Consider the following 56712-nt stretch of genomic DNA (forward strand, 5'->3'; position numbering starts at 1 on the left):
CCTTCGCGCCGACGGTTGAGTTCTGGTCGCTGATGATCCCTAAGAACGCCAAGCAGAAGCCGCTCGCCTGGGAATTGATCCGCGCGCTCTCGTCGAAGGCCGGCACCACGGCGATGGCGCTCAACGGAAACGGGCCGACCCGGATCTCGACCTATGCCGACGAGAAGCTCAAGGCGGCGATGCCCTATGCCGCCGACGAGGCCGCGGCGCTGAAGGCCTCGCGCATCCATCTGCCAGCCTTCGACGAGCAGGCCCGCGCCCACGACATCTTCATCGAGGAGACGCAGGCCGCCGTGCTCGGCCGTAAGCCGCCGCAGCAGGCCATGGACGATGCAGTCGCCCGCGTGAAGCCGCTGCTCGGCTGATGGCGGGGCCGCTTTCGGGGCGCACCGCGCTCGTCACCGGCGCGGCGCGCGGCATCGGCCTGGCGATCGCGACGCGGCTTGCCGAGGCGGGCGCGCATGCGATCATCCATGACCGGGATGTCGTTGCAGCCGACGCGGCAACGACTGATCTGCGGGCAAAAGGTCTCGCGGCATCGACCTTGATCGCCGATCTCGCGGAGGCCGCCGCCCCATCCGCCATGGCGGCAGAGCTGAAGGCGAACGGAAACGAACCCGACATCTTAGTGCTCTGCGCCTCCGTCGAAACCCTAGAGACATGGGATGCGGTCTCGGAAGCCGCGATGGCTGCGCAAACCGAGATCAACCTTCATGCCACAGTGAGGCTGCTGCAGGCCTTCCTGCCTGGCATGCTGATGCGCGGCTTCGGCCGGATCATCGCGATCGGCAGCGTGCAGGAGGCACGCCCCAATCCGACGCATTTCTATTACGCGGCCACCAAGGCGGCGCAGACCAACATGATCCTCAATCTGGCGCGGACCCTGCGTGCGCCCGATGTCACTTGCAACGTCATCCGGCCCGGCGCGATCCTGACCGATCGCAACCGCGCAGTGCTTGGCCAGCCTGGACGGGAGGAGCAGGTGCTCGCACGCATTCCGCTCGGCAGGATCGGGCGTGCCGATGACTGTGCGGGTGTCGCCCTGCTGCTCTGCTCGCCCGAAGGCGCCTACATCAACGGTGCCGAGATTGCCGTCGATGGCGGCATGAGGCTCTGAAAAAATTCACTTTGGCCGTCGGCATGGCGAAAGGGCCACCGTGAATTTCTGACGCGGCACGTGATGAACCCTCCTCACTGCCTCTCGCCAATGTCTGCTTCCGGGCATTGTGCCAACGGCAGCTATTGGCCCATCGCCAACTCTTGGAAGCCCGCTTTCGGGCAGTTGAATAGCCGACAGGACTCCGCGATAGGCCGATAGGACCGCGGAAGGCGACCAAATGGGGTCCGGTCAGCGTGTCGCTGGCGCGGTGGAGGACGCACGCCCGGCCTATGCGGGCACCGCTTCGCCTGCCGCCTTCTCGCTGTCCATTTCTTTCATGTCCTCGAAACGGTCGGCGATGCGCGGATGGATGCGGCCGCCATCGGACGCGCCGATCGCGACCAGGATCTCGTCTGGCCCCGGCGCGTCTGCGATCTGGAAGGTCGCGGTGATGAAGTGCGAACGCTTGCCGGTCTCGCCCTTGTGGATCATCGGCAGCGAAATCAGCGCGCCCGGCGCGGTGCGGGTGTTGGTGAAGCTCAGGAAGGCAGTGCCCGAGACCGCCTCGCGGAAGACATTGCCGAAGCGCAATGTATGGATCAGGGCAGAGGCGTGCTCGATCTCGCCGTTAACCCCGACGATCGCCGCCTTGCCATAGGCCTCGACACGCTCTCCCGGCATCGCGGCCACGAGCCGACGCGTCATCTCAAGGCCGAGCGGGCGGGCGATCCGCAGGATTTCCGGCCGCAGATTCTCGACGAAGCCCTGGCCGGCCCAGGGATTCTTCACGACGGCGGCGACGACGACCATGGTGACCGGCCGGGGCGCGGTCTTGCCGCCTTCGAGCATGGTCTCTTCAGTGAAGGTCGCGATCTTGCGCAGCCCGATATCCATGCCTGCCTCCGGCGTTTGAAATGTCGTCGCTGGCCAAGCTAGTTGCCGGCGCGCATCTGTCTTCCTCCGGTTGCTAGGAAGAACCGGCAGGACGATGCTGCGAGCCTGTGCAGATGGCCAGTCAGGATCAGGCGCGATGCTCGACCCGGTTTCCCAGATCGCCTCGCTGCGCGATGTCGCCAGCCGGATCAATTCCGGTTCCGATCTCGACGGTCTGCTGCTCGACCTGGTCAAGGTGGCCTGCGAGCATGGCGGCTGGACCATGGGTTCGATCATGGCGGTCGATCTGACCCATGGCCACGCCAATGTGGTCGCGAGGCACGATCCCACCTTGCTCCGCCGGCGGCTCGAGGATCGCTGGGAGCTGGCGACGAGCCCGGCGCTGCTCGCCCTGCGAACGGGCGAGCCGGTCTATATCGAGGATGCCCGCACCTCCGAGGACTTCCCTGGCTATCGGCGTGAGGCGTTCGAGCGCGACTACCGCTCGGTGATCGTCCTGCCGCTCGGCAGCGCCGATGCCGAAGGGCGCCCGATGGTGCTCAGCCTGGTCTCGCGGGCCTTGAAGCCAGTGCCGTCCGAAGATCTCGCCTTCATGGCGATGATCGCGCATCTCGGGACCATCGCGGTCGAGCGCGAGCATCGCCTGCGGGCCGCACGGGGCGTTGCCGAGGATTTGCGCCACGCACTGGTCGCGCAAAGCGACCTGCTGCAGGAGGTGCTGGCCGGAGGCTCGATCGAGGCCTTGGCGGAACGGCTTGGCGAATTCCTGCAATGTGCCGTGCTGGTGATCGATTTCTCCGCCAACACGCTCGTCGCCAACGGCTCGCCCATGCCGGATCTGCTCGACGCTGCCGCCTGGCGCTGGCTACTCGCCGAAGGTGAAGCCGACCGGGTGATCGCGCAGCTCAGGCAGAGCGTGACGCGCGAGCGGGCGGGCCGAGCCGAGCTGACGGTCTCGCATGACGGGCGCGTGCTGCGACTGCCGGCGGCGGTCGAACCGCTCGCCGTCGAGGCGGAGCAGGTTGGCGCGCTCGTGCTGTTTGGCGAGGAGCAGGGTGGCGATCTCAGGCGGCTGACGATCGACAGCGCGAAATTCGCCCTGAGCGTGCAGATGATGCGCAGCGTGATCCGCTTCCGCTTCGAGACCCGGACGCTGACGGAGCTGTTCTTCGAGATCGTCGAGCGGCGCTGGCGCGATCCCGACGACATCCTGCGCCGGGCACGCCATCTCGGCGTCTCGCTCTCGCGGCCGCTGCGGATGATGGTGGTAGATCTGCCTGCCGCCGGCCAGAGCGAACGCGACCGCACCCAGCAGGCGCATCAGAGCGTCGCACGCCTCGCCGGCCAGCTTGGCCTGGGCTGCCATATCGTCGCTGTCGGCGCCGGGCTCGTCTGCCTCGAGCCCGAGCCGGAGGGGCCGAAGCGCGAAGCCTCAGAACGTTTTGCAAAACGCATCACCGAGGTCCTGCGCCATGACCTGCAGGGCGAGCCGATCGTGGTGATCGGCGGGCTGTGCCAGGAGCTCGACGACTATGCCGGCGAGTGGGAGCGGATCTGGCGCATGGTACGGATCGCGCGCGGCTTCAAGCGGACCGGCGTGCTCTCGGCGCTCGATTTCGGGCCGTTGCCGATGCTGATCGGCGCGGCCGATGCGGCCGAGGTGCGCCGTTTCGTCGACGGCAGCATCGGCCGCGTCGCCACCCATGACCGGGAGCACGGCACGCCCTATCTCGAGACGCTCGCCACCTATCTGCGCCATGGCTGCCGCAGCCAGGCCTGCGCCGACGCCATGGGCCTGCACGTCACCACGCTGCGCTATCGGCTGACGCGGATCCAGGAGTTGTTCGGCATCGATCCCGAGCCGCCCGATACGCGCTTTGCTCTGGAACTGGGGCTCAAGATGCACGGCCTGATCGAGGGAGCCGCGCCTGGGCTCGAATGAAAGCGCGGAAAGATTCCAGGTCACTTCCATCTTTTCATAGGAAGCGCGCTGGCGGCCACCTTCATAGCCTGACTCCGACGTGGCGCATGCCATCGGAGAGGACCAGCCATGCTGGCGACAGCACCCCAGGAGCCGGTTTCGATCGATCCCGTCGCCTTGCGCCGGGCCTTCGGCACCTTCCCGACCGGCGTCACCGTGATTACCACCCGCGATGCCGAGGGCCGGCCGCGCGGGATGACGGCGAATTCCTTCACCTCGGTTTCGCTCGACCCGCCGCTGCTCTTGGTCTGCGTCGGCAAGGGCGCCTCCAGTTACCCGGCTTTCGCGGAAGGGCAGGCTTTCGCCGTCAACCTGCTTCATGAAGGCCAGAAGCCGGTCTCTGCCCTGTTCGCCTCGAAAGCGTCAAACAAGTTCACCGACACCCTGCATGACAGCGTCCATACCGGCGCTCCGGTGCTGGCCGATTGCATGAGCTGGTTCGATTGCACGGTGCACAACCGTGTCGAGGCTGGCGACCATCTCATCCTGATCGGCCGGGTCAGGGCCTTCGGCACGAGCCCATCCGCCCCGCTGGCCTTCTGCCGCGGGCGCTATGCGGCGGTGAAGGACCCGCTGCCGCCCGGCTGGCTCGCCTCCAGCAGCATGATCGTCAACTACCTCGTCGAGAGCGACGGAAAGCTGCTGCTCTGCCGCAACGAGGATGGTGGCTGGGCGCTGCCCCATGCCGCGCGTCGGATCGTCGATGGCCGGCTGCCGGTTCCCGGCGGCGAGGGGCTGCCGCTGCTGCCGGAGACGACCTTCCTCTACTCGGTCTTCGACATCGCCGACGGCGATCCCGGTCATCTCGTCTATCGGGCGCGGCTGGCGGGCGACGCCGCCGGCCTGGCGCTGCCGGACGGGGTGCGCTTCTTCGGCTTCGACGAACTGCCATACGAGCAGATCCTCACCCGCGAAACCCGCACGATGCTGCGCCGCTATGTCAGCGAAAGCAGCCGGCGGCGCTTCGGCATCTACGTCGATTCCCATGATGGCGGGCGCTTCGCGATGGTCGAGGACACCCAGCCCTGGGACGGGGTCCCGCAACAATGGGAGCGCGGTGGCGCGGCATGAAGACGACGGTCCAGACACTTCAGGGCTCGCGCATCGGGCATTTCATCGACGGCGCCTTCGTCGCGCCGCAAGGCGGCGTCTATGCGCCGAGCTACGACCCGACCACGGCCGAGCCCTGGTACGAGTTCGCGCAGGGCGACGCCGGCGATGTCGATGCGGCGGTGCGCTCGGCGAAGGCGGCATTGCTGAACCCGGCCTGGCGCCGGCTGACGCAGACCGATCGCGGCAAGCTGGTGCGCCGGCTCGGCGAACTGGTGCTCGCCCATGCCGAGGAGCTGGCGGAGCTCGAATGCCGCGACAACGGCAAGCTGATCAAGGAAATGCGCGCCCAAATGCGGGCGATCCCGGATTCCTACGGCTACTTCGCCGGCATGGCCGACAAGCTCCAGGGCGACACGATCCCGGTCAACAAGCTCGATACGCTCAACTTCAACCTGCGCGAGCCGATCGGCGTGGTCGGCATGATCATCCCGTGGAACTCGCCGCTGATGATGCTGACCGGCACGCTGGCGCCGTGCCTGGCCATCGGCAACACGATCGTGGTCAAGCCCTCCGAGCACGCGACGGCGTCGGCGCTGGCATTGGCGGAACTCGTCATAGCGGCCGGCATCCCCGCCGGCGTCGTCAACGTCGTCACCGGCGACGGCGCGACCACGGGCGATGCGCTGACGCGCCATCCCGGCATCGCCAAATACGTCTTCACCGGCTCGACCGACACCGGCCGCAAGATCGCCGGCAATGCCGCGGGCAACCTCGTGCCCTGCCAGATGGAGCTCGGCGGCAAGTCGCCCCATGTCGTCTTCTCCGATGTCGACATCGAGCGCGCGGTCAACGGCGTCGTCTCCGGCATCTTCGCCGCGGCGGGCCAGACCTGCGTCGCCGGCTCGCGCTGCTTCGTCGAGGCACCGGTCTACGAACGCTTCGTCGAGGCGCTGGTCGAGCGCACCCGGCGGGTCAAGGTCGGTCATCCGATGGCCGAGGACACCGATATCGGGCCGCTGGCGCTGGCGGCACAGCTCGAGAAGGTCGAGCACTTCGTCGGCTCCGGCGTGCGTGAGGGCGCCAAGGTCGCGGTCGGCGGGCGCAAGCCGCAGGACGAGGCCCTGGCGCGCGGCTGGTACTACGAGCCGACGGTGCTGGCCGATGCGCGCAATGAGATGAGCTTCATGCGCCATGAGATCTTCGGGCCGGTGGTCGGGGTCGTGCCCTTCTCGAGCGAAGACGAGATGATCGCGCTCGCCAACGACACCGAATACGGCCTCGCTTCCGGCATCTGGACCCGCGACATCGACCGCGCCATGCGCTTCGCCCGCAATGTCGAGGCCGGCACGGTCTGGATCAACACCTACCGCTCGGCCGCCTTCATGTCCGCCAATGGCGGCACGAAGAAGAGCGGCTACGGCCGCCGCGGCGGCTTCGAGGTCATGCGCGAATTCTCGCGGCTGAAGAACGTCGTCATCGACTACTCGGGCGCCATGCAGGACCCGTTCGTCATCCGGCTGCGCTGACGCGCTGTCCCGCTGCTCCACGGAGGCATCCATGAAATTCGCTCTCTCGATCAATATGGAGCGCTTTTCGCCAGAGGCGTCGATGCAGGACGCCATGTCGCAGATGCTGGCGCTCGCCCGCGTGGCGGATGAGGGCGGCTTCGAGACGCTGTGGACGGCCGAGCATCACACGATCGAATGCACGATCTCGCCCAATCCCTTCCAGACGCTGACCTGGCTCGCCCAGCACACAGATCGCATCCGGCTCGGCACGGCGACGCTGGTGGCGCCCTATTGGTCGCCGATCCGGCTGGCCGGCGAGGCGGCGCTCTGCGATCACCTGACCGGCGGGCGCCTCGAATTCGGCATCGCGCGCGGCGCCTATCAGTACGAATTCGACCGCATGGCGGGCGGCATGCCTCAGCAGGAAGGCGTCGCCTATATGAAGGAACTCGTGCCGGCGGTGCAGAAGCTCTGGGCCGGCGACTATGCGCATGACGGTCAGTACTGGCAGTTCCCGCTCGCAACCTCCGTACCGAAGCCGCTGCAGAACCCCCATCCACGCATCTGGGTGGCGGCGCGCGATCCCGGCACTTTCGACTGGGCGGTCGGCATCGGCGCCAGCATCCTCTCGACGCCGCTCTCCGCCCCGGTCGCCGAGATCGGCGTGCTGGCGGAGAAATTCCGCAAGGCCTGCGCCGACCATCCCGAGCGTCCGCGGCCGAAATTCATGATGCAGCGCCGCTCCTGCGTCTACGAGCGTTCGCAGGATTGGGAGCAGATCGTCCGCTACAGCGTCGATTACGGCCGCTATTTCGAGAACCTGATGCAGAACATCGGCACGGTGACCAACGGCTTCCCGGAGGCGGTGCCGTTCGAGACCGTCGCCAATCGCGGCAATTACGACCCGCGCGCCATCCGCGACAACCTGGTCTTCGGCACGCCCGACGAGGTCATCCCGAAGCTCGAGGTCTATGAGGCCGCCGGCGTCGACCAGTTCTGCCTCGGCCTGTCGTATAATCTGCCCTTCGAGCTGCAGATGAAGACGCTCAGGCTGTTCATCGACGAGGTGATGCCGCATTTCGCGGCTCGCGGGCGCGACGCGGCGAAGCCTCGCTTCGCCGCCGCCGGAGCGTGACGGGCATGGCTGGTCTTGCCGCAGTGACCGAGCCGGATATCGCGGGGACCTTCATGCGCGATGGTGTCGCGCTGAACTACCGGCTGAGCGGGCAGGGGCCGCGGCCCCTGGTGCTGATCCACGGCGTCGGCTCCTACCAGGAGGCCTGGGACGGGGTGATCGCGCGGCTCTCCGATCGCTTCCGGATGCTGAGCTTCGATCTGCGCGGCCATGGCCATTCGGAGCGTGTCAGGGGGCGCTACGAGATCGACGATTTCACTGGGGACGTGCTCGGCCTCGCCGATCATGTCGGCTTCGCCAGCTTCGATCTTGCGGGCTTCTCGCTCGGCGGGCTGATCGCACAGCGCCTCGCCCTGACCCATCCCGAGCGGCTGCGGCGGCTCGTCCTTCTATCGACCGTATCCGGCCGGACGCCGGAGGAGCGCGAGCGTGTGCTCGCCAGGCTCGCGGCGCTCAAGGCCGGCGATCGCGGCTCGCATTACGATGCCTCGCTGTCGCGCTGGCTGACCGAGGAATTCCAGGAACGCAATCCCGAGCTGATCGCGGAACTGCGGCGGCGCAACGCCGAGAACGATCCGGATTGCTATGCCGCCGCCTATCGCGTCCTGGCCGAGACCGATTTCGGCGGGCTGATCGACCAGATCCGCCTTCCGACGCTGATCGCCACCGGCGAACACGACCTGGGCTCGAACCCGCGCATGTCACGCTTCATGCATGAGCGCATCGCCGGCTCGCGCCTGCATATCCTGCCGGGGCTGCGCCATTCCCTACTCAACGAGGCGCCCGACCGCGTCGCGGCGCTGATGGATGAGTTTCTCACGGAGGATACGGCGTGATCGTCGAGGAGCGCATTTACCGCATCCGCAACGGACGGATGAACCGCTATCTCCAACTCGTGCGCGAGGAGGGCCTTGCCATCCAGCAGCCCATTCTCGGGCAGCTCGTCGGCTACTTCACCACCGAGATCGGGGCGCTGAGCCAGGTCACTCACATGTGGGCCTATGCCGATCTCGAAGACCGTCGCGTGCGGCGCCAGCAGCTCGCCGACGATCCGCGCTGGCAGGCCTTCCTGCCCAGGCTGGTCGAGAACATCGAGCAGGCCGAGAACCGCATTCTGCTGCCGACGGATTTTTCGCCGCTGCGCTGAGCGCAGCATGCGCGGGTGACAGGCGCAATCGCCGCCCCGCACGATCACAGGAGGGGAGTGCAGTGAGCGAGAGGCTGCGTATCGAGAACCTGTACAAGGTTTTCGCCAAGGATCCCGGACCTGCCCTGCAGATCCTGCGCAAGGGTGGCACGAAGGACAGCGTCTTCGAGACGCTCGGCCATGTCGTCGGCCTGGACGACGTCTCGCTCGCGGTGCCATCCGGCGCGATGTACATGGTGATGGGGCTGTCGGGCTCCGGCAAATCCACCCTGGCGCGCTGCATCAACCGCCTGAACGAGCCCAGCGCCGGCCGCATCCTGCTCGATGGGCAGGATATTGTGCCGCTCGACGAGAAGGCATTGCGCGAGGTCAGGCGCACGCGCATCTCGATGGTGTTCCAGCATTTCGCCCTGCTGCCGAACAAGCGCGTGATCGACAATGTCGAGTTCGGGCTGAAGCTGCGCGGCGTCGCACCGGCCGAGCGCCGCCGCCGCGCCGAGGAGGTGCTGTCGGTCGTCGGGCTCGGGCGCTGGGGCTACCATCTGCCGCATGAGCTGTCGGGCGGCATGCGCCAGCGCGTCGGCCTGGCGCGGGCGCTCGCGACCGATGCCGACATCCTGATCATGGACGAAGCCTTCAGCGCGCTCGACCCCTTGATCCGCACCGAGATGCAGGACGAGCTGTTGCGCCTGCAGCGCACGCTCAACAAGACCATCCTGTTCATCACCCATGATTTCCAGGAGGCGCTGAAGCTCGGCACCCGCATCGCGATCATGTCGGAGGGGCGGCTGGTACGCGAGGGCACGCCGCAATCGATCGTGCTCGAGCCGGGCAGCGACTATGTCGCGGCCTTCACCCGCGAGGTCGATCGCGCGCGCCTGTTCGATGCGCGTTCGGTGATGAAGGCGCCGGCGGTGCTCTGGCGCGGGTCGGCCGGCATCGTCGTCGGCGGACCGGAAGGCGGCTTCCTGCTCGACCAAGAGGAGCAGGTCGTCGCCGGGCTTGACGGCGCCGAGATCGCCCGCCTGCAGGAAACCGGGACGCTGCCAGCCGAACAGGCCGCTCCGATCTGTGTCCCGGAGGCAACCAAGCTCATCGATGTCGCGCGCTGCTACCGCGCCGACCGGAGTGTCGGCGTGATCGACGAGGCCGGCCGCCTCGTCGGCCTGCTGGGCGCCGAGCAGATTCTCGCCCGTATCGCCAACCTGCCGGTTCAGGAGCGCGAACCATGATCAAGGCCGACGATCTCGCGATCTTTCCGGTCGACCAGTGGATCCAGGACGGGGTGCGCTGGCTCGCTCTCAACCTGCGTCCGCTCTTCCAGGCGATCAAATGGCCGGTCGAGAGCCTGCTCGGCTTCAACGACTGGGTGCTGCACGCCATCCCGTTCCCGGCGATGCTGCTGCTGATCGGCCTCATCGCCTGGCGTAGCGCCGGCGTGGGCGTCGCGATCTTCAGCGTCGTGTCACTGGTCGTGATCGCCATGCTCGGCGTCTGGGCCGAGGCGATGACGACGCTGTCGCTGATCGCGACGGCGATCGTCTTCTGCGCCGTGATCGGGATTCCGATCGGCATTCTCTGCGCGCGCAGCGACCGGGTCTGGAACGTCGTCCGCCCGATACTCGACATCATGCAGACGACGCCAACCTTCGTTTATCTCGTGCCGGTGGTGATGCTGTTCGGCGTCGGCACGGTGCCGGGCGAGGTCGCGGTCGTTACGGCGGCCGCGCCGCCCCTGATCCGCTTCACCAATCTCGGCATCCGCATGGTCGAGCACGAGATCGTCGAGGCCGGCCTCGCCTTCGGTGCCGACCGGCGGCAGCTGCTTTGGGAAATCCAGCTGCCGCTCGCGATCCCGACCATCCTCGGTGGCCTCAACCAGACGGTGCTGACCGCGATGGTGATGTCGGTCGTGGTCGCGATGATCGGCGCCGAGGGACTCGGCCTCGTCGTGCTCCAGGGGCTGGGGAGGCTCGATGTCGGGCGCGCCGCAGTCGGCGGCATCGCCATCGTCCTGCTTGCGATGATGCTGGACCGGATCACCCAGAAGCTCGCCGAGGCCAGGAGTGGCCAGCGCCCGTCGCTGTTCCAGCTCGCCATGCGCTTCCTGCGCGGCGGGCGGCGCGAGGAGATCGCCGCCCTGCCGCCGGGCGAGGCCACCCGGCAAGGCGCATAGACGCCGCAGCCAGCGGCGCAAGACATCCCGCCGGACAAAGCGGGTGGGGACGACAAAAAGCGATAATCAAAGAGGAGAACGCGATGATCAGCCTGTCAGCCAAGACCCTCGTCAAGACATTTGCCGCGGCCGCGCTCGCCGCCGCCACCCTGCAAGGCGCGGCCTTGGCCCAGGCCCTGCCGGGCAAGGGCAAGACCGTGCGCTACGCCCAGAGCGACAGCCTCGGTGCCAACTACGTCACTGCTCAGATCGTCAGCCGGGCGCTGAAGGAACTCGGCTACGACGTGAAGATCTCGACGCTGAACACCACCCTGTTCTTCCAGGCCGCGGCGCAGGGCGATCTCGATCTTGCGACCGACGTCAACATGCCCCAGCGCGAGCCGGCCTTCCGCGCCGTCGAGAAGCAGGCCGAGCTGATCGGCGGCGGCATGATCGTCGGCGGCGGCGTCAACGGCTACCTGATCGACAAGAAGACGGCGACGGCACACAACATCACCAGCCTCGCCCAGATGAAGGACCCCAAGCTCGCCGCGCTGTTCGGCAAGGACGGGCGCGCCGATCTGATCAATTGCGATCCCGGCTGGAGCTGCGGCGACGTCGTCGATTTCCAGCTCGACAAGTTCGGCCTGAAGGACACGGTGCGCTCGGTGCGCGGCAAGTACGAGACGCTAATGGTCGAGGCGGTGGCGCGGGTGAAGCGCGGCGAGCCGGCCTTCTTCTACGCCTGGAGCCCGTCCTGGGTGAACAATGCGCTGATCCCGGGCGAGGAGGTCGTCTGGCTGCCGACGCCCGAGGATGCGCTGCCGCCGAACGTGCCCAATCGCGGCTCGGCCCTCGTGCCCGGCGTCAAGGGCTGCGCCGGCGGCGCCGACCCCTGCCGCATGGCGATGGCGTCGTGGAACTGGGCGTCTGTCGCCAACAAGCAGTTCATCGCCGCCAACCCCGCCGTCAAGGTGCTGATCGAGCAGATGAAATTCCCGCTGCCGACCTGGTCGGGCTGGGAATTCAGCATCAACAAGAACGGCGCGAGCAGCGCCAACGTCAACCGCATGGCCGATGAGTGGATCAGCCAGAACAAGGCAACCTTCGACAGCTGGGTGAAGAGCGGCCGGGACGCTGTCTGAGGCCATTCGTGAAAGAAAGCCGGCCAGTGGCAGGCCGGCTTTCCCTAGAGCATGAGCGAGAGCCGGCCGCTTGGCCGGCTCTTTTCGTCAAAGCGCTGCCTCCACGGCGCGCCGCGTCGCGTCGACCACCAGATCGGCTTCCCGTTTCGTCAGGCACAGCGGCGGTGCGAAGCCGAGGATGTCGCCCTGCGGCATGGCGCGAGCGATGACGCCCTGTTCGAGCAATGCCGCGGCGATGCGCGGGCCGACCTTCTGCGAGGCGTCGAAGAACACGCGGTCATCCCTGTCGCGGACGAATTCGACCGCTGCCAGCAGGCCCTCGCCGCGGACCTCGCCGACATGGCGATGGCTGCCGACGGCCTCCCTCAGCGCCGCATTGAAATAGGCGCCGACCTCGCCGGCATTGCGCACGAGATCGAGCTCGTCGACGAGTTCGAGATTGGCGACGCCGGCGGCCGCGCAGAGCGGATGCGAGGAATAGGTCCAGCCATGGCCGATCGGGCCGTATTCGTCCGAGCCCTGCTCCAGCACGCGCCAGAGCTTTTCCGAGACGATGACGCCGGAGAGCGGCGCATAGGCCGAGGTCAGGCCCTTGGCGATGGTGATGAGGTCGGGCTCGATGCCGTAATGGTCAGATCCGAACATGCTGCCGAGGCGGCCGAAACCGGTGACGACCTCGTCGGCAATCAGCAGGATGTCGTGCTTCCTGAGCACTGCCTGGATCTTCGCCCAGTAGCCGGCCGGCGGCGGCACGATGCCGCCGGTGCCGAGCACCGGCTCGCCGATGAAGGCGGCGATCGTTTCCGGGCCCTCGGCCTGGATCAGCTCCTCGAGCTTGTCGGCGCAGTGCTGCGAGAACTGCTCCTCGCTGAGGCTGCGATCCTCGCGGCGGTAGTAATAGGGCGCCTCGGTATGCAGGACCGGCGCCTTGGGCAGGTCGAACAGATTGTGGAAGGCGGCGAGGCCTGTGAGGCTGCCGGTCATCACGCCCGAGCCGTGATAGCCGCGCCAGCGCGAGATGACCTTCTTCTTCTCCGGCCGCTTCAGGACGTTGTTGTAGTACCAGACCAGCTTGAGATTGGTCTCGTTGGCGTCGGAGCCGGAGAGCCCGAAGAAGACCCGGCTCATGCCCTTCGGCGCCCGCTCCACCACCATCTTGGCGAGCCTGATCGACGGCTCCGAGCCATGGCCGACATAGGCGTGGTAATAGGGCAGCCTGGCCGCCTGCTCGGCGATCGCGTCGGTGATCGCTTTGCGGCCATAGCCGACATTGACGCAATAGAGCCCGGCGAAGGCGTCGAGGCTGCGCTTACCGTCGCGATCGACGATGTAGACACCCTCGCCACCGGCGATGATGCGATTGGACGTCTCGCCGCGGGCATGCTGGCCCATATGCGTCGAAGGGTGGAAGAAGTGGTCGCGGTCCCAGGCGTCCAGTTCGTTGTCGGTGCGGGCGGGGTGGTCGAGCATCGCAATCATCCTGATGAAGGGGGAGGGAGCCTCAGTTCAGGTCGAGGCAGACATATTTGAGGTCGGTGAAGGCTTCGAGGCCGTGGCGCGAGCCCTCGCGGCCGACGCCGGATTGCTTCATGCCGCCGAAGGGGATCGGCGCGCCGGTGATCTTGACGCGATTGACCGCGACCATGCCGTAGTCGAGCGCCTTGGCGAGGCGCGCGGCTCGGGGGCCGTCGCGGGTCACGACATAGGCGACGAGGCCGTATTCGCTGTCGTTGGCACGGGCGACGACCTCGTCCTCGCTGTCGAAGGGGGCGATGGCGGCGACCGGGGCGAAGGTCTCCTCGCGCATGATCAGCGCCTGGTCCGGCACATCGGCGAGCACGGTCGGCGCCAGGAAAAGCGGCCCGGGCATGGCGCGCTCCGGCGTCAGCCGTCTTGCGCCGTGCGCCAGCGCATCGGCGATCTGGGCCTCGGCCTTGCGTTTGGCAGCGGCATGCATCAGCGGGCCGATCTCGACGCCGTCCTCAAGCCCGGCGCCGACGCGCAGCGCCGCTGTCCTCTCGGCGAAGGCGGTGCAGAAGCGCTCGTAGAGGCCGCGCTGGACATAGATGCGGTTGGCGGCGAGGCAGTCCTGGCCGGAGGTCGCGAATTTGGCGTCGATCGCGATCGCCACGGCGCGGTCGAGATCGGCATCGTCGAAGAGGATCAGCGGGGCATGGCCGCCGAGTTCCATCACCATGCGCTTGACGGTCGCGGCCGCATTACGGGCGACGAGGCGGCCGATCTCGGTCGAGCCGGTGAAGCTGACGGCGCGCACCCTCGTATCGGCGCAATAGGTCTCGGCGATCGGCGCGGCGTCGCCGGTGACCACGTTGAAGACGCCAGCCGGCAGGCCGGCGCGGTCGGCGAGCTCGGCCAGCGCCAGCGCCGAGAGCGGCGTATGCGAGGACGGGTGGGCGACGACGGTGCAGCCGGCAGCGAGCGCGGCGGCAGCCTTGCGCGTCAGCATGGCGGAGGGGAAGTTCCAGGGTGTCAGCAGGGCGGCGACGCCGACCGGCTCGCGCGACAGCGACATCTGCGCACCCGGGAGGTGGCTGGTAACGCCTTCGGCGTTCACCCGCATCGCCTCTTCGGCGTAGTAGGCGATGAAGTCGGCGGCATAGGCGATCTCGCCGCGCGATTCCGCCAGCGGCTTGCCCTGTTCGAGCGTCATCAGCAAAGCGAGGTCCTCGGCCGCTGCCAGCATCGCGGCATGCCAGCGCCGCAGCAGCGCGGCGCGCTCCTGCGGCAGCAGCCCTTTCCAGGCCGGGAAGGCGGCATGAGCCGCGTCGATCGCCTGCGTCGCTTCGCTGGCACCCAGCGCTGCGACCTGCGCGACGAGGGCGCCGGTCGCGGGATCGGTCACCGGGAAGGTCTCGCCGTCTGGCGCGGCGGTCCAGCGCCCACCGATATAGGACAGCTGCCTTAGCAGACGGCGATCGGTCAGGCGCGACAGGCCAGGATGCTCGGCCGGCTTGGCGATCGTCGCTTCCCGTCTTGCCGCGCTCGTCATCGTGCTCATGACCATCCTCCCTCGGTTGAACGAGGCTAGGCGGAAGGCTGGCGAGACTGTCTTCGAAGTGCCGGCTCTGTGCCGAGGCAGTCTCGGAAATTCGGGGTGGCGCCGATAGAATTTCGGTGCGCACTCAGCCCAGCACGGAGGCCAGGAATTCGCGGGTGCGCGGCTGCTCCGGTGCGCTGAAGATGCGCTCCGGCTCGCCCTGTTCGCAGATGCGGCCCTTGTCGAAGAAGCAGACCCGGTCGGAGACCTCGCGGGCGAAACGCATCTCGTGGGTGACGAGCAGCATGGTGAGATCATGCTCGCTGGCGAGGCCGCGAATGACCGAGAGCACTTCGCCGACGAGCTGCGGATCGAGCGCCGAGGTCGGCTCGTCGAAGAGCAGCACGCGGGGACGCATGGCAAGCGCGCGGGCGATGGCGACGCGCTGCTGCTGGCCGCCGGAGAGCTGGGCGGGAAAATGGTCCTTCTTGTCAGCGAGCCCGACCATGGCGAGCAGGTCGACGGCCCGGCATTCGGCCTCGCCGCGGGGCAGGCCGAGCACCCGCACCGGCGCCTCGACGACATTGCGCAGAACGGTCATGTGCGGGAACAGGTTGAAGCTCTGGAAGACCATGCCGACATGGCTACGGATCTGGCGCAGATGCCCGTCCGAGGCCTTGAACGGGCCGCCGGCATTCGGCTCGTGATAGGGAATGCCGGCGAGAGTCAGGCGGCCTTCCTGGAAGGGCTCCAGCGTCATCAGGATGCGCAGCACCGTCGACTTGCCCGAGCCAGACGGGCCGATCAGCGTGACCTTCTCGCCGCGCGCGACGCTGAAGTTGAAATCGTCGAGCACGGTCAGCGCGCCGAAGCGCTTGGTCACGCCGGCGAACTCGATGATGGGGGCCTGAGTGGTCTCGGTCATCGCAGCGGGATCCCTGCTTTCGGCAGCGCCTTCTGCAGCCGGTGCAGGCCGGCCGAGCAGATCAGCGTGAGGAGAAGGAAGATCAGGCCGACCAGCGTCAGCGGCACGAGATATTCGAAGGTACGCTCGCCGATCATGTTGGCGAGGCCCATCATCTCGAGGACGGTGACGACGGAGAGCACCGGCGTCTCCTTGATCATGGCGACGAGATAATTGCCCATCGCCGGCAGGATGCGCGGCACGATCTGCGGCACGACGATGTCGCGATAGGTCTGCAGGCGTGAGAGGTTCAGTGCGGTCGCCGCCTCCCATTGCCCGCGCGGCACGGCCTCGATGCCGCCGCGATAGACTTCGGAGGTGTAGGCCGAATATTGCAGCCCGAGCGCAAGCGCCCCGGTGAGGAAGGCCGGCAGCGTAATGCCGTAGTCGGGCAGCACATAATAGAGGAAGAAGAGCTGCACCAGCAGCGGCGTGTCGCGCAGGAACTCGACGACGATGGCCGTCGTCCAGGAAACGGCCGTGATGCGGCTGCGCCGCAGCAGCGCGAAGACCAGGCCGAGCACCAGCGCGATCGCAAAGCCCGCGGCAGCCGCCTGCAAGGTCACGGAGAGGCCGATCAGAATGATCGGCAGGATCGAGGATGCGTAGGTCAGCGGCGTCGTCGTATCCCATTCGAAGCCGTACATCATGCGCGGCTCCTCACGAATGCGCCGCGCGCGGGAAGGCTGCGCCGCGCCGGACCAGCCGCTCGATCAGTCGCATGACCAGCATCAGCACCAGCGACATCGCGAAATAACCGAGCAGCGTCAGGCTGTAGACGCCGGCGCTGTCGAGGGTGAGGTTGCGGATCGACTGGGCCCGAAAGGTCAGGTCGGCGATCGAGATCAGCGAGACCAGCGAGGACAGTTTCAGGGTCTCGATGGCGAGATTGCCAAAGGCCGGCATCATCTCGACCAGCGCCTGCGGCAGGGTGATGTGGATCAGCGTCTGGGCCCGGCCGAAGTTCAGCGCGCGCGCCGCCTCGTGCTGCTGGACCGAGACCGATTGCAGGGCGCCGCGGACGATCTCGGAGCCATAGGCGCCGACATGCAGCGAGAGCACGAGAATGCCGGTGGCGACCGGCTCGAAGCTGATCCCGACGAGCGGCAGCGCGTAGTAGAACCAGAACAGCTGGACGAGCAGCGATGTCCCGCGGAACAGCTCGGTGTAGCAGAGCGCGACCAGCGACAGCACGCGCCCGCCCTCGACGCGGGCGATGCCGGCGGCGAAGGCCGCGACCGCACCGATCGCGATCGCCGCCAAGGTGATCCCGGCGGTGATCAGGGCGCCGCGCGACAAGGCGGGCAGATAGGACAGCCACTCCATCCGGCAGGCTCCGCGACGAGGTTGAACAGGCGTGGAGCTCCGCCCGCCACCAAAGCGGGCAGAGCGGTGTCGGTCAGAGACTATTTGCCGGCGCAGAGATCCTCGACCTTGCGCTCGGCCGCCGCCTTGATGCTGGCGTCCGAGAGGCCATAGGTGCCAAGGATCTTCTTGTAGTCGTCGGTCTTGCGGAACTCGACGAGCGCGGCATTGAAGGCGTCGCGCAGCTCCTTGTCCTCCGGCCGGAAGGCAAAGCCTCCGAAATTGCGGACCGGCTTGCCGTTGACCACCGGGTCGGTGAACGGCGCGACCTGCTCGACATTGGCCTGGCCCTTGGCCAGCGAGGCGACGGTGAGCTCGGTCGCGGCATAGGCGTCGGCGCGGCTCTGCACGGTGGCGAGCGCGTCGGCATTGGCGGTGATGAAGATCACCTGGCTGTCCTTCACGCCGACGGCGCGCAGGAAGTCGATATTGTTGGCGCCGGAGACGACCGCGACCTTGAGCGACGGGTCCTTGGCGATATCGGCATAGGTCGTCAGCTTCTTCGGATTGCCCTTCTTCACCAGTAGCCCCTCGCCATAGGAGGAGTTCGGTTCGGTGAAGGAGACCTGCTTGCAGCGCTCGGGCGAGATGTTCTGCTCGGCGGCGACGAAGTCGAAGCGCTTGGCCTTGAGGCCGGGGATCAGCGTGCCGAAGGGCGTCACCGACCAGTTGGCCTCGGCGATGCCGAGCTTCTTCAGCACGGCGTTGGCGACGTCGGGGCCGATGCCGGCGGAAGTCCCATCATCCTTCATATAGGAATAGGGCACCTCATTGGCGGTGGCGATGCGGATATAGCCCTGGTCCTTGACGTCCTTGAGGCTGGTGGCGCCGGCAGCGGCGAGGCCGGCGGCGAGAGCAATGGCGGAGAAACCCGCGATCTTCAGGAACAGCATCTACAATTCTCCTCTGGTTGATGTTTCTCCGCTTGCCGATTGCTTCGGCTTCTCTGGCGTCTTCGCGCCGGCGGTTGGCTTGGACCGGTCCCCCGGCCGAACGGGTTCAGGGCGCCTCCGTCAGCACGGCAAGCACCGAGAGGCAGTCGCCGGCCTTGATCAGCCCGGGGACGTGGCGGGCGGCGAGCACGCCATCCATCGCGGCCTGGTATTCGGCCGGGGCGAGCCCGGTCTTTCCGACGGGATAGACCCGGGCGATGACCTCGCCGGCGCGCACGGGCTCGCCGAGGTCGTGCTCGAAGACGATCAGTCCGTCGTCCTGCGCGAAGCTGAAGCAATCGGCCGAGGGCATGTCGAGCCAGCTTGTCGGCGTCGTCTCGGGCGTTCCGGCAAGGATGCCGGCATGCCTGAGCAGGTTGCTGGCGCCGCGCCGGGCGATACCGATACTGCGCGCGCTCGCCGTTCCCGCGCCGCCAAGCTCGGTCGTGACGAAGACCTTGCCCATCGCCTCGACGGTGGTGTCGAGCATGCCGACGGCGTCGATCTCCAGCATCTTCATCGAGTAGGGCGCGGAGAAGGCGGCGACCGCCGCAAAGCAGCGCGCCTCCTGCGCCTTGTCCGGCAGTTCGTGCGCCGCGGCGTAGGGCAGGAAGTCGAGCGTCTTTCCGCCTGAATGGAAGTCGAGGACGATGTCGGCCAGCGGGACGAGATGGCGCGTGACGTAGTCGGCGATCTTTTCGGTTACACTGCCATCCGGACGGCCCGGAAAGCTGCGATTCATGTTGCCCTTGTCGATCGGCGAGGTCCGCGTCCCAGCCCGGAAGGCCGGATAGTTCAGCGCCGGCAGGATGATCACCCGGCCGGTGACGTGGGCCGGGTCGAGGGTCCGGGCCAGCTCGAACAGCGCCGCCGGCCCTTCATATTCATCGCCATGGTTCGCGCCGATCAGTAGCGCGGTCGGCCCGTCGCCATTGGCGATCATGCAGACCGGGATCATGACCGAGCCCCAGGCGCTGTCGTCGCGGCTGTAGGGCAGGCGCAGGTGCCCATGCTGGACACCCTGCGCCGAGAGGTCGATTGTCGGCGTCACCGGCGAAGGGCGGGGCGAAGCGGTCAGCATCGGCTCAACCCTTGACGAAGAGCTGGCGCGGCACGTTCGACAGGCATTCGACGCCGGTGTCGGTGATCGCGATGCTCTCGGTGATCTCGAGGCCCATATCCTCGAGCCAGAGGCCGGTCATGAAGTGGAAGGTCATGCCGGGCTTGAGCTCGGTCCGGTCGCCGGGGCGCAGGCTCATCGTACGCTCGCCCCAATCGGGCGGATAGGACAGGCCGATCGGGTAGCCGGTGCGGTTGTCCTTGATGATCCCGTACTTTTTCAGCACGCCGAAGAAGGCGTTGGCGATATCCTCGCAGGTGTTGCCCGGTTTGGCCGCGGTGAGCCCGGCCTCCATGCCTTCGAGCGTCGCCTTCTCGGCATCGAGGAAGGCCTGCGTCGGCTTGCCGAGGAAGACGGTGCGCGAGAGCGGGCAATGATAGCGCCGGTAGGCACCGGCTATCTCGAAGAAGGTGCCTTCACCGATACGCATCGGCTTGTCGTCCCAGGTCAGATGCGGGGCGGAAGCATCGGCGCCCGAAGGCAGCAGCGGCACGATCGCCGGATAGTCGCCGCCGAACTCGGCCGTGCCGCGGATGCCGGCATCGTAGATCTCGGCGACGAGATCGCATTTGCGCATGCCGGGCTCGACGACATCGACGATGCGCTGGTGCATCAATTCGACGATGCGGCCGGCCTTGCGCATGTAGTCGAGCTCGGTAGCGCTCTTGACCGCGCGCTGCCAGTTTACCAGCCCGCCGGAATCCTTGAAGCGGGCGTTCGGCAGATGCTTTTGCAGCGAGGCGAAGGCGGCCGCCGAGAAGTAGTAATTGTCCATCTCGACCGCGATCGAGAGCCTGTCCCAGCCGCGCTCCCCGATGATCTGCGCGAGCAGGTCCATCGGATGGCGCTCGGTCGACTGCACATAGTGGTCGGGATAGCCGATGATATTGTCGTGGCCGATGTAAGCGGTGCGCTTGGCGCCGTTCGCATCCTGCTTGCGGCCATACCAGATCGGCTCGCCGGTCGGCGGCACCAGCACGCATTGATGGACGTAGAACGACCAGCCGTCATAGCCGGTGAGCCAATGCATGTTCGAGGGGTCGGTGACGACCACCAGCTCGATGCCTGCGCGATCCATGGCGGCGCGGGTCTTGGCGAGGCGCTCGGCATATTCCTCGCGGGTGAAGTTCAGGGTCACGGTCACGCGGCGTCTCCCGCTTCGGCCTTGGTGTCGATGGTCTGCCCGGCGCCGGCAGTGCGGGCGCGGGCGGCGGCAAGATTGGCGATCGCGGTGTCCTGCACGCCGGTGCCGGTCAGGTCGGCGAGGGTGATCTCGTCGGAACTCGTGCGGCCCGGACGCTTGCCGGCTATGACCTCGCCGAGCTCGGCGAAAACCTGGTCTGCCGCGGCGAGGCCGGCGCGGATCGCCGAGGCGAGCTCGCCGAGCCGCCTTGTCTGGCTGAGGCGATCGGCGACATAGGTCACGCGGGCGAAGGCAGCCGGATCGACCTCGTTCTTGTGCTCGCTGTCGGAACCCATGGCCGTGACGTGCTGGCCGCGCTCGAGCCAGTCCGCCATCAGGATCGGCCGCTCTGCCGGTGTCGTGGTGACAACGACATCGGCGCCGTGCATGGCAGCTTGCGGATCGGCGACGGCGGAGACGGCAAAGCCGAGGCGCCGAGTGAGCTCGCTCGCGGCCTCGCTCGCCTTGCGCGGATCACGCGCCCAGATCCGGGCCTCGCGGAGCGGCCGCACCAGCGCCAGCGCTTCGAGCTGGAGCCTCGCCTGCATGCCGGCGCCGAAGATCGCAGCGACCGCAGCATCCGGCCGGGCGAGATGCCGCGCTGCGACGGCTCCGGCGGCGGCCGTCCTGACATCGGTGAGATAGCCGTTGTCGAGAAGCAGCGCCTCGACGAGGCCGGTCCTGGCGCTGAACAGGATCATCAGCCCGTTGAGGCTGGGCAGACCAAGCCTGGGATTGTCGAAGAAGCCGGGGCTGACCTTGATCGCAAAGCCGTCGAGGCCGGGCACATAAGCCGTCTTCACATCGACCTCGCCGCGGTGCTCGGGAATGTCGAGCCGCAGGATCGGCGGCATCGCGACCGGCCTGGTGGCGAGCGCGGCGAAAGCCTCCTCGACACAGGCGATCGCACTCAGGTCGAGCCTGACGATGCGGCGCAGGTCCGCTTCGGTGAGGACGAGCATGCGGCTCATGTGGCGGCTCCGGAGACAATGCGCCGGTGCATGGCCTCGTCGATATTGCGGCCGGAGACGATCAGCGCCGCCGGCCCATGCAGACTGAGCTTGCCGGCGAGCAAGGCGGCGATGCCGACCGCGCCGGCGCCCTCGACGACTTCATTCTCGACAAGAGCGGCATGGCGGATACCGGCCGCAATCTCGGCTTCGCTGAGGAGCACGACCTCGTCGATGAGGTCGCGGCACAGCGCGAAGGTGACGCGGTTGTAAAGGCCGATGCCGCCGCCGAGCGAATCCGCCAGCGTTTCCTCTTCGACCACCTCGACGGGCCGGCCGGCGGCGATCGCCGCGGCCATGGCGGCGCCGCGCTCCATCGAGATGCCGACGATTCTCGTGGACGGCCGCAGCGCCTTGACCGCGACGGCAATGCCGGCGGCCAAGCCGCCGCCGGAGAGCGGGATCAGAACGCAGGAGAGATCGGGCAGGTCCTCGACCAGTTCTAGGCCGATCGTGCCCTGGCCGGCGACGACGTCAGGCTGATCGAAGGGGGGAATCTGAATGAGCCCGTGCTCGGCGACCAGCCACTCGACCTCGGCCTGCGCATCATCCTGGGAGCGGCCGACGATGCGGACCTGCGCGCCGAGCGCGCGGATCGCCTCGACCTTGTTTGAAGGCACCAGCGCCGACATGCAGATGGTGGCGGCAAAGCCGAGCTCGCGAGCGGTGTAGGCGACGGCACGGCCATGATTGCCGGTCGACGCGGTCACGAGTCCGCGCCGGTGCTGCTCGTCGCTCAATGCCAGCACCGCATTCATCGCGCCGCGCAGCTTGAAGGCGCCGATCGGCTGGCGGGTTTCGAGCTTGAGATGGACAGGTTGGCCGCAGAGGCGGCTCAGGGCAGGGGAGGTTACGAGCGGCGTACGCACCACCCGGCCGGCTATACGCGCCGCGGCGGCTTCGATCTCAGGCAGTGCGACGACGGCCAGCGGCGCGGCCGCTCGTTCTGCTTCTGCGGTGGCAAGATGCGGTTTGGTCACCGGCAGTACCCTCTCGCTTGTCATGCTGCGAGGGGTAAAATTTCATGTCAATTATTATATTGTCATGATTCAATTATGCCGGACATGGGCCAAAGGCGGCAACGACACGGCAAAGTGGGCTCTTTCGCCGCCGCCCTCAGCCGATCGCGCCGATGTCGAAAACCGGCGGAAGCTGCTCGAAGGTCTGGCCTATCGTCGTCAGTGTCCGGGCCAGCAGTTCATGGCTCATCCGCCCGCCCAGGCAGATGCGGATGCCGCCACCATGATTGGGGCCGGCGACGAAGGGGTCGGACGGCGTCACGGCCACGCGCCGGTCGGCGAGCGAGCGCACCAGGCCGTCCTCGGTCCAGTGCGCGGGGACCTTGAGCCAGGCGCAAAGCGAGAGCGGGTGGCTCGAGGCGACATGGCCCCCAAGCGTCTCCGCGACGATGCGCTGGCGCGCCGTCGCCTCCGCGCGCTGAACAGCAAGAAGCCTTTGCGCCGTGCCGTCCTCGACCCAGCGTGTCGCGATCTCGGCGGGCAGATAGGTGCCGCTCCAGCTCGTCACGCGCAGGATCGAGGCAGCGCGGATCGAATATTGCGGCGGCACCACCAGATAGCCGACCCGCAGGCCGGTCAGCACCGTCTTGGTGAAGCTGGTGAGAAAAAAGCCGAGCTCGGGCAGCATCGCGGTGATCGACGGCAGGGGCTCGGGGATCAGCGGCTTGTAGACCTCGTCCTCGACCACGAAGACGCCATGGCGCTGCGCGACCTCGGCGATGGCGCGGCGGCGCTCTGGGCCGGCGACATGGCTGGTCGGATTGTTGAGCGTCGGGATGAGGACGAGCGCCCGCACGCCGCCGGCGCGGCAGGCGGCCTCGAAGGCCTCGGGCAGGATCCCTTCCTCGTCGGTCGGCAGCCCCCTGAGGCTGAAGCCGAGGACGTTGGCGAGGCCGATGACGCCGTGATCGGTCAGGTTCTCGGTAAGCACGACATCGCCGGCGCGCGCCACGCAGGCGAGCGCCAGGAAGAGCGCATGGGCGGCGCCGTTGGTGATTAGCACGCGTTCGACGGAGGTCTCGACGCCGAGCGGCCCAAGCCAGAGGCGCGCCGCTTCACGATGGCGATCAAGGCCGGCGATCGGCCGGCACGGGCGCATGAAGGGACTGGTGTCGCCCTCGGCCAACGCCGCCAGCGCCTGGCGCGAAGCCGCCTCATGCGCATCGAGATAGACCCCGCGCACGATCGAGAGGTCGACGACCTCGGTCGGGCTGCGATCGAGCATCAGCCGGCCGGCCTGCTCGGTGACGCGACTTTTCACGAAGGTTCCGCGCCCGACCTCGCCGCTGAGATAGCCGAGGCGCTCGGCCTCCTTGTAGCTGAGGCTGACGGTCTGGACGGAGATGCCGAGCTCGCGGGCGAGGTCGCGATGAGTCGGCATCCGGTCCAGCGGCTTCAGGACGCCGGCGTCGATGTCGGCGATGATGCGCTCGGTCAGCGCGGCGTGCTTGGTCGCGCCCTTCTGCTTCGTCAGGGCCGGATGCCATTCGACGGCTTTCTCGACAATGGGAGAAAGCCTGGCGCCTGAAGGCTTCTCGGCTTGACGGAACATGGGATTGTCTCGTTCTTAGGAAGCAGAATTCATGACATTATGCACGCGTGGTCGCCGAAGATGAAGCTCGATCCCATCGATCTGAAGATCGTCGCGGCCCTGCAACGCGATGGCCGCATGACCAAGCTCAAGCTGGCCGAAACGGTGGCGCTGTCGCCGGCTGCCTGCTGGGAGCGGCTGCGCCGGATGGAAGAGGCCGGTGTGATTAGGGGTTACACGGCCATCGTCGATCTGGCGCCCGACGCGCCGCGGACTACGGTGATCGTCGAGATCAGCCTGAAGAGCCACCAGCAGGCGGATTTCCGGCGCTTCGAAGAGGCGGTGGCCAGGGAGCCTGCCATCGTCGCCTGCGATGCCACCGGCGGTGGTATCGACTACATCATGCGGGTGGTCGTGCCGGACATCGACAGCTATCAGCGCCTGATCGACCGGCTGCTCGACCCTGCGATCGGGATCGAGCGATACTACACCTATGTCGTGACCAAGAGCATCCCAATCACTAAGGCGCATTTGTAACTATAGCGGCGATCACGAATCCAACCAACACCGCTTCATTCACTGCTATCCGCTGCTTCTTCGCTTGTCTGTTGGTATCGGAGCACAACCATGATCAGGCTTGGACATCGGCTTTCGCGCGATCCGGATTTGGCGCGCCTCACCCAGTTGAGACGTGCCTGACCGCAGAGACAACTGTGATCTCCCGGGGAGCATGACATTGACTGCTTCATAGAACAGCGTCCGCATGCGCTGGGCACCCACCTTGGCATAGTCGATCTCGCCGGACTGATAGCGACGCGGCCGCGGGAGCGCCGGAAGCGTGCAGGATCATCGACGGCAGCCGTGAAGGCCAGTGCGGTGAGCTGCCCAACGCCAGGAATGGTCACTGACCGACGGAAACATGGTTTCTCGTCTTGACGAAACCGCACCATGGGGCCGCCTTCGGTCCGGAGGCGATCGTCAGCGCTCGGCCTTGCCCACCTGATCGTCCAGCGCCCGGACATCGTTACGAGGACAGCCAGGCATCCCTGCTGGCCCTTTTCGAAGACGAGCTTGGCTCAACCACGCTCATCAGCGTCGGCCGCCGCCCGAGCCTCGATGCGTTCCACGGCCGTCGGCGTGCGATGAGCACGTCCGCCAAAGGCGCGGTCATCGTATCCAGCGACCTGTCAAGCGAGGCGGGTAGCCCGTCCGATCAAGAGAGGGACGCGATCGTTCCCGTGATAGAATTCGGGCGCGCACTGAGGCCGCGAGCTTCGGCAATAATAAAAGACAATCTTGCCGAAAAATAAAACTGCGCGATTTAGTGGATTTATGCGCGGTGGCGAAGTTCTGGCCGGAACTAAAGACGCTCGAAACTAGTTCTCGCAACGTTCCGCTCTGGCGGAGGATCATCAGAAACTGGACTGGCTCGAACCGACGCCGGAGGTCTTCGGCGGAGCGTTGGCGCTCGACCGAAGGGACCGGAGTGGACGTTGCGTATCGGGATCATCGCTCACCTCAAGCACGCCATCCGCGAGCCATTCGCCGGCGGGTTGGAAATGCACACCTCCATGCTGCAAGGAGCGCTCCGCCGCCGCGGTCATGACGTGACAGTCTTCGCATCGTCGGGATCAGAGCCGGACGCCTGTGTTGAAGCCATCTGTGACGAAACATCGCTCACGCAGGTCGGATGCGACGAGGCCCCCGACAAGGTCTTTTTCCAGGAGCACCACGCCTACCTGTCCCTGATGAATGCACTGAGGCACCGGAACTTCGATCTGATCCATAACAACTCGCTGCACTACCTCCCCGTCGCCATGGCCGACGCGCTCCCCATGCCGGTCGTCACGACGCTTCACACGCCACCATTCGCCTGGCTCGAAAGTGGCGTTCGGTTGTGCAATGCCCCGAATGCGACGTTCGTCGCCGTCTCCGAGTCGATCCGCCGCAAGTGGAACAAGGTCGCGCCGATCGAGCGTGTCGTCTTGAACGGTATTGATCTCGAGCGCTTCGCCTTCCGCTCCGACCCGGCGGTGCAGCCTTATTGGATCTGGTACGGTCGGATCGTTCCTGAAAAAGGGCTCCATCATGCCATCGCGGCCGCCGCGGTGAGTGGAGCGACGTTGCTGATCGCCGGCCCGATCTCCGATCAGGACTATTTCGATCGCGAGGTCGCACCACGCCTCGACGAGCGCGTCAGATATCTGGGCCATCTTGCCCATTCCGAACTCGCCGGCATCATCGGCGGCGCTCGGGCTTTTCTGTGTACGCCCTGCTGGGAAGAGCCGTACGGCCTCGTGGTCGCCGAAGCGTTGGCTTGCGGTGTTCCCGTAGCAGCCTTCGCCCGGGGAGCAATCCCGGAATTGCTGAATGCCGCGACCGGCGTGCTGGCTAGCCCAGATGACCCGTTTTCCTTGTCGCAGGCGGCGCTGGCTGCCGAACAGCTCGACCGACACGCCTGCCGGGCACACGCGATCAGGCGCTGTGATGCCGCCCGGATGATCGACGAGTACGAGGCGCTGTATGCCGATCGCATCGCAGCCGCACCGCAAACGAGGTTCGCCGCCTGAACCATTCCCAGCTCACGCAAGGATCCCTCTCATGGCCCCTTCTCCAAAGAACGACACCAAGAAGATCGACGCCAAACCTGGTAACGGCGGCGAGTTGCACCAAACGGCCTCGACGCCGGACACCCGGATCACGACCAATCATGGCACCCCGGTGAGCGACAATCAGAATTCGCTCAAGGCGGGCACTCGCGGGCCGACGCTGCTTGAAGACTTCGTGCTGCGGGAAAAGATCCAGCACTTCGACCACGAACGGATCCCCGAGCGGATCGTCCACGCCCGCGGTTCGGCGGCTCACGGCTTCTTCGAGCTCACCGAGTCCCTGGCAGAGTTCTCGCGAGCCAAGATCCTCACCGAGGTCGGCGTCAAGACCGAGGTGTTCACCCGCTTCTCGACGGTTGCCGGTGGCGCCGGTTCGGTCGACACCCCGCGTGACGTGCGCGGATTTGCGGTCAAGTTTTATACGAAGGAGGGCAACTGGGATCTCGTCGGCAACAACATCCCGGTGTTCTTTATCCAGGACGCGATCAAGTTTCCCGACCTGATCCATGCGGTGAAGATGGAAGCGGACCGCGGCTACCCCCAGGCCGCCAGCGCCCACGACACTTTCTGGGATTTCGTCGGCCTGATGCCGGAATCGACCCACATGATCATGTGGGCGATGTCGGACCGGACGATCCCGCGCTCGCTGCGGATGATCGAGGGCTTCGGCGTCAATACGTTCCGCCTGCTCAACGACGACGACGAGCCGACCTTCGTCAAATTCCATTGGCGCCCGAAGCTCGGGACCCAGTCGACGTGCTGGGACGAGGCCGTGAAGATCGCCGGCGCCGACCCGGACTATCACCGCCGCGATCTGTTCGAGGCGATCGAAAAAGGCGACTTCCCGGAATGGGAGTTCGGCGTGCAGTTGCTTAGCCAGAATGAGGCCGACGCACTCCCCTTTGACATCCTCGACGCGACGAAGGTGATCCCGGAAGAGCTCGTGCCGATCCGCGTAATCGGCCGGATGGTGCTGAACCGAAATCCCGACAACTTCTTCGCCGAGACCGAGCAATCGGCGTTTTTGCCAACCAATATGCCGCCGGGCATCGACGTCTCGGAGGATCCGCTGCTGCAAGGCCGCCTGTTTTCCTATCAGGACACCCAGCTCTCGCGGCTCGGCACCGTGAATTTCCACCAATTGCCGATCAACAGGGCGAAAGGTTGCCCGTTCCAGAACTTCCAGCGCGACGGACAGATGCAAACTCAGGTATTCAAGGGCCGCGCGAATTACGAGCCCAATAGCCTTGCACAAGCGGGCGAAGACGGGGGCCCTCGCGAGGATCCCACCGGCGGATTCCGGACGGCAGCTGTCCCCGTCGAGGCGCACAAGGTCCGGCTGCGATCGGAAAGCTTCGCCGACCACTATAGCCATGCGCGACTGTTCTTCCGCTCCCAAAGCGAGATCGAGCAGGCCCATCTGGCCAGCGCGCTCGTGTTCGAGCTCTCCAAGGTTTCGCTCGAACATGTCCGCAACCGGGTGATGGCCAATCTCCTCAACGTTGACGAGACGTTGGCTCAGCGCGTGGCCGAAGGTCTGGCCATCAAGCTCCCGAAGGCGGCGGATGCCGCAGTGGAAGCCATCGACATGGAGCCGTCCCCGGCCCTCCGGATCGTCGGCAAGTATCCAGAGACCCTGAAGGGGCGCTCGGTCGGGATCCTGGTTTCGGACGGCGCCGACGGAGCTTTGGTCACGGCGGTCAAGTCGTCGGTCGAAGGCGAAGGCGGCACCGTGAAGATCGTCGCGCCCAAGATCGGCGGCGTGAAACTCAAGGACGGAAAGCTGCTTAAGGCCGACGGGCAGCTCGCCGGTACGCCGTCCGTGATCTTCGACGCGGTCGCCATCATCCTGTCCGAGGAAGGTTGCGCAATGCTGATGAAGGAAGGCGCCGCGATCGACTTCACGAAGGACGCCTTCGGTCACCTGAAGGCGATCGGTTACAGCCCGGAAGCCAAGCCGCTGCTCGACAAGGCCGGCGTCGAGCCCGACGACGGCATCGTCGCACTCGGCAAGGCGAAGGACGCCTTCCTCGCTCCGGCCCGAACGCGACAGTGGGCCCGGGAGCCCAGTGTTCGCATCCTGGCCTGACGATGAGGTCGCGCGCAAAGGAGCGAGCGCCGGCGGCCGCGGACCCAACGGCCGGCGCTCCGTTTTGCATCTGCGTTCCGGCTCGCAACGAGGAAGAGCGCTTGCCTCGCCTGCTCCGGGCGCTGGCCGAACAGGATGTCGAAGGGTCGGTCCCCGTCGCGATCTGCATCAACAACACCACGGACGCCTCGACCGAAGTCGTTGCGGCCGTCGGGGAACGCTATCGCGGCCGACTCCTTCTCAGCGTCGATGTGATGGAATTTCCGCCAGACCTGGCGCATGCAGGGTCGGCGCGCGCGTCCGCCCTGGCGGCCGGCGGGAAGCGCGTCGTGCCAGCCGACGGCGTACTGATCACGACCGATGCCGACGCTCGACCGCCGGCGAACTGGGTATCGGCCAATCTGGCCGCCATCGCGGCCGGGGCTGACATCGTCGGTGGGAGGCTGGTTCTCGACGAGGGCGAGCGGATCCCCCCCGGCATCGCGGCAAGTCGGGAGCTATGGGATCGCTACTGGATTGCCGTGAGGGCGATCGAGGATGAGATCGACCCGTGTCCCTGGGATCCTCCTCCTCGGCATGGCGACCACACCGGCGGCAGTCTCGCGATCACGTGCGAGATATACCGCCGCTCAGGTGGCGTTCCCCTGATGGCATCGGGCGAGGATCGGGCTCTCGTCGAGGCCGCCATTGTCGCCGGTGGTCGCCTCGTTCACCCCCTTGACGTCTGGACGCGGGTCTCGGCGCGTTTGGATGGCCGTGCGACTCATGGCATGGCCGAGACGATGAGGCGCATGAGCGATGCAGCCTCCGGCGGCGCTGCCGAGATGGTGCCGGCGCTCCGCCACTGGCGCGAGCGTGCAAAGTGGCGTCGCGAGACGCGGCAGGCAATTTGCTCGGCAAGCCGCTTGATTGCGGCTGAGCATGCGCTTCCTCCGATGCCCCATGACGCCGTGCTCGCCGAGATCGACTGGGTCGGGGCGAGCGGCTCCGACGCGGGCACCATACGGTGAGTGGTGGCATCGGCTACTACGTCCATCATCACGGAGATGGGCATCGACAACGGGCCCTGGCGATAGCCCGTTCGGCTCCGCTGGCACAGATTACCTTGATCGGCACCGGGCTCGCAGGTCGCACCGAGGGTCTTCCTTGCCTCGACCTGCCCGATGACCGCCTTGCCGAGGGCTTGGGGTTCGACGGACGCGATCATATGGGCGATCGGCCGCGCGCCTTGCATTACGCGCCCGTGCATCACGATGGCATTCGCAAACGCGCTGCTCGGCTGACGGATTGGATTGAGCGCGAACGACCTGCATTGCTCGTCGTGGACGTTTCGGTCGAGATCGCGATGCTAGCGCGACTGGCTGCCACGCCCACCATCTACTTCAGGCTCGGCGGCTTGCGCGACGATCCCGCCCACCTCGACGCCTTCCGCGGAGCCCGCGCTGTCCTTGCGCCCTTTCACCGCGAACTTGACGAACCCGGCATGCCTGACTGGGTACGATCCAAGACCCGCTACTGCTCCGGGCTTTCGGTTTCAGCTCGATCGGTCGAGCCAAGGCGAAGGGACACTATCCTTGCCGTCTTCGGCAACGGAGGCGCAGGCGGCGATGGCGATGCGCTCGCGGCGGCGGCCCGTGCCACGCCCTCGCAGCAATGGCGCGTCATCGGACCGGCCTCGCGGCCGAAGGCGTGTCCTGACAATCTCTCGCTTCTCGGCTGGGTCCAAGATGCCGGGAGCGAGATCGCGCGCGCCGGGCTCGTCGTCGGCGCGGCGGGGGATGGTCTCGTCAGCGCGGTGATAGCGACGGGCAGCCGCTTCATCTGCCTCCCCGAGCCACGGCCTTTCGATGAGCAGATTTCCAAGGCCCGGCGTCTTGCCGCGCTCGGCGTCGCGATCGTGCTCGAAAGCTGGCCGGACGCCTCGGATTGGCCGGGACTGATCGCCGCCGCAAATGACATCGACCCTGATGGCGCGGCAAGGCTGCACGACCCGGACGGCGCGCGCCACGCAGCCGATTTCCTCATCGCAATCGCCAGGGAGGGCAAGCCTCGTGCATCAACGTAATCGAGTGCGAAGGGAGGATGGCGCGGCGTCCAGTGCTCCGCAGCCGGATTTCAGGCCGGTCGTCCAATCTGTGTTCTCGCGGCTCGTCGAATGTGGCGCGCGTTACGATGCCGCCCCGCTCTTTCCGCTGGAAAGTGTCGAGATCCTGCGCCGCTCCGGTTTGCAGCGCGTGTTCGCCCCTCCGGCGAGCGGCGGTGTAAGCTTCGCGGACGCACGGGCCGAGAACGCGGCGTTGCTCGATGTGCTCCGGATCATCGGTCGCGCCGATCTGAGCTTGGGACGAATCTTCGAGGGCCATGTAAATGCGCTCAAGCTTTTCACATGGCTTGGCTCCGATGAGCAGAGGGCGAGGCTGGCATCGGCGCTCGACGAAGGAGCGTTCTACGGCGTCTGGGCAACCGAGCCGCCCCCGGGTGTTACCGTCCGTCGCGAGGTTACGGACTGGCTCCTGACCGGATCCAAAGCCTTTGCGACAGGGGCGGGTGGCTTGGCCTTCGCCATCATCACCGCGCGACGGGAGGACGGCGATACGCAACTCGTCGTGGTCCCTGCGGACGATGCGGGCCGCGCCGATCTCTCAGGATGGCGCGTGCGGGGCATGCGTGCGACCGGCAGCGGAAGTTACGATCTCACGGGCATGCAACCGAGCGAAGACCAGTTCCTTGGCGATCCTGGAGACTATACGGCCGAGCCGCGCTTCACTGCGGGTGCATGGCGCTTTCTAGCGGTCCAATTGGGTGGCATCGAGGGCCTGCTCGCAGAAACACGTCTCGCCATGTCGCAGACCGCGCGCAACGATCCGCTGCAGCGGCTCAAATTCGCCGAAGCGGTGGCCGCGACCCGCACGGCCTATCTCTGGGTGCGGGAGGCAACGCAGCGTGCTGCGGACGATGCCTCGGATGCCCCGAACTTCGTGCGCATGACCCGCGGCGTCGTCGAGCGCGCGGCGCTCGACGTTATGGAGCTCTCGGCCCGGATCGTCGGCACGCGCAGCGCCTTCGATGGCCAGCGGATCGACAAGATCACCCGGGACCTCAGCCTGTATCTGCGTCAGGCTGGCCCGGATTACGCGCGCGACCAGGCCGCCATCGCCTGGCTCGACCACGACGTCTGGGGCGAGGGCGACCTCCTGTGGTGACGCGAAGCCTATCGGCGCGAGCCTTCGCGACGAGCCAGATGGCATCGGCTCGCTGGCTCGTGATTGCGCCTCATGCCGATGACGAAACGCTCAGCTGTGCTGCACTGATTGCGCATGCGGCCTCCCGCGGAGCGCTCGCGCGTGTGGTCATCCTCACGGATGGCGTCGGCTCGCATCCCCATGACGGCTCCGCGTCACGTGCCCGCCTCATTGCGGCCCGTCGCCACGAGGCGGCACGGGCTATGCGGATACTGACTGGCCGGGGCCATCCGCCTCCAATGTTCCTGGAATGGCCGGATGCCCAACCATACGCGCCCGCCGAGCCCCGCTTCGAACGTTCAAGGCGAAGGCTGGCAGCCTTGTGCCGCGAAAGCCGCGTGGATGCGATCGCGGTGACGGCGATGCACGAGCCCCATTGCGACCACGAGGCGGCCTATCGGCTCGCATGCTCCGTCGCCGTAAGCGCTATCCGCCCGATCACGGTCTTCGAATACGTGGTCTGGGCCTCCGAGCCGCCAGGCCAAGGCTATCGCACGTGGCGGACCCAAGCGATGCCGCTCGGTCTGCGCAACGCGGCGCTCGCCGCCCATCGCAGTCAGATCACGCCGCAGTTCGGCGAGGGTTTCCGGCTTTCGCCAGCGAAGCAGCGGATGCCCGCGGCCGATCTGCTCTATGAAAGGATCGGTCCCGATGCGCGCGGCTAAAAGCCTGCCACCGGAGTATTTCGAACGGATGTTCGCCGGCACGCCCGATCCGTGGGAGTTTGAGACGAGCCCATACGAGAAGGCGAAGTACGAGCGCACCTTGGATGCGTTGGGTGAACGCAGGTTTCGCCGAGCGCTGGAGATCGGTTGCGCAAACGGTGTCCTGACGGAGCGCCTAGCGGGTCATTGCGAGGAGTTGCTGGCGATAGACGTCAGCGAAACGGCGCTCGGCGCCGCACGGGCCCGGTGCGCGGGATACAATAACGTCCAGCTTACGCGCCTAAGCTTTCCCGGAGAAGCGCCAATTGGCGCCTCCTTCGACCTGATCGTCCTTTCGGAGGTCGCCTATTATTGGGACGAGACCGACCTTTCGCTCGCCGGCCGCAAACTGCTCGATCTGCTTGCACCGGCCGGCGATCTGCTGCTTGTCCACTGGACCGGCGAGACGGACTATCCCCAGAGCGGCGATGACGCTGTCGAGTCCCTGCAGGGCGCTCTGGGGTCATGGGTCGAGACAGTCCTGCACGAGCGGCGGACGATGTACCGGCTCGACCTTTGGCGCAGGCGGCCATCGTGATCAGCGTCCTCACCATCGTAAAGAACCGTGAGGCGCACCTGCGCAACCTCGTGGAGGGCCTGCGACGCAGCACCGTCCCACCACTCGAACTGGTCATCGTGGACATGAGCGACGAGCCCGTGGAACGTCCGGTCGCGGATTTCCCTGTCCGGGTCATCCGACATGCCACCCACGGCTTACCCCTGGCGCAGGCCCGCAACCTCGCCGCTGCTCAGGCTACTTCGCCGTCCCTGCTCTTCCTCGATGTCGACTGCATTCCAGGCAGCGACCTGATCTCGGCGATGGCGGACGCGGTCAATTTTCAGGATGGCTTGATCTGCGCCGAGATCCAGTACCTTCCCGAAGGCGCCGCGAATGACGGACGATGGTGCGAAGCCACGCTGCGGGCAGTAGGGATGCCCCATCCCGCACGGCGATTTCCCGCTGCCGGCTTGGTGGCCGAACCCAACAGCGGCTTGTTCTGGTCCCTCGCTTTCGGAATATCGGCCGAGGCTTTCGACAGAATTTCTGGCTTCGACGAAGATTTCACCGGCTATGGCGCCGAGGATACCGATTTTGTCTTTCGAGCCCGCGAGGTTGGCTTGGATCTATATTTTCTCGGCGGTACGTGCGCCTACCATCAACACCATGACGTCTTCGATCCGCCGCTTCAGCATTTCGACGACATCGTCCGCAACGCTCGCATTTTCCACGCGAGATGGGGTTTCTGGCCAATGGTCGGATGGCTGGATGCGTTTGCGGAGAGCGGCTTTGTCAGTCGCGAGGGAAGCACCCTCACTGTGAACCGTTTTCCGACCGCGAGCGAGATTCGCGCAGCCAAGCAGCCTCCAAGCCATCCATTCTAATACAGCCGTCAAAGACGCCTCCGCGCGGCACTGAGATCGTCGCGAGCCGCACAGGAGCCATCAGGCCGGCAATTTCAGAATGCGCGATGCAATTTTCTCTGCAAGTGCGGCCTCATGCGTCACCATCAGCAGGCCCAGGCCACGCTCGCGGACCGCTTCGATCAGGATTGCGAACACCTCCTTCTGGGTGACCGGATCCAGCCGCGAGGTGGCTTCGTCGGCGAAGAGGAAGACCGGGTCGAGCAGGAGCGCCCGCAGGATCGCGAAGCGCTGGAGTTCGCCGCCGGATACCTCGCCCGGGCGCCGATCGAGGAGCTCCTGACCCAGGCCGAAGCGCCGCATGCTGGCCTCGGCCTGCGCCCAAGCGAGGCAGTGCAGCCTCAGCAGGTCGCCGCAGCTTTGCCGCAGTGTCTGATGCGGGGTGAAGGCTGCTGGCGGGTCCTGGTAAAGCTTCTGGAAGCGGGTCGCCGCAATGCCAGGTGAGCGCTGAACTTCGCCGCTGTCGGGTTTGACGAGGCCGAGGAGAATGTTGCCGATCGTCGTCTTGCCGCAGCCGCTGGGCCCCACGATCGCGACGATCTCGCCGCGCCGGACCGCGATGTCGAAGCCGTCGAACAGCACCCTCTCTCCGAAGCGCTTCGACAGCCCGGTCGCGGAGACGATCGGCTCGCCGGCTGTCGGCAGGGTGAGCGCTGGCCAGCGCGTCGGGTTCGCCGCAATTAGCGCGCGGGCGTATTCATGCTGGGGGTTATCCAGGACCTCGTCAGCCGGGCCGAACTCGATGAGTGATCCGTCGAGCATGACGCCGATCATGCCGCCGAGGGCGGCCGCGACCTCGATGTCATGTGTGATGGTCAGCAGCAGGCGGCCTTGATCCACCTCTTCGCGCAACCTGTCGACGACACCGTCGCGCAGCGCGGCGTCGAGGCCCTTGGTCGGCTCGTCGGCGATCAGGAGGGAGGCGCCGGCCGCATGCGTCACGGCGATCGCTACGCGCTGGCACATGCCGCCCGAGAGCTCATGTGGATAGGCCTTTGTCCTGTCGCCGAGCCCGACCTCGGCCAGGTCGTCACGCGTGCTCTTGCCGGCTTCCGCTGGACCGAGGCCGTGCAAGTAGCGATGGATCTCGCCGACCTGACCTTCGATCCGCATGGTCGGATCAAGCGCGAGCCAGGGCTCCTGCGGCAGGATCGCGATCGTCCGCCCCCAGCGCGCTCGCGTTTGTGTCGGGCTTCCGGCGAGAAGATCCTCGTCGTCCAGCTTGACGATGCCTCGCGCCGAAAGACCGCTCGGCAGACTGCCCATGATGGCATGCGCGACCAGCGATTTTCCGGAGCCGCTGGCGCCGAGCAAGGTGACGGGCCGGCCGTGCGAGAGCGTGAAGGCGACGTCGCGAACGATGGTCGTGTTGCCCGCGCGGATCTCGAGGCCGGAGACCGTCAGCGACTGGAAGCGGACCGGAGCGTTCATCCCAGATCGCTCCGCGTCGCGAGTTGGAGCCCGAGCACGAGCAGGAAGATGAGGATGCCGGGCATCAGCACATGCAGCGGCGCCTCGGCATAATAGGGCAGCAACTCCACGATCATCGCGCCGAGCTCCGGCGTCGGCGGGCGCAGGCCCACGCTGATCGCGCTGAGCGTCGAGATTGCGATGATCGCCGTCGACATGGCGAAGGCGGCGAGCGTGATCAGGATCGGCCGGATCTCGGGTAGGACAAGGCTGCGCAGGATATAGCCGGTGCCGAAGCCGAGCAGCCGCGCCGCTTCGACATGCGTCTGCTTCAGCACGCCGGCAGCCGTGACCCGGGTCACGCGGTAGAACTCGATCCAGAGCGTAAGCGCGAGACCGAGATAGAGCGGCCCGAAGGTGCCGGGCGCGAAGGCGAGCAGGATCAGCACCAGGAGCAGCCCCGGCAGCGCGAGCAGCACGGTCGAGACCAGTTCGAGCAGCCGTTCGAGCCAGCCGCCGCGCCAGGCGGCGAGCAGCCCGAGCAGGATGCCGGGTACGGCCGCCGTCGCGACGGTGAGCAGCGCCATGCCGAAGGAGAGGCGTGCCCCATGGCTGAGCCGCGCGAGCATGCTGCGACCATAATGATCGGCGCCGAGCCAATGGTCGGAGCCGGGCGATGCGAGACTCGCCGCGAAATCCTGTTCGGTCGGATCGACGGAGACGAGCAGCGGCCCAAGCAGCGCGAACAGCGCCAGCAGGCCGAGCAGAACGAGCCCGGTCGTCCGGGCCGGCGTCAACCAGGCGCGCTTCGTCGTTGGAATGAGGGTGGCGTCGGCGATGCTCATGTGCGTTTCGGCCTGGGATCGAGCCAGTGGCAGGCGAGATCGACTGCCATTGTGATAACGACGAAGAGCAGGCCCATGGCGAGCGCGGTGCCCTGTATCATCGGCACGTCACGCGCGATCACGGCGTGAACCAGGGCGTGGCCGATTCCGGGGATGCCGAACAGCGTCTCGACGACGACGACGCCTTCGATCAGGTAGATCGCCTGCAACGCGAGATAGGAGACAACGGGAATGGCGGCGTTGCGCAGCACATGCCGGCGCACGACCACCGGCTCCGGCAGTCCCTTCAGCCGCGCGAAGGCGAAATAGGGCGTGCGCACCACCGCCGCGACGGCGTCGCGGGCGACACGGCTGGAGACCGCCGCGAGGCCGAGCGCCAGCGTGAACGCCGGCAGCGCCAGATCGCGCCACGTGCCGTAGCCCGCCGGCGGGAACAGGCCGAGCAGCATGGCGAACACCAGGATCAGCACCAGGCCGAGCACGAAGGGTGGCAGCGATCGCAGGACGATCGCTCCGCCGAGCGAAGCGTTGTCGACCCAGCCGCCGCGCCTCAGCCCGGCGAGCAGCCCGATCGGCGGACCGAGCAGCAGCGACAGCATGAGCGCCGATCCCGAGAGCCAGAGGGTGGCGCCGAGCTGGATACGCAACTCCTTCGTGATCGACAGACCGGTGACGACGGAGTGGCCGAGATCGAGCCGCGCCAACTGCCCGAGCGATGCGCCGAGCTGGACGAGGAGCGGCTGGTCGAGGCCGAGTTCGCGCCGGACCGCCTCGGCCGCTGCCGTGATGTTGGCGTCGGGCCCATAGCGCCCGGCTGCGATGCGCATGGCAGGATCGCCCGGCAGGGCCCGCACCAGCACGAAGCAGAGGATGCCGACGACGAGCAACACCAGCCCGGCTTGGAGCAGCCGGGCAAGAACGAGGCGCTTCATGCCTATTGGACCCAGCGGACCGAGGCGAGCCCGTAGTTCACTTCGAGCGGGTCGATGCGCAGGCCGGTGACGCGCTTGTTGGCGACGATGGCAAGCTCCGACCAGGTGACCGGGATGCTCGGCAGCTCGCTCTGGAGGATCGCGATCGCCCGCTTCTGCATCGGCGCGCGTGCGGCGGGGTCGCTGGTCTGCGCCATTGTCTCGACCAGCGCGTTGAGTTCGTCATTGGACCAGCCGGTCGCCCCCCAGTCGCTGCCCCCGGACTTGTAGTCGTCGCGGAGCGTGCCAATGGCGTCGGGCACGATCGAATACAGGCGCGAGACGAGCCCCATTTCCAGCGTGCCATCCTTATGGCGCGCCGGGATCTCGGAGCTGTTGCCGACCGAGACCTTGGCGTCAATGCCGACTTGCTTGAGCTGCGCCTGGATCGCGGTGGCGATGGGCGGAAGCTCGGGCCAGCTGGCATAGGTCAGCAGCGTGAAGGAGAACGGCCTGCCGTCCTTCTGCAGGATGCCGTCGGCGCCGGGCGTCCATCCGGCTTCGGCGAGGAGTGCCTTGGCGGCGGCCAGATCGCGCTTCAGCGGAGGAAGCTCCGGGTCGTTCCAACCGGCCAACGCATTGGGGAAGAGCTGGGTCGCCGCGAGATCGGCGTTGCGCAGGATGACGCGCGTCGTCCCCTCGCGGTCGAGTGCGGCGCTGATCGCACGCCTGACCCTGACATCGCTGAACAGCGGCGAGGCGACGTTGACCTTGAGCGAGCGCGTGCGCGGGATCGTGGCGATGCGGACATCAAGATTCTGGTTGCGCTTGAGGCGCTCGACCGAAACCGGCAGCATCGAGAAGACGAGATCGGCCTCGCCGCTTTCTGCCATCAGGGCGCGGATCTCGCCCTGGCCAACCGCCTGATAGTCGATCTCGGCGATGCCCGGCTTCATGCCAGTCCATTCCGCAGCCGCTTCCAGCTGCATGTTGAGCGGCGGCGTCAGGCTCTTCACGCGATACGGACCCGAGCCGACGATGCGCTCGACCTTGCCCGACGCCCCCACGGAGGACGGCGCGAGGATGATGGTGGTGAAGTTGACGAGATAGGCCGGCAGCGCGGCGAAGGGTTTCGAGAGGCGGAGGACCACGTCCTGGCCGTCGGCCTCGACGCCTGCAACCGGAACCTGGCTGAACACGCCGGCGCCGCCATGAACCTTGCGCAAGGTCTCGGCTGCGATTGCGGCAGTCACCGCGCTTCCGTCATGGAAGCGGGCGCCGTCGCGCAGCCGGAAACGCCAGGTCAATCCATCCTCGCTCGTTGACCAGAAGGTCGCGAGGCCGGCGATCAGGTTACCAGCGGAATCGACCGAGACGAGCGTTTCTGCCACCTGCATGCGACTGAAAACAAAGCCGGACTGCGCCGGGTCGATGCCGGCGATCTCCCAGGGGCCCACGACCTTCAGTGGCTTCGCCGTAGCGACGCCCATCATGGCTAGCACCGCGACGGCGATCGAAACCAGCTTCACCGGCACAACTCCGCTACATGAAATGTTATAGTGTTACGCAGTTAGCTGCGCGGAGACCGCCGTGCAAGATCAAATCGGCAGGCGCTCGGAAAATTCATCCGCCGCCGGCAATCACGGTAATCCCCTTCCATCTTCATGAGGCGCGATGTCGGCGTGAAATGCGCGGCTGCATTCACAAAGGCGAAGCGTTACCTATGACCGCCTTCGCTCGATCAGTCGGTGTGGCAGGACGCGCTGGCGGTCGGCCCCCTCTCGATCGTCCGTGATGAGTTCGGCGACCGCCCGGCCGAAGGTGCCATAGGGGATGAGAACTGAGGACAACCAGGGAGCGACCCAGTCGTTGAGCGGATTGTCGTCGAAACCGTAGATGGGCAGGGAAGCCGAATGGGGGCTCTCCTCGATGAAGCGGTGCGCGCCAAAGGCGATCAGGTCGCCGGTGCAGATCAGCGCGTCGTGCTCGGCGCCACCGCGCTCCAACAGGTTGGCAGCAGCATAACCAAGCGCCAGATGCTCCTTCTCCGCCGGTCCGAGAACCAGTGAGGGCGGAATCGGATAACCCGCCGCGGCGAAACTCGCGATAACCGCTTCCACCCGCGCCCGCGTCGCCGATGAGGCAAGCGGTGCGTGGATCAGTGCCGGTCGTCTGATACCCTGCGCCAACGCATGCGCGGCGACGTCACGACCCGCCTGCGCATTGTCGATGCCGACGAAGTCGCAATTTGGCTCGCCGGGGTCACGGCGATTGACGAAGATGAGGGGCGTTGGGCCACCCCGCACCAGGTCAAGCATCGGACTCGCAACTGCTCCTAGGAAAACGATGGCGCGAGCCTGCTGCGCCCGCATCTCGCGCAGGTATTCGTCCTGCAGCATGGGATCGTCATGCGTGTCGCAGAGAACCATGACCAGCCCCTGCTCGCGCAGCGCCACTTCGGTCGAGGCGGCGATCGCCGCCATGGTCGGGTTGGCGAGGTTGGCCGCCAGCACGGCAACCAGCCGGCTTTGCCTCTGCCGCAGTGATTTGCCGGCACTCGAAGGGCGATAGTCGAGTTCGGCCACGGCCTGCCTGACCCTGGCGACCGTCTCGGCAGAGGCCTTGTTCGCGATGCCGTTCAGGACCCGGGAGACGGTCGCGATCGAGACACCGGCCCGCTCGGCCACATTTGCGATCGATGCCTGCTGGGCATCGGCCGGCTTGAGCGCCGTGCGCCGCATCGTCATCGCCGTCATTCGGTCCAGGGCCACAAAAACACTTGCGCTTTTATAGCGAGAGGTCATAGGGTACAGCAAGGGTAAACGTTTACCCTCAACAAGACAGCACAGCAGAAGAGCGCAGCCAAATAGCGTTCACGGGAGGAAGCGATGAGGTTCTTGAAACGGATTGCCGCCGCCGCGGGTATCGTGATGGCGGGTGCGCTGCCCTCGGCCGCGCAGACGCTGACCGTCTGGCACGATCTCGGCGACAACGGCCTGAAATGGTTCGAGGCGATGTCCGCCGAATTCGCCAAGCAGCGGCCGGGCGTGACGGTGAAGTCGCTCAGCTACCCGACCGACCAGTGGTTCGGCCGCGTCATCAGCGCGCTGAACACCGATTCGGCGCCGGACCTGATCTACAACAATTACGAGCGCGTCATTCGCATCCAGGATCAGACCGGCAAGGTCTCGGACCTCAAGCCGGTGCTTGGCAAGGTCACCGACAAGGCCTTCCTCACCGAGGACGATCTCAAGGTCGCGACCTACAAGGACCGGCAGATCATCATCCCGATCCAGCGCGTGCAGATGGGCTTCGGCGTGCGCAAGAGCTGGCTCGACAAGGTCGGCGAGACCTTCCCCGAGACCTGGGAGGATGCCAAGCGCGTCGCGGTCAAGTTCCGCGACAACGACCCCGACGGTAACGGCAAGGCCGACACCTTCGGCTTTGCGCTCGAGGCGGCCAAGCCGCGCGACCTCATCCACATCCTCGATCTCTTCAGCTTCGGCACCGGCCTGCGCCACACGCTGATCGACCCCGCAGGCAACATCACCATCGACGAGCCGCGCCATGCGGCGGTGCTCGAGGAGTTCCTCAAGACCTATACGAGCTACAAGTTCGTCGCGCCGGACACGATCAACCACTCCTTCACCGAGATGTACCAGGTGATCGAGGGCGGCCGCGGCGGCATGTTCCGCGTCGGCGACTGGAATGTGAAGAAGTGGGACGGCGAGAAGGTCCTCAACGGCGACTTCATCGTCGGCAAATGGCCGAAATTCGCAGCCGGCGAGACCAACTACGTCGTCATCGGCGGCATGCGCGGCATCGCCATCCCCGAGAACGCGCCCAACAAGGCGCTGGCGCAGGAGTTCGCGCAGTTCATGCTGACCAAGGCGGCCCAGCAGGCCTCGCTCGACAATGTCGGCGCCGCCGTGCGTGCCGATCTCGACGTCGCCGCACTGTCGCCTCGCTCGCAATACTTCGCCAAGGCCGAGGCGCCGCTCATCGCCTATGATTTCCCCGAGGCGGTGCATTCCTTCTATCCGGAGCTGGAGGCGGCCTTCCACAAGAAGCTGCTTTCCGGCATCGCCAAGCCGCCGGCGGACTGGAAGCCGTTCATCGCCGAGACGGCCAAGGAAATGCGCGAGCTCGCGGCGAAGCTGAAGGCCAAATAGCCTCAGCCGACCTCGCGATTGCGGGCCGCTTCGCGCGGCCCGCGGCCGAACCTCCTTCCGAAGGGCAGACAAGCATGACCACGACCCTTGAAACGGTCTGGCATAACCGGATCTTCTATCTCTTCGTCCTGCCCTTTGCGGTGCTCACGATCCTGTTCGGCGTCTGGCCGATCGTGCTGTCGATCATGGTGTCGTTCACCGCATCGGCGACGGCGCTGCGGCCGAACCCGACCTATGTCGGCTTCGCCAATTACGCCGCGATCTTCGCCGATCCGGCTTTCCTGGCCTCGCTGCTGCGCACCTTCCTCTATACGGCTGTGGCGGTCGCGGCGAATGTCGGCTTCGCCTTCGGCATGGCGGTCCTGATCGATTCACCGCTCCTGAAACGCGGTGGCCTGCTCCTGCGCCTGGCGCTGTTCCTGCCGGTGGTGACGCCGGACGTCGCCGGCTACGTCGTCTGGCGCTGGCTCTACGACCGCTCCTTCGGCGCGATCAACGCGCTGCTCGACGCCATCGGCCTGCCGGCCTTCGCCGGGCTGACTACCGGCCCGACGGCGATGATCTCCCTCCTGATCGCCGAGCTCTGGCACCATGCCGGCTTCTACATGCTGATCTTCCACGCCAACCTCGCCATCCGCGACCGGGCGCTCGAGGAGGCCGCGCATGTCGACGGCGCCACGGCCTGGCAGCGCTGGCGCTACGTGATCCTGCCGCAGCTCAAGCCCGCCTTCATCATCAACACCGTCTATGCGCTGATCCAGTTCCTGAAGACCTTCACCGTCGTCGTGGTGATGACCAAGGGCGGGCCGAACGAGGCGACCAACTTCGTCTCCTACTACGCCTATCAGCTCTTCGATCAGGGCCGCTATGGCGAGGCGACGGCGATGGCGAGCGTCCTCTTCCTGATCGTGATCGGTATCTCGCTGACGATCTATCGCCTGGGTGACAGGGAGGCCGCGCGATGAGTGCCGACGTGCAGATGGCGCGGGTCAGCCGGCCGCTCCAGATCGTCGCCTACGTCTTCGCCGGACTGGTCGGCCTGGCTTTCCTCTACCCCTACTGGTGGATGCTGGTCAGCGCCTTCCGCTCGACGCGGGCGATCATGGACGATCCGCTGCGGCTGTTGCCCGAGACGCTGGACTTCTCGATCTTCACGGAGATCGCCAGCCTCGGCGGCGTCTCGCTGGTGCGCTACATCGCCAATTCGCTGGCGATCACCACGGCGTCTACGGTGCTGAGCGTCGTCGTCACCGCGCTCGGCGCCTATGCGCTGACGCGCAAGCCGCAGCTGCCGGGGTTCACCGCGCTGCGCTACGGCTTCCTCGTCACGATCATGTACCCCTACATGCTGCTGGTGATCCCGGTCTATCTGGTGATGTTCAAGCTCGGCCTGCTCGGCTCCTATGCCGGCATCGTGCTTTTCCTGGCGCTCGGCCCGATCCAGTTCTTCCTGTTCGAGCAGTTCTTCCGGAAGATTCCGGGCGAGGTGATCGAGGCCGCGATTATCGACGGCGCCAACGAGGCGCAGATCCTGTTCCGCATCGTCCTGCCGATGGCGTCCTCGATCACGGCGACGGTCGCGCTGATCACCTTCCTGCTCAACTGGGCCCAGTGGTTCCCGGTGCTGGTGATCTCGAAGACGCCCGACACCTACACGCTCCCGGTGGCGCTCCTGTCGATGAACACCGAGCTGGGGGCCAATTTCCAGGGAATCATGGCGCTCGCCGTGATCACCACCCTGCCGGTGGCCGGGCTGTTCCTGCTCGCCCAGAAGCGGGTGATGGCGGGCATGGCGAGCGGGGCAGTCAAGGGATGAGCCTGATGTACGATGCGATATCGCAGACCAGCCGCACGGGCGCGATCGAGGCCGCGAGGCGGCGCTCGCTCGACTGGTTCGCCACGATGCAGGTGCCGGGTGCGCCGCGCGGCGTCATGCGCATTTCGGCCGCGCAGGATCCCGCGGACTGGCCGGGCGTCAGCCTCTACGGCACCTATAACGGCATCATGTGCCTCGACCTGATCGGCGGGCTCGGCGGCTATTCCGAGGCCGAGAGGGCCGCGCTCGTCGCCTGGCTCGAAGGGCACCGCCGCCTCGACGGCATCGTCCGCGTGCCCGGCATGACCGGCGAAGCCGTGTTCAAGAAGCCCGATCGGGACGAGACCTGGCGCTATATCGACTTCCACGTCACCAACTACACGCTCGGCGCCATCGATGCCCTGGAACCGGGCCGGCGGCCGAACCTGGCTTTCGCCAAGCCCTTCCTCGATCCGCTGAAACTCAAGGCCTGGCTGGCCGATCGCGACCTCAACGACCCCTGGCAGGAGGGCAACAACATCGTCAACCTGGCGGGCTTCTTCCTGCTCCTGCGGCGGGACGGGGATGCCGCGATGCGGGCACGCGTCGATGCCGCGCTCGAGATTCTCTATGGCTGGCACGACCGCAACCGCGAGCCCAGCACCGGCTTCTGGGGCGTCGGCCAGCTCTCCGACCCGACGCGCCTGCTGCACGCCTTCGCCGGCTCGATGCACAATTTCCATATCTGGTATCACGAAGGCCGCATCCCTGCCGCCTTCGACCGCTCGGTGGACTACGTGCTCTCGCTGCCGCCGCGCGTCGATTCCGCCTGCATCGACGTCGACGCGGTCGATGTCCTCGTCCACGGCCTCGCCTTGCTCGACCATCGCCGTGACGAGAGCCGCCAATGGCTCTCCACCCTGCTCGACGCGCTGCTTGCCGACCAGAACGCCGATGGCGGCTTCTGCGATGTCCGCACCGGCATCCGCCGGCAGGATGGCTGGGTCAAGGGCTATGAGGAGCCGCAAGGGATTTCCAACGGCTTCGCGACCTGGTTCCGCTGGATCGCGATCGCGATGATCGCCGATGTGCTGTTCCCCGGCCGCTGGGACTGGCGCTTCCGCCGGACGATCGGCATCGGCTACCGGCTCGGAGCGCGATGATGGCGGCCGACGATCCTTTCCATCATCTCCATGACGAGGACTACGCCCGGCCCTATCTCGCCGGGCTCGCCGGCGCCGCGACCTATGTGCCGGTCAACGGCCGGCCGGTGCTGTCGCTGGCCGGCGACTGGCGATTGACGCTCGACCTCTTCGACGAGGGCCTGCGGCAAAAATGGTTCGCGCTCGACGAGACGCCGCCGTCGCAATGGTCGCAGCCGCGCGATTACGAGATCGAGGCGGGGGAGCTTGTGCCCGTTCCGTCGTGCTGGAACCTGCTGAAGCCGGAATGGACCTATTTCGAGGGCGCCGCCTGGTACACGCGCCATCTCGACTGGCAAAGCGGCCACGCCGGCGAGCGGGCGATCCTCAATATCGGAGCGGCGAATTATGCGGCGCTCGTGTTCGTCAACGGCATCCATGTCGGTGGCCATCGCGGCGGCTCGACGCCGTTCAGCCTCGATGTGACCGATGCCTTGCGGAATGGCCGCAATCGCCTGCAGGTCATGGTCGAGAACCGGCGCTCCCCAGTCCGCGTGCCGATGCAGCATATCGACTGGTTCAACTATGGCGGGCTTTACCGCGAGATCTCGCTGATGCGCCTGCCGGCGGTGTTCATCCGCGAGGCACGCGCCGCGTTGCTGCCCGGTGGGCGACAGATTCGGTTCTCGATCGCGCTATCCGAGACGGTCGACGTGACCGCCAGGGTCGACATCCCCGAGCTCGGCCTGTCGCTCTCCATTGCCATCAAGGATGGCGAAGGCGAGGCGACGACGCCGTTCGCGGGACAAGCCTGGTCTCCAGAAGCGCCGCGGCTCTACGATGCCGTGTTTTCCTGCGGCGAGGATCGCATCACCGAGCGCCTCGGCTTTCGCACGATCGAGGCCCGTGGCACCGACATCCTGCTCAATGGCGAGAAGATCTGGCTCAAGGGCGTCTGCGTCCATGAGGACGATCTGGTGCTCGGCAAGGTCTCGACGGAAGACGATGTCCGCCGCCGTTTCCGCCACGTCAAGGAACTCGGCGGCAACTTCCTGCGCTTGTCTCACTATCCACACCATGAGCACGTCGCGCGGATCGCCGACGAGATGGGCCTGCTGCTCTGGGCCGAGATCCCGGTCTACTGGGCGATCGCCTTCGACAACCCCGATACCTATGCCGATGCCGAGAACCAGTTGCGCGAGCTGATCGCCCGCGACATCAACCGGGCCAGCGTCATCCTCTGGGGGGTCGGCAACGAGAATGCCGACACCGATGCGCGCCTGTCCTTCATGGCGCGGCTCGCGCAGGTTGCCAGGAAGGCGGACCCGACCCGGCTGATCGGCGCCGCCTGCCTGATCAACCGCGAGACTTTCGCCATCGAGGATCGGCTTGCCGAGCATCTCGACGTGATTGGTCTCAACGAATATTTCGGGTGGTACGAACCGGATTTCTCCGGGCTCGACCGCCTGCTCGCCAATTCGGCCCCCGGCAAGCCGGTGATCGTTTCAGAAACCGGCGCCGATGCCTTGCCCGGTCACCGGGGCGCCGGCCGTGTCCTCTTCACGGAGGACTGGCAGGCCGAGTTCTATCGCCAGCAGGTGCGAAGGCTGGCAGCGACACCTTACGTCGCCGGGATCGCCGCCTGGCTTCTCTACGATTTCCGGACCGAGCGCCGCCAGACCGGCTTTCAGAAGGGCTTCAATCGGAAAGGCCTGATCGCCGAGGACAAGACGACCCGAAAGCTGGCATTCGCAGTGCTCACGGAGCTCTTTGCCGAATGGTGAGCCGGACCAGCACCGCAAGGCACCAACAGTAGAGGGTTGCCTGTCCTCGGAATCGAGGCCATTGCATCTGACGCTGCCGGACCCTCAGCCTCCAAAAAAGCCGATGGCGCTTGGCGTAGGGGAGACCTGGATGGTCAGGGACGATCCGCCACTTATCGTGACGTTGCGTCTGGATCAGCAGAGCTTTGTGCGATTCAATTCCGAGCGCGAGCGTCACTTTCCGCCGAGCCGCAACCTCGTTCCGGCACATTTGACGATGTTTCATCATCTGCCCGGCGATCACAGCAGTGAAATCGCTGGGCAATTGGCATCGGTGGCAGGCCGAACCGGCCCGCTGAAGCTATCGATTCCTTCGCTTCGGTTCCTGGGCAACGGCGTGGCCTACAATGTCAGCGGCAGCGAGCTGATCGACGTTAGGGAGATGATCGCGCGACGCTGGTCTGCTCATCTGACACCACAAGATGCGCAGCCTTTCCGCCCGCATGTGACGATCCAGAACAAGGTGCCGGCCGATGCCGCCAAAGCGCTTTACCGACGGTTGTCGGAGGCGTTCAAACCATTCGACGTGACTGGGACAGCCCTGCAACTCTGGCGCTATCGTGGAGGTCCGTGGGAAGCAGCCGGTGAATTCGGGTTCGAGGGATGACGCCGTCGTGACAGATCGTGTGGGAAGGATCCGCCCGTGCCAGATGCAGCGGTGATCATCGGTGCCTCTGGCGGGATCGGCGGCGCGCTCGCCGAGGCCATCGCCGCGTCGGGCCGGTATTCGATGGTCCACGGGATCTCCCGCACGTCCTGCGCGCCTCACGAGGTCATCCGTTTTCACACCGCGGACATCACCGACGAGGCCAGCATCGAACGGATCGCGGGATCGATCGGGTCGGCAGGACCGGTCAGCCTCGTCATCGTTGCGAGCGGCCTTCTCCACGACACCGACATCCATCCCGAGAAGGCGCTGAAGATGATCGACCCGGCCGCGATGGCGCGACTCTTCGCGGTCAACGCCATCGGACCCGCCGTCGTCGCCAAGCATTTCATTCCGCTGCTGCCGCGACAGGGCCGATCGATCTTTGCCGTCTTGTCGGCGCGCGTGGGATCGATCGAAGACAACCGGCTCGGCGGCTGGTACGCCTACCGCGCCTCAAAGGCAGCGCTCAATCAGGTGATCCGGACGCTCGCGATGGAGCTGAAGCGGACGCGTCCCGAGGCCATGGCGCTGTCGCTGCACCCCGGCACGGTCACGACGCGCCTGTCGAAGCCCTTCCGGAGCAACGAGGCCCATGCCGGGCTGTTCGCGCCCGAGGATGCCGCGGCGAACCTGCTCAACGTACTGGAGAACGCGACCAGCGAGCAATCCGGCGCATTGCTGGCCTGGGATGGCGCGCGAATTCCATATTGATGTCTGGTTGCGGGGATGCCGCCTTCAGCCGAACAGGTCACCCTGTGTCGCGACATGCATCTTCGTGCCAGGCTCTGCCAAGCCTTCGAGGAAAGCACGCGCCTCGCTGCGAATCGTCTCGCGGTGGGACGAGTCCATGCGATCGAGCGTGCGGTAGGGCATCGCCATTCTGGGCAGCTGTTCCAGCTTTTGGCGGTTCCTCATCAGGAAATCCCAGTACAGCAGGTTGAACGGGCAGGCGCCCTTGCCGGTCTTGAGCTGCGGGCTGTAGACGCAGCGGCCGCAGTAATCGGACATCCGATCGATATAGGCGCCAGAGGCGGCGTAGGGCTTGGAGGCCAGCATGCCGCCATCCGCGAAGGCGACCATGCCGTGCACATTCGGCAGCTCGACCCAGTCATAGGCATCTGCATAGACGATGAGGTACCACTCCTCGATCTCGGCCGGCCTGATGCCGGCGAGCAGCGCGAAATTGCCCGTCACCATCAGCCGCTGGATATGATGGGCATAGGCGTGGCGCCGCGTGTCCATGATCGCGCGGGCCAGGCAGTTCATCTCGGTTTCGCCAGACCAGTAGAACCATGGCAAAGGCCGCTCCGCCTCAAGCGCGTTGGTCTCGGCATAGGCCGGCATCTCCAGCCAATAGACGCCGCGCACATATTCGCGCCAGCCGAGGATCTGCCGGATGAAGCCTTCAGCAGCATTCAGTGGCGCATCGCCTCTCCGATAGGCCTGCTCGGCCGCGACGCAGACCTCTCGCGCCGTCAACAGGCCGAGGTTGAGAGAAGGCGAGAGAAGCGCGTGGAAAAGACGCGGATCGTCTTCTGCCATGGCGTCCTGATAGTCGCCGAAGCGCGGCAGCGCCTGCGCAATGAACCAGTCGAGCGCGTTCACAGCATCCCTGCGCGTGACCGGCCAATCGAATGCGTCCAGATCGCCGAAATGATCCGCGAAACGCGACGCTACCAGGTCAAGCACGCGGCTCGTGATCGCGTCACGCTCGAACACCGGCCGTGGCGGCGAGCGCATCCCCTTCGGCAACCGCTTCCGGTTCTCGGCATCAAAATTCCAGCGTCCTCCAGCGGGCTCGTCTCCATCCATCAGAATGCCGGTCCGGCGGCGCATCTCGCGATAGAAGAACTCCATCCGATAGCTGCGCCGATCGCCAGCCCAGTGCCGAAATTCAGCGCGAGAACAGAGAAAGCGGTCATCGTCGCGGATCTCGACGGGGACACCGGTCAGCGCCGGCCATTCATCCATCATGCGGCGCACGCGCCATTCGCCCGGCTCGGTGACGACGATCCTGTCGGGCCGATGCCTCGCTACGGCTCGGACGAGTTCGGTGCCAAACGCACCCGTATTCCCTGTCGCGTCGAGCTCGACATAGTCGACGGTGATCCCCTCGGCTCGCAGTTCCGCCGCGAAATGCCGCATGGCTGACAGGACGAGCGCGATCTTCTGCTTGTGGTGACGGACATAGGTCGTCTCGTCGGCGACCTCGACCATCAGAACGACGTCGCCAGGCGCCAGGCCATTCAGCGCGGACAGATCGCGGGTGAGCTGATCGCCCAGGACGAAAACAAGAGTCAATCCGTGACTCGACGGTCCCGCCGTGCCGCTTCGCGGCAGCGGTCCGAGCATGTCGCGATCGTCTCCCAAACACGCTCCCATTTTTTGCGCCATGCGAACGGCCGACCACAGGACACGCAGATCTTCGTCGGCAGATCGGCCTTCCGTCGCATCTTCGGCATTCGCAATTTCGCTTCCATCGTCGCGCACGGACGAAATCAGGTTCTCAGCGCGCGCCGTGAGCGCATCTTCCCTGTGTCACCTGCGCGGGGGTGACGCCGTAAGACGGTCGAGAACATCTCGCGTCAATCCGAAAACGCGTTCTCGCAACTCCGGCCTGCGCCACAACATGTAGCCTGCTGCACCCGCAAGAATAAGCCTGATCATGTCGTCGCCTCTCTAGTTCACTCGGCCTCAAACGGCGGCGGCCTCCTTAGGTTCCCGCATGAGCGAAGCCCATACTGACTGGACCGACGTGGCCGGAGCCAGAAGTCGCGAACGCGGCCGGCGGCGCTGCGAAGCCCGGAAGCAGCAGCCAGCCGAGCATTTCGCCAGCACGCTGGCAGCGCTCCGCGGTCGCTCGGAAGCATGACGAAATCCAGTCTCGCGGTCGAGCCAGTTGCCCGGTGTTGCGCTCATCGCGAAGCCCTTTGCCATGACACAGTTCTTCGACACCATCGTGATCATCCTGGACATGGTGCATGCCGGAGCATCCTATCCCGTGCTGCAAGGGGCGGTTCCGATCCACCCGACCGTCTCGGAATTGATCCCGACCGTTCCAGGAGACTTGAAGCCTGTCCCTTAGTCGGCTGACGGGTCGCAGTTCGGGCGTGCCGTGTGCGAGGCCCGCGCGCGGGGAACAGCGATGGGGCTGCAAGCGGCCCTGAGCTATCGTGAGAGTTTCAGGGCTCACATGCCGCGCTTGCCCGCTATCGGCTCTTCAGCCGATGAGGACATCCAGAACAGCGCTCAAATCCGCTGGGTCAAGACGGCTTGTTCGATCCAAGCCCGGCCGTCTCGATCGATCGCCGTCGATATCCTGCGAAATGGGGCCGCCCGATTGGCTGAGCATTGGCACGTCTTGCAGGACTAGGCGGCCATAGCCAATTCGGTCAGCGGACTGCCCATGGTCGACAATCGCTGCTCCGGCAGACTGGGCTGAAGGAAGAGGAAATGGATCCGAGGATCGTAAAAATTCCCGGCCCCGACCATCCGATCACGATCTCGCCCAGCCACAGCCGCATCGTCGTGAGCGTTGGCGGCCGGGTTGTCGCCGACAGCGTCAACGCCCTGATACTTCAAGAGGCTGCATATCCGGCAGTCCACTATATTCCACGCGCCGATGTCGACATGACAGCGCTCACCCGATCGGAAACCCATTCGTACTGCCCCTATAAGGGTGAGGCGTCGTATTTCAGCATCCCGAATGGGGGAGGACGCTCGGTTGACGCCGTTTGGACGTACGAGACGCCTTACGATGCCGTGGACGCGATAAAAGCCTATGTCGCCTTCTATCCGGATCGTGTCGATGCGATCGAGCAACGCCCGATCTGAAGCCGAACTGGTCAGTGGTTGCTGGGAGCTCGGTCGCTGCTGACATCGACTGACTGCCCGAAAGCTGACGATCACTCACCGTTGCAACCCGGAGCGGTTTGGTGCGTTGACGCACTCGACCATGTCCCTCCTCACGAGATCGCTCGGGCGAAATACCATGGCTGATCAAATCTTGAAGCGTGACGAGGCGACGCTCGCCCAGAGCACGGCGTTAGAGAAATATTCGAGCTTGCATGATTGGCGCTGCCAGGTCGCCGATCTCTATGCCGCTGTGCGGGCCATGCCCGGTCGCGACGGCTGGATGTACTGGCGAAGCGCTCGCGACAGGCTCTTCCGGGAACATCTGCAATCTCCGCTTGCCTCCGCGCGCCGCGCGCAATTTCGCGGGATTGATTATTTTCCCTACGATCCAGCCATGCGATTCAAGGTTGGCTTGGGCGCCGCCATCGATCGGGAGATCATCAGGCTCGAAGCCGGTAAAGATGGTCTGATGACACTTGTCCCCTTTGCCATCACCCAGGGGCTCGATTCCGCGCTGGGCAAGGAACTGACGCTCTACTGGATCGAAGGCTATGGCGGCGGCGTCTTCCTGCCCTTTGGCGACTCGACGAATGGTCAGGAGAGTTTTGCTGGCGGGCGCTATCTGCTCGACACGATCAAGAGCGCGGATCTCGGCAGCAGTGACGACGGCGAGCTGATCCTCGATTTCAACTTCGCCTATTATCCCTCCTGCGCCTACTCAGAAGCATGGGTCTGTCCGCTTGCACCGACGGAAAACAGGCTGCCGGTGCCGATCCGGGGCGGTGAGCGCAACGCCATACCCTAAAAGCACTGCATTCCATCTCAGCACAACGCGCGGGCTATGGCGCTTCACTGATCTTTGTGTGGTCGGCTCCTTGCATCGGCGCCCCTACTTGCTAGCCTTTCTCATCGGACCTCGAGGAGCCCCATCCATGCGCCTTATCAGAACGGTCTTCGCAGCTGCCGCGATGTTGGCGGCCAGTCTTTCCTCCGCCTCGGCCCAGACCATCAAGATCGGCTCCAAGAACTTCACCGAGCAGTTCGTGGTGGCGGAACTCTATGCCGCCGCGCTGGAACAGGCCGGCTTCAAGGTTGAGCGCAAAATCAATCTCGGCGGTACGCTCGTTGCGCATGAGGCGCTGAAGAGCGGCGCGATCGATCTCTATCCGGAATACACCGGCACCGGCCTCAACGCCGTCATGAAGGCGCAAGGTGTCACCGAGACCGATCCCGAAAAGGTCCGCGGCATGGTCAAGGCCTTCTATGAGAAGGAGTTCAACCTGACTTGGCTGAAGGCATCCAACATCAATAACGGCTATGCGATCGTGGTCAGGCCCGAGACCGCCAAAGAATTCAACCTCAAGACCCTGAGCGATCTCGGCAAGGCCTCGTCCAAGCTCCGGCTCGGCGCCGGCACCGAGTTCGTCGATCGCCGCGACGGCATCGCCGGCTTGAAAGAGGTCTACGGCGCGCAATTCGCCGAGTTCAAGCAGTTTGCAGCCTTGAGACTGCGTTACGAAGCCCTGAACCAGAAGCAGATCGAGGTCGCCAACGGCTTCTCGACCGACTGGCAGATCGCGGCCGAGAAGTTCGTCGCGCTCGACGACGATAAATCGTTGTTCCCGCCCTATTACCTGTGCCCGGTCGTGCGCCCCGAAATAGCCAACGACGCCAAGATCGTCGCGATCCTGGAGAAGGTTGGCGCTGCGCTCGACAACCCGACCATGCAGGAGCTCAACCGTCAGGTCGAGGTCGACAAGAAGGAGCCGCGTACCGTCGCGGTGAACTTCCTTAAGGCGAAGGGTCTCTGAGCTGAACGTCGCGACCGCGCCGGTGCGGGCAGCGAAGATACCTGACGGGAACGTCGTCCTGGGCCAAGGCGCAGTCGGGATCGAGGCCATTGTCGCCATTGCACGGGACATGACGCCGGCTCGGCTGCACGGGTCGGTCCGCCCGCGACTGGAAGCGGCGCGGGCGGTGGTCATGCGCGCTCTCGCACGCGGCGACACCGTCTATGGCCTGACCACCGGGCTCGGCGCGGCCGTCGACACCCGACTTGCCGACGAGGCGATCCTGGCCTTCCAGGGGCGCGCGATTCAGGCGCGGGCGGTCGGCGTCGGCGATATCATGACGACGGAGGAGGTTCGGGCAATGCTGGCGGCGAGACTCGCTGCGATCTGCCATGGCACCTCAGGGATTTCGCCCGATTTGGCCGAGGCTATCGCCGCTATGCTCAACGCCGGCGTTCATCCGGTCGTGCGACGGATCGGCTCGCTCGGCGAGGCCGACCTGTCGCCGCTGGCGCAGGCATTCCTGCCGCTCGTCGGTGCCGGCGAGGCGCAGATCGGGGGCCGCACGATGCCCGGCGGCGACGCGCTGGCCGCAGCTGGCATCGCCCTGCCGGCACTCGGCCCTAAGGACGGTCTTGCTCTCCTCAATGCCAACGCCCAGAGCATCGGCCTGGCAGCGCTGGCGGTCGCCGACATGCAGCGAGCCCTCGATTCCGCTTTGCTCGCAGGCGCCCTGTCGCTTGAAGCCTTTCGTGCCAATCTCTCACCGCTTGATGCCGAGCTCGATCGGTTGCGCGGAACGTCGGGCCATGCCGAAGGCGTCAGGCAACTGACGGCCGTGCTCGCCGGCAGTGATCTCTGGGCGCCTGGCGCGGCTCGGCGGGTGCAGGATCCACTGTCGTTCCGCTGCCTCGCTCCGGTCGCGGGTCACGCCGCCCGCGCCAGTTCCGCCGTGCGGCTGGCCGTCGAGGCGGAGCTGGCGAGCGCACCTGACAGCCCGATGGTTTTGATCGAGCGCGATGCGATGCTCTCCAGCGTCAATTTTGACACCACAGAGCTGGCGCTGACGCTCGAAGCCGCGGGCCTCGCCATGTCGCATGTGGCAGCGATCTCGGCGGCGCGGATCGTGAAGCTGATGTCGCCGGCGGCCAGCGACCTGCCTCGCTTCCTCACCCGACATGGCGGGTCGCATTCCGGTTTTGCGACGAGCCAGAAGACGGCCTCCGCGCTGGAAGCCGAAATCCGGCATCTCGCCTTGCCGCTGGGGGCACTGACGCTGCCGGTTGCCGACGGCGTCGAGGATTATGCGCCGATGACGCCGCGTATCGTCGAGAAGACGCATGCCATCGCCAGGCGCCTGACGCGATTGGCTGCGATCGAATTGGTCGTGGCGGCAGAAGCCGTCGACCTGCGCGGCCCGATCAGGCTAGGGAGCGGCACCGGTGCCGTGCATGCGTTTGTGCGCAGTCTCGTTCCGCGCCTCGGCGACGATCGGCCGATGGGCCGTGAATACGAGGCGCTGGCGCGCGCGATCGAGGCTGGCGATCTCATGCCGACAGACATCGCGGCCGGCAGCGGTGTCGCCCCGTGACCTGGGCGATCGAGAACTACGACCGGTTGCTGCTGGCGCTGTGGGAGCACATCCAGCTCGTCGGCGTCGGCCTGCTGATCGCGCTTGTGATCGGCGTGCCGCTCGGTGTGCTTTCGGCAAGGCGCCCGCGCTTTGCGCTCGTCGTGCTACTGGTTTCGGGGGCGCTCTACACTGTGCCGGCTCTGGCGATCTTCGCTCTCCTGATCCCCTATCTCGGCCTTGGCTTCTGGCCGGCGATTGTCGCGCTCGTCGCCTATGCGCTGCTGATCATTATCCGCAACGTGGCGACCGGCTTGCGCGAAATCTCTCCGGATATCCTCGATGCCGCCAACGGCATGGGTTATGGCAGCTGGCGCCGGCTGTTCGCCATCGAGCTGCCGCTGGCGCTGCCGGTGATCATCGCTGGCGTCCGCATCGCGGTGGTCACGCAAGTCTCGGTCGCGACGGTGGCCGCGTTCATCAATGCGGGCGGGCTCGGCGATATCATTTTCCAAGGCATCACCCAGGATTTCGGCGAGAAGGTCGTGGTTGGCGCGGTGGTGACCTCGGCGCTCGCCATCTTCTGCGACGAGAGCTTGCGCCGGGTCGAGAACTGGATGCGCGCGAACCAGGCGGAGCACGCCTGATGGCCGGATGGATCGCCGCCAATCCCCAGATCTTCGTCGTGGCGTTGCAGAACCATCTCTGGCTCAGCGGCATCGCGCTGGTGGCCGTTCTGCTGATCGCGCTGCCGCTGGGCCTCGTCCTGACTCGTCAACGGGGCCTCGCCAATGCGGCCATCGCGATCGTCAACATTCTGCGAACGGTGCCCTCGCTGGCTCTGCTCGTGATCATGCTGCCGCTGCTCGGCACGGGCTTCCTGCCCTCCGTGGTGGCGTTGACGCTCTATGGCCTGCCGGCGCTGCTGCTCAATACCTATACCGGCCTTACCCAGGTCGACGCCGACATCGTCGAAGCTGCGCGCGGCCAGGGCTTTTCCGATCGCCAGGTGATGATGAAAATCGAAATCCCTCTGGCGCTGCCGGTGATCTTCGCTGGCATCCGCACGGCTGCCGTACAGATCGTTTCGGCCGCGACTCTCGCGGCCTTCATCGGAGGTGGAGGGCTAGGCGAGCTCATCACGGCCGGCATGGCGAATTTCAACTTCCCGCAGCTCGTCGCGGGGGCGGTCGCGGTCGCGGCCCTGGCGCTCGTCGTCGAGGTCGGTTTTGCCGCGGTCGAGCGACTTCTGACACGGCAACTGCGGATGGGTGCAGCATGACGATCCGCCTGGAAGCCGTGACCAAGGTCTTTTCCGGCGTCGCACGCCCGGCCGTCGATGCGCTCGACCTGACGATCGAGAAAGGGCAGGTCTGCGTGCTGATCGGGCCATCGGGCTGCGGCAAGACCACGACGATGCGCATGGTCAACCGGCTGATCGAGCCGACATCGGGACGCATCTTCGTCGGTGAGAGGGATGTGACCAAGGCCGATCCGGTCGAGCTGCGCCGCCACATCGGTTACGTCATCCAGCAGATCGGCTTATTCCCCCACATGACGATCGCGCAGAACGTCGCGACAGTGCCGAAGCTGCTTGGCTGGGATGTCGCGCGGATCAAGGCCCGCAGCGAAGAGATGCTTGATCTGGTCGGGCTGGATCCAAAACTCTATCTTTCACGCTATCCACGCCATCTCTCGGGCGGACAGCGCCAGCGCATCGGGGTGGCCCGCGCACTCGCAGCCGACCCGCCGGTGATGCTGATGGACGAGCCCTTCGGCGCAGTCGATCCGATCGTGCGGGGGCGGCTGCAGGAGGAATTCCTCAGCATCCTGAAGCGGCTGAGCAAAACCGTCATCCTGGTGACGCACGACATCGACGAGGCGATCCATATGGGCGACGTCGTCGCGATCATGCGCGACGGCAAGCTCGTGCAATACGATACGCCCGACGGAATACTCGCCGCACCCGCCAACGAATTCGTCGCCGATTTCGTGGGCGCCGACCGGGCACTGCGTCGGCTCTCGTTGGTGCGGGCGGCGGATGCCGTCGAGCCCGGTGGCGCGAGCGATGGCTTCAGCCTGCCCGGAAGCCTTTCCATGCGTTCCGTCCTGTCGGCCCTGCTCGCCGAAGGCCGCGAAGCCGCGACCATCCTGAGTGAGGATGGTCAGCCGCTCGGCCGGATCACGCTGGCAGCGATCAGGGCCAGAGGCGCCGGGACTGCCGTCTCCTGATGGTCACCAAGAGCGGCCTGTCACCCGGGCTGCATGTAGCCCGCAGCGTCCGCAGCCTGCGCCTCGCGGACCAGTATCCGATAGCTTTCCGCCTCGACCACCTGGAAGCCCGTCAGCCGCAGATGCGCCAGGATTTCGCGTCCGGCCGGATCGTCGGCGATGGCCAGCAGGGCCTGCTGCAAGCTCGCGACCACCTCGTTCTCGACCGCTTGC

The 56712-nt window shown here is 66.0% G+C and carries 54 protein-coding genes and 2 pseudogenes (1 of these 56 cut by a window edge); 35 read left to right on the top strand and 21 right to left on the bottom strand.

Annotated elements, in window-relative coordinates:
• Both CXY91_RS15220 and CXY91_RS15225 read left to right on the top strand, forming a co-directional pair.
• Positions 1-365, top strand: a pseudogene (locus CXY91_RS15220) (ABC transporter substrate-binding protein); the annotation flags it as partial.
• Positions 365-1117 carry an SDR family NAD(P)-dependent oxidoreductase gene (locus CXY91_RS15225; RefSeq protein ID WP_100962184.1) on the top strand — a complete coding sequence of 251 codons (753 nt, stop codon included), beginning with the start codon at positions 365-367 and terminating at the stop codon, positions 1115-1117. The pseudogene CXY91_RS15220 and the gene CXY91_RS15225, both read left to right, overlap by 1 nt.
• Positions 1118-1387: 270 nt before the next feature.
• Here CXY91_RS15225 and CXY91_RS15230 read toward each other — a convergent pair whose 3' ends face one another.
• Positions 1388-1993, bottom strand: coding sequence for an amino acid synthesis family protein (locus CXY91_RS15230; protein WP_100962185.1), 606 nt, complete (start codon positions 1991-1993; stop codon positions 1388-1390).
• 136 nt (positions 1994-2129) lie between these two features.
• On the opposite strand from CXY91_RS15230, the gene CXY91_RS15235 reads away from it, so the two are divergent.
• From CXY91_RS15235 to proX, 9 genes are all read left to right on the top strand, one after another.
• Positions 2130-3935, top strand: coding sequence for a helix-turn-helix domain-containing protein (locus tag CXY91_RS15235; RefSeq protein WP_100962186.1), 1806 nt, complete (start codon positions 2130-2132; stop codon positions 3933-3935).
• 108 nt (positions 3936-4043) lie between these two features.
• Positions 4044-5045, top strand: a complete 1002-nt coding sequence (locus CXY91_RS15240) for a flavin reductase (RefSeq protein ID WP_100962187.1) — start codon at positions 4044-4046, stop codon at positions 5043-5045.
• Positions 5042-6553, top strand: a complete 1512-nt coding sequence (locus CXY91_RS15245) for an aldehyde dehydrogenase (RefSeq protein ID WP_100962355.1) — start codon at positions 5042-5044, stop codon at positions 6551-6553. Before CXY91_RS15240 ends, CXY91_RS15245 begins: the two co-directional genes overlap by 4 nt.
• 31 nt (positions 6554-6584) lie before the next feature.
• The gene (locus CXY91_RS15250) at positions 6585-7670 is read left to right on the top strand and encodes an LLM class flavin-dependent oxidoreductase (protein WP_100962188.1); all 1086 of its coding nucleotides are present in this window, start codon (positions 6585-6587) and stop codon (positions 7668-7670) included.
• Between the two features lie 5 nt (positions 7671-7675).
• Complete coding sequence (locus CXY91_RS15255) at positions 7676-8506, top strand: alpha/beta fold hydrolase (protein WP_100962189.1); 831 nt, start codon at positions 7676-7678, stop codon at positions 8504-8506.
• Entirely contained in the window at positions 8503-8817 is a 315-nt protein-coding gene (locus CXY91_RS15260) for an NIPSNAP family protein (RefSeq protein ID WP_100962190.1), read from the top strand. Before CXY91_RS15255 ends, CXY91_RS15260 begins: the two co-directional genes overlap by 4 nt.
• 62 nt (positions 8818-8879) lie before the next feature.
• Entirely contained in the window at positions 8880-10049 is a 1170-nt protein-coding gene (locus CXY91_RS15265) for a quaternary amine ABC transporter ATP-binding protein (RefSeq protein WP_100962191.1), read from the top strand.
• Positions 10046-10993, top strand: a complete 948-nt coding sequence (locus CXY91_RS15270; protein WP_100962192.1) for an ABC transporter permease — start codon at positions 10046-10048, stop codon at positions 10991-10993. The genes CXY91_RS15265 and CXY91_RS15270 overlap by 4 nt, the downstream gene beginning before the upstream one ends.
• Before the next feature lie 83 nt (positions 10994-11076).
• Positions 11077-12117: a glycine betaine/L-proline ABC transporter substrate-binding protein ProX gene (gene proX, locus CXY91_RS15275; RefSeq protein ID WP_091837010.1), complete on the top strand. Its 1041-nt coding sequence runs from the start codon at positions 11077-11079 to the stop codon at positions 12115-12117.
• Between the two features lie 87 nt (positions 12118-12204).
• Here the strand turns inward: proX and CXY91_RS15280 are convergent, their stop codons facing one another.
• From CXY91_RS15280 to ehuR, 11 genes are all read right to left on the bottom strand, one after another.
• On the bottom strand, positions 12205-13587 hold the full coding sequence (locus CXY91_RS15280) for an aspartate aminotransferase family protein (RefSeq protein WP_100962193.1): 1383 nt from the start codon (positions 13585-13587) through the stop codon (positions 12205-12207).
• A gap of 31 nt (positions 13588-13618) precedes the next feature.
• Complete coding sequence (locus CXY91_RS15285; protein WP_199777471.1) at positions 13619-15127, bottom strand: NAD-dependent succinate-semialdehyde dehydrogenase; 1509 nt, start codon at positions 15125-15127, stop codon at positions 13619-13621.
• A gap of 133 nt (positions 15128-15260) precedes the next feature.
• Entirely contained in the window at positions 15261-16040 is a 780-nt protein-coding gene (gene ehuA / locus CXY91_RS15290; RefSeq protein WP_091837004.1) for an ectoine/hydroxyectoine ABC transporter ATP-binding protein EhuA, read from the bottom strand.
• Positions 16037-16729, bottom strand: a complete 693-nt coding sequence (gene ehuD, locus CXY91_RS15295; protein ID WP_091837002.1) for an ectoine/hydroxyectoine ABC transporter permease subunit EhuD — start codon at positions 16727-16729, stop codon at positions 16037-16039. The genes ehuA and ehuD overlap by 4 nt, the downstream gene beginning before the upstream one ends.
• Positions 16730-16739: 10 nt before the next feature.
• A complete protein-coding gene (ehuC, locus tag CXY91_RS15300) occupies positions 16740-17405 on the bottom strand; it encodes an ectoine/hydroxyectoine ABC transporter permease subunit EhuC (protein WP_100962194.1) in 666 nt (221 codons plus the stop codon).
• Positions 17406-17485: 80 nt separating this feature from the next.
• Positions 17486-18337, bottom strand: a complete 852-nt coding sequence (ehuB, locus tag CXY91_RS15305; protein ID WP_091836997.1) for an ectoine/hydroxyectoine ABC transporter substrate-binding protein EhuB — start codon at positions 18335-18337, stop codon at positions 17486-17488.
• Positions 18338-18443: 106 nt separating this feature from the next.
• Complete coding sequence (gene doeB / locus CXY91_RS15310; RefSeq protein WP_091836994.1) at positions 18444-19457, bottom strand: N(2)-acetyl-L-2,4-diaminobutanoate deacetylase DoeB; 1014 nt, start codon at positions 19455-19457, stop codon at positions 18444-18446.
• 4 nt (positions 19458-19461) lie between these two features.
• The gene (doeA, locus tag CXY91_RS15315; RefSeq protein WP_100962195.1) at positions 19462-20640 is read right to left on the bottom strand and encodes an ectoine hydrolase DoeA; all 1179 of its coding nucleotides are present in this window, start codon (positions 20638-20640) and stop codon (positions 19462-19464) included.
• Complete coding sequence (eutC, locus tag CXY91_RS15320) at positions 20637-21650, bottom strand: ectoine utilization protein EutC (RefSeq protein ID WP_100962196.1); 1014 nt, start codon at positions 21648-21650, stop codon at positions 20637-20639. The genes doeA and eutC overlap by 4 nt, the downstream gene beginning before the upstream one ends.
• The gene (gene eutB / locus CXY91_RS15325; protein WP_465246866.1) at positions 21647-22675 is read right to left on the bottom strand and encodes a hydroxyectoine utilization dehydratase EutB; all 1029 of its coding nucleotides are present in this window, start codon (positions 22673-22675) and stop codon (positions 21647-21649) included. The genes eutC and eutB overlap by 4 nt, the downstream gene beginning before the upstream one ends.
• 130 nt (positions 22676-22805) lie before the next feature.
• Complete coding sequence (ehuR, locus tag CXY91_RS15330) at positions 22806-24260, bottom strand: MocR-like ectoine utilization transcription factor EhuR (RefSeq protein ID WP_100962198.1); 1455 nt, start codon at positions 24258-24260, stop codon at positions 22806-22808.
• Between ehuR and CXY91_RS15335 the strand changes: the two genes are divergently transcribed.
• Positions 24249-24776, top strand: a complete 528-nt coding sequence (locus CXY91_RS15335; RefSeq protein WP_248307503.1) for an Lrp/AsnC family transcriptional regulator — start codon at positions 24249-24251, stop codon at positions 24774-24776. The two genes, ehuR and CXY91_RS15335, sit on opposite strands and share 12 nt — an antisense overlap.
• Positions 24777-24821: 45 nt before the next feature.
• Here the strand turns inward: CXY91_RS15335 and CXY91_RS31310 are convergent.
• A pseudogene (locus CXY91_RS31310) lies at positions 24822-25153 on the bottom strand (transposase); the annotation flags it as partial.
• A gap of 579 nt (positions 25154-25732) precedes the next feature.
• On the opposite strand from CXY91_RS31310, the gene CXY91_RS15345 reads away from it, so the two are divergent.
• The 8 genes from CXY91_RS15345 to CXY91_RS15380 all read left to right on the top strand — a co-directional run bounded on the left by CXY91_RS15345 (position 25733) and on the right by CXY91_RS15380 (position 34266).
• Entirely contained in the window at positions 25733-26809 is a 1077-nt protein-coding gene (locus tag CXY91_RS15345) for a glycosyltransferase family 4 protein (protein WP_100962199.1), read from the top strand.
• Between the two features lie 31 nt (positions 26810-26840).
• A complete protein-coding gene (locus CXY91_RS15350) occupies positions 26841-28937 on the top strand; it encodes a catalase (protein WP_100962200.1) in 2097 nt (698 codons plus the stop codon).
• A gap of 68 nt (positions 28938-29005) precedes the next feature.
• Positions 29006-29947: a glycosyltransferase gene (locus CXY91_RS15355; RefSeq protein ID WP_465246867.1), complete on the top strand. Its 942-nt coding sequence runs from the start codon at positions 29006-29008 to the stop codon at positions 29945-29947.
• The gene (locus CXY91_RS15360; RefSeq protein WP_100962202.1) at positions 29944-31002 is read left to right on the top strand and encodes a glycosyltransferase; all 1059 of its coding nucleotides are present in this window, start codon (positions 29944-29946) and stop codon (positions 31000-31002) included. The genes CXY91_RS15355 and CXY91_RS15360 overlap by 4 nt, the downstream gene beginning before the upstream one ends.
• A complete protein-coding gene (locus CXY91_RS15365) occupies positions 30989-32140 on the top strand; it encodes an acyl-CoA dehydrogenase family protein (protein ID WP_248307504.1) in 1152 nt (383 codons plus the stop codon). Before CXY91_RS15360 ends, CXY91_RS15365 begins: the two co-directional genes overlap by 14 nt.
• A 38-nt stretch (positions 32141-32178) precedes the next feature.
• Entirely contained in the window at positions 32179-32844 is a 666-nt protein-coding gene (locus CXY91_RS15370) for a PIG-L deacetylase family protein (protein ID WP_100962204.1), read from the top strand.
• On the top strand, positions 32831-33421 hold the full coding sequence (locus CXY91_RS15375; protein WP_100962205.1) for a class I SAM-dependent DNA methyltransferase: 591 nt from the start codon (positions 32831-32833) through the stop codon (positions 33419-33421). The genes CXY91_RS15370 and CXY91_RS15375 overlap by 14 nt, the downstream gene beginning before the upstream one ends.
• Entirely contained in the window at positions 33418-34266 is an 849-nt protein-coding gene (locus CXY91_RS15380; RefSeq protein ID WP_349236595.1) for a glycosyltransferase family 2 protein, read from the top strand. The genes CXY91_RS15375 and CXY91_RS15380 overlap by 4 nt, the downstream gene beginning before the upstream one ends.
• 60 nt (positions 34267-34326) lie before the next feature.
• On the opposite strand, the gene CXY91_RS15385 is transcribed toward CXY91_RS15380, so the two are convergent.
• The 5 genes from CXY91_RS15385 to CXY91_RS15405 form a co-directional block, all read right to left on the bottom strand.
• The gene (locus CXY91_RS15385; protein WP_100962207.1) at positions 34327-35736 is read right to left on the bottom strand and encodes an ABC transporter ATP-binding protein; all 1410 of its coding nucleotides are present in this window, start codon (positions 35734-35736) and stop codon (positions 34327-34329) included.
• Complete coding sequence (locus CXY91_RS15390) at positions 35733-36560, bottom strand: ABC transporter permease (protein ID WP_100962208.1); 828 nt, start codon at positions 36558-36560, stop codon at positions 35733-35735. The genes CXY91_RS15385 and CXY91_RS15390 overlap by 4 nt, the downstream gene beginning before the upstream one ends.
• Positions 36557-37492: an ABC transporter permease gene (locus tag CXY91_RS15395; protein ID WP_100962209.1), complete on the bottom strand. Its 936-nt coding sequence runs from the start codon at positions 37490-37492 to the stop codon at positions 36557-36559. Before CXY91_RS15395 ends, CXY91_RS15390 begins: the two co-directional genes overlap by 4 nt.
• 2 nt (positions 37493-37494) lie before the next feature.
• The gene (locus CXY91_RS15400; protein WP_248307505.1) at positions 37495-39000 is read right to left on the bottom strand and encodes an ABC transporter substrate-binding protein; all 1506 of its coding nucleotides are present in this window, start codon (positions 38998-39000) and stop codon (positions 37495-37497) included.
• A gap of 192 nt (positions 39001-39192) precedes the next feature.
• Positions 39193-40275: a LacI family DNA-binding transcriptional regulator gene (locus CXY91_RS15405; RefSeq protein ID WP_100962210.1), complete on the bottom strand. Its 1083-nt coding sequence runs from the start codon at positions 40273-40275 to the stop codon at positions 39193-39195.
• A gap of 84 nt (positions 40276-40359) precedes the next feature.
• Here CXY91_RS15405 and CXY91_RS15410 point away from each other — a divergent pair, with 84 nt between their 5' ends.
• From CXY91_RS15410 to CXY91_RS15440, 7 genes are all read left to right on the top strand, one after another.
• A complete protein-coding gene (locus CXY91_RS15410) occupies positions 40360-41643 on the top strand; it encodes an ABC transporter substrate-binding protein (protein ID WP_100962211.1) in 1284 nt (427 codons plus the stop codon).
• Between the two features lie 74 nt (positions 41644-41717).
• Positions 41718-42608, top strand: coding sequence for a carbohydrate ABC transporter permease (locus CXY91_RS15415; protein WP_100962212.1), 891 nt, complete (start codon positions 41718-41720; stop codon positions 42606-42608).
• Positions 42605-43459, top strand: coding sequence for a carbohydrate ABC transporter permease (locus CXY91_RS15420; RefSeq protein WP_100962213.1), 855 nt, complete (start codon positions 42605-42607; stop codon positions 43457-43459). Before CXY91_RS15415 ends, CXY91_RS15420 begins: the two co-directional genes overlap by 4 nt.
• Before the next feature lie 5 nt (positions 43460-43464).
• Positions 43465-44601, top strand: coding sequence for a hypothetical protein (locus CXY91_RS15425; RefSeq protein ID WP_100962214.1), 1137 nt, complete (start codon positions 43465-43467; stop codon positions 44599-44601).
• Positions 44601-46364 (top strand): glycoside hydrolase family 2 protein, encoded by a 1764-nt coding sequence (locus CXY91_RS15430; RefSeq protein WP_199777458.1) that lies wholly within the window; start codon positions 44601-44603, stop codon positions 46362-46364. The genes CXY91_RS15425 and CXY91_RS15430 overlap by 1 nt, the downstream gene beginning before the upstream one ends.
• Before the next feature lie 130 nt (positions 46365-46494).
• Positions 46495-47010 carry a 2'-5' RNA ligase family protein gene (locus CXY91_RS15435; protein ID WP_100962216.1) on the top strand — a complete coding sequence of 172 codons (516 nt, stop codon included), beginning with the start codon at positions 46495-46497 and terminating at the stop codon, positions 47008-47010.
• Between the two features lie 51 nt (positions 47011-47061).
• The gene (locus CXY91_RS15440) at positions 47062-47763 is read left to right on the top strand and encodes an SDR family NAD(P)-dependent oxidoreductase (protein WP_349236596.1); all 702 of its coding nucleotides are present in this window, start codon (positions 47062-47064) and stop codon (positions 47761-47763) included.
• 24 nt (positions 47764-47787) lie between these two features.
• Here the strand turns inward: CXY91_RS15440 and CXY91_RS15445 are convergent, their stop codons facing one another.
• Complete coding sequence (locus CXY91_RS15445) at positions 47788-49404, bottom strand: cryptochrome/photolyase family protein (protein ID WP_100962217.1); 1617 nt, start codon at positions 49402-49404, stop codon at positions 47788-47790.
• Positions 49350-49514: a DUF2256 domain-containing protein gene (locus CXY91_RS31245; protein ID WP_199777459.1), complete on the bottom strand. Its 165-nt coding sequence runs from the start codon at positions 49512-49514 to the stop codon at positions 49350-49352. Before CXY91_RS31245 ends, CXY91_RS15445 begins: the two co-directional genes overlap by 55 nt.
• A gap of 473 nt (positions 49515-49987) precedes the next feature.
• Between CXY91_RS31245 and CXY91_RS15455 the strand changes: the two genes are divergently transcribed.
• From CXY91_RS15455 to CXY91_RS15495, 8 genes are all read left to right on the top strand, one after another.
• Positions 49988-50137, top strand: coding sequence for a hypothetical protein (locus CXY91_RS15455; RefSeq protein WP_158673431.1), 150 nt, complete (start codon positions 49988-49990; stop codon positions 50135-50137).
• Positions 50138-50505: 368 nt separating this feature from the next.
• Complete coding sequence (locus CXY91_RS15465) at positions 50506-50886, top strand: DUF427 domain-containing protein (RefSeq protein ID WP_100962220.1); 381 nt, start codon at positions 50506-50508, stop codon at positions 50884-50886.
• Between the two features lie 157 nt (positions 50887-51043).
• Positions 51044-51712, top strand: coding sequence for a DUF1684 domain-containing protein (locus CXY91_RS15470; RefSeq protein WP_100962221.1), 669 nt, complete (start codon positions 51044-51046; stop codon positions 51710-51712).
• Between the two features lie 127 nt (positions 51713-51839).
• On the top strand, positions 51840-52718 hold the full coding sequence (locus CXY91_RS15475) for a glycine betaine ABC transporter substrate-binding protein (RefSeq protein WP_100962222.1): 879 nt from the start codon (positions 51840-51842) through the stop codon (positions 52716-52718).
• Between the two features lie 22 nt (positions 52719-52740).
• Positions 52741-54288, top strand: coding sequence for an HAL/PAL/TAL family ammonia-lyase (locus CXY91_RS15480; RefSeq protein WP_282569383.1), 1548 nt, complete (start codon positions 52741-52743; stop codon positions 54286-54288).
• Positions 54285-54914 carry an ABC transporter permease gene (locus CXY91_RS15485; RefSeq protein ID WP_100962224.1) on the top strand — a complete coding sequence of 210 codons (630 nt, stop codon included), beginning with the start codon at positions 54285-54287 and terminating at the stop codon, positions 54912-54914. The genes CXY91_RS15480 and CXY91_RS15485 overlap by 4 nt, the downstream gene beginning before the upstream one ends.
• Positions 54914-55549 carry an ABC transporter permease gene (locus tag CXY91_RS15490; protein WP_100962225.1) on the top strand — a complete coding sequence of 212 codons (636 nt, stop codon included), beginning with the start codon at positions 54914-54916 and terminating at the stop codon, positions 55547-55549. The genes CXY91_RS15485 and CXY91_RS15490 overlap by 1 nt, the downstream gene beginning before the upstream one ends.
• On the top strand, positions 55546-56499 hold the full coding sequence (locus CXY91_RS15495) for an ABC transporter ATP-binding protein (protein ID WP_100962226.1): 954 nt from the start codon (positions 55546-55548) through the stop codon (positions 56497-56499). The genes CXY91_RS15490 and CXY91_RS15495 overlap by 4 nt, the downstream gene beginning before the upstream one ends.
• A gap of 20 nt (positions 56500-56519) precedes the next feature.
• Here CXY91_RS15495 and CXY91_RS15500 read toward each other — a convergent pair whose 3' ends face one another.
• On the bottom strand, positions 56520-56712 hold the final stretch of the coding sequence (locus CXY91_RS15500; RefSeq protein WP_158673432.1) for a phosphate/phosphite/phosphonate ABC transporter substrate-binding protein. Its footprint extends 611 nt past the window's final position; the window shows 193 of its 804 coding nt (coding positions 612-804); the start codon falls outside the window, past its right edge; its stop codon occupies positions 56520-56522.

The organism is Allobosea sp. FBZP-16, from assembly GCF_002831785.1.
GTDB lineage: Bacteria > Pseudomonadota > Alphaproteobacteria > Rhizobiales > Beijerinckiaceae > Allobosea > Allobosea lupini.

Coding starts and splice junctions, on each gene's coding strand:
- CXY91_RS15385 (WP_100962207.1), bottom strand. CDS start 35,736: ATGAACGCTCCGGTCCGCTTCCAGTCGCTGACGGTCTCCGGCCTCGAG.
- ehuA (WP_091837004.1), bottom strand. CDS start 16,040: ATGACCGAGACCACTCAGGCCCCCATCATCGAGTTCGCCGGCGTGACC.
- CXY91_RS15420 (WP_100962213.1), top strand. CDS start 42,605: ATGAGTGCCGACGTGCAGATGGCGCGGGTCAGCCGGCCGCTCCAGATC.
- CXY91_RS15425 (WP_100962214.1), top strand. CDS start 43,465: ATGTACGATGCGATATCGCAGACCAGCCGCACGGGCGCGATCGAGGCC.
- CXY91_RS15230 (WP_100962185.1), bottom strand. CDS start 1,993: ATGGATATCGGGCTGCGCAAGATCGCGACCTTCACTGAAGAGACCATG.
- CXY91_RS15475 (WP_100962222.1), top strand. CDS start 51,840: ATGCGCCTTATCAGAACGGTCTTCGCAGCTGCCGCGATGTTGGCGGCC.
- CXY91_RS15435 (WP_100962216.1), top strand. CDS start 46,495: ATGGTCAGGGACGATCCGCCACTTATCGTGACGTTGCGTCTGGATCAG.
- CXY91_RS15370 (WP_100962204.1), top strand. CDS start 32,179: ATGGCATCGGCTCGCTGGCTCGTGATTGCGCCTCATGCCGATGACGAA.
- doeB (WP_091836994.1), bottom strand. CDS start 19,457: ATGCTGACCGCTTCGCCCCGCCCTTCGCCGGTGACGCCGACAATCGAC.
- CXY91_RS15225 (WP_100962184.1), top strand. CDS start 365: ATGGCGGGGCCGCTTTCGGGGCGCACCGCGCTCGTCACCGGCGCGGCG.
- CXY91_RS15235 (WP_100962186.1), top strand. CDS start 2,130: ATGCTCGACCCGGTTTCCCAGATCGCCTCGCTGCGCGATGTCGCCAGC.
- CXY91_RS15250 (WP_100962188.1), top strand. CDS start 6,585: ATGAAATTCGCTCTCTCGATCAATATGGAGCGCTTTTCGCCAGAGGCG.
- CXY91_RS15490 (WP_100962225.1), top strand. CDS start 54,914: ATGGCCGGATGGATCGCCGCCAATCCCCAGATCTTCGTCGTGGCGTTG.
- CXY91_RS15390 (WP_100962208.1), bottom strand. CDS start 36,560: ATGAGCATCGCCGACGCCACCCTCATTCCAACGACGAAGCGCGCCTGG.
- CXY91_RS15255 (WP_100962189.1), top strand. CDS start 7,676: ATGGCTGGTCTTGCCGCAGTGACCGAGCCGGATATCGCGGGGACCTTC.
- CXY91_RS15270 (WP_100962192.1), top strand. CDS start 10,046: ATGATCAAGGCCGACGATCTCGCGATCTTTCCGGTCGACCAGTGGATC.
- CXY91_RS15495 (WP_100962226.1), top strand. CDS start 55,546: ATGACGATCCGCCTGGAAGCCGTGACCAAGGTCTTTTCCGGCGTCGCA.
- CXY91_RS15405 (WP_100962210.1), bottom strand. CDS start 40,275: ATGACCTCTCGCTATAAAAGCGCAAGTGTTTTTGTGGCCCTGGACCGA.
- ehuR (WP_100962198.1), bottom strand. CDS start 24,260: ATGTTCCGTCAAGCCGAGAAGCCTTCAGGCGCCAGGCTTTCTCCCATT.
- eutC (WP_100962196.1), bottom strand. CDS start 21,650: ATGAGCCGCATGCTCGTCCTCACCGAAGCGGACCTGCGCCGCATCGTC.
- proX (WP_091837010.1), top strand. CDS start 11,077: ATGATCAGCCTGTCAGCCAAGACCCTCGTCAAGACATTTGCCGCGGCC.
- CXY91_RS15430 (WP_199777458.1), top strand. CDS start 44,601: ATGGCGGCCGACGATCCTTTCCATCATCTCCATGACGAGGACTACGCC.
- CXY91_RS15285 (WP_199777471.1), bottom strand. CDS start 15,127: ATGACGAGCGCGGCAAGACGGGAAGCGACGATCGCCAAGCCGGCCGAG.
- CXY91_RS15280 (WP_100962193.1), bottom strand. CDS start 13,587: ATGCTCGACCACCCCGCCCGCACCGACAACGAACTGGACGCCTGGGAC.
- CXY91_RS15395 (WP_100962209.1), bottom strand. CDS start 37,492: ATGAAGCGCCTCGTTCTTGCCCGGCTGCTCCAAGCCGGGCTGGTGTTG.
- CXY91_RS15350 (WP_100962200.1), top strand. CDS start 26,841: ATGGCCCCTTCTCCAAAGAACGACACCAAGAAGATCGACGCCAAACCT.
- CXY91_RS15245 (WP_100962355.1), top strand. CDS start 5,042: ATGAAGACGACGGTCCAGACACTTCAGGGCTCGCGCATCGGGCATTTC.
- CXY91_RS15410 (WP_100962211.1), top strand. CDS start 40,360: ATGAGGTTCTTGAAACGGATTGCCGCCGCCGCGGGTATCGTGATGGCG.
- CXY91_RS15240 (WP_100962187.1), top strand. CDS start 4,044: ATGCTGGCGACAGCACCCCAGGAGCCGGTTTCGATCGATCCCGTCGCC.
- CXY91_RS15470 (WP_100962221.1), top strand. CDS start 51,044: ATGGCTGATCAAATCTTGAAGCGTGACGAGGCGACGCTCGCCCAGAGC.
- CXY91_RS15415 (WP_100962212.1), top strand. CDS start 41,718: ATGACCACGACCCTTGAAACGGTCTGGCATAACCGGATCTTCTATCTC.
- CXY91_RS31245 (WP_199777459.1), bottom strand. CDS start 49,514: ATGCCGAAGATGCGACGGAAGGCCGATCTGCCGACGAAGATCTGCGTG.
- ehuD (WP_091837002.1), bottom strand. CDS start 16,729: ATGATGTACGGCTTCGAATGGGATACGACGACGCCGCTGACCTACGCA.
- ehuB (WP_091836997.1), bottom strand. CDS start 18,337: ATGCTGTTCCTGAAGATCGCGGGTTTCTCCGCCATTGCTCTCGCCGCC.
- CXY91_RS15455 (WP_158673431.1), top strand. CDS start 49,988: ATGACACAGTTCTTCGACACCATCGTGATCATCCTGGACATGGTGCAT.
- CXY91_RS15375 (WP_100962205.1), top strand. CDS start 32,831: ATGCGCGCGGCTAAAAGCCTGCCACCGGAGTATTTCGAACGGATGTTC.
- CXY91_RS15445 (WP_100962217.1), bottom strand. CDS start 49,404: ATGCTCGGACCGCTGCCGCGAAGCGGCACGGCGGGACCGTCGAGTCAC.
- CXY91_RS15465 (WP_100962220.1), top strand. CDS start 50,506: ATGGATCCGAGGATCGTAAAAATTCCCGGCCCCGACCATCCGATCACG.
- ehuC (WP_100962194.1), bottom strand. CDS start 17,405: ATGGAGTGGCTGTCCTATCTGCCCGCCTTGTCGCGCGGCGCCCTGATC.